Here is a 57671-nt window from a genome sequence, read left to right on the forward strand (position 1 = left end):
GACTTGCACTGAGCCGGGTTGGCAGCTGTGGCTGAGATCGTTACGCAATAGATCCACGATCATTAAATTCTCAGCACGCTCTTTTTCGCTGGCGAGCAGTTCAGCGGCTAGGGCGGCGTCCTCTTCCGGGTCTTCTGCGCGTGGACGTGTGCCCTTGATGGGGCGCGTTTCTACAGTACCCGTTGCGCTGCAAGCTAAAAAACGCTCCGGTGATAGGGAGAGCAGAGTGCCGTCTTCAGATTCGAGATAGGCGGCAAAGGGGGTGGGGGCGGCCTGTTTTAAGGGTGCCCAGGCGTGCCAGGGATCACCGCGGCACTCAGCCTGAAAGCGTTGGGCAAAGTTAATCTGATAACAATCACCGGCCAGGATGTACTCATGCACCTGAGCTAAGGCTTGCTGGTACTCGGCTTCCGTCATGTTGCGAGTAATGGCGCTGGTTAAATAAAACTCGGGTGTCTCAGGCAGAGGCAGGGATGGGATGGCGTCCAGACGCTGTAATAGTTGATCTCTAAAGCTTTCAGAGAGGTGGGGATGCACCACCAGCCAGCGTTGTTTGGCATGATGATCGGTGACTAGTGCCCAAAGATAACGGCCAATACGCAACCAGGGAAAATCAATATCTGCTTGTGCCTGTTGAGGTAACTTTTCTAGGGTACGGCCTAGATCATAACTGAGATGGCCGATTAAGCCTCCGCTAAAGGGGGGGCGTTCGGCTGAGGCTTGAGGTTTCAGTTCATCCAGCCAGGAATCGAGCAGACTAAAGACATCCTGAGTGGAGCTTTGCCAATCCGATCTATGATCGCGCCAACTTAAATGGCCCTGAGCATCAATACGCGCAACACGATCCGGAGCGGCGCTGAGCAGATCATAGCGGCCAAACTGGCTGGCAGGGTGGCAGCTGTCGAGCAGCACCAGATCGCCGAGGTCACGTAGGTGAGTCGCGATCTCTTCTTGAGGCAGATTGTAGTCGAACGGGTAGTAAAGCATGTTGATGGCAATCCTGGTTGGCAATCGAGATGTCGACACTTGGACTCTGACATCTATCGAGGGATGCTGGCTATAATAGTGGCTTTGCGCACAAAGGTTAATGTTGCATGAAGTCCTCTCTTGTCTGTGAAACGCGTCAGCTGGTCTTGCCGGATCAGATTTTGCACTATCGGCTCTATCGCCATCCGCAGAACACCTCGGGGCGGCGCTTGTTGTTGCTGCACGGTGCCGGGGTGGCGGGGCGTGATACTTGGGAGATGCTTATTTCTGAACTGCATGCCTGGTATGAGGTGTTGGTGCCGGATCAGCGTGGTGCCGGGGAGTCGGTGTTTCCAGATGGCCAAGAGCATCCTTTTAGTGTGCACGAGCTGGTGCAGGATGCTCAGGCTTTGGTGGATCATTGTGGCTGGTGGCAGTTTGATCTTGGCGGTTATTCGCTAGGTGGTCTAATCTCTCTTCTATTAAAGCAGCGTTTGGGTGATCGAGTGGGTAAGCAGTTCTTATTGGAAGCTGCGTTACTGGATCGTATAGATCTCAGTGAAACTCTGGCCTTACGTGAGCGTTATGCGCAAGCGGCAGGTCATTTGCGCGCGCAGGATCAAGAAGCGGGCATACGCCAGTTTTTGGATACCATCTCGCCTAATCGTCGTACCAGTATTCAGACAGATCAGGTAGCGGTCAGTCGCTTGGGACGGCGTCCTCTTGGCTTTGCGCATGCTTTGGAGGCGGTGAATCAGGCTGTCCGGCATCTGGATCGTGAGGCCGTGATTGCGGCACAGGGTGATGTCAGCAGCTTTATTGGCAGTCAGAGTGTGGATGCGATGCATGCGTTACATCGTGCTTTAGCCGCATGCTTGCCGAACTGGCATTACTTTTTGGTGGCAGGGACAGATCACTCCTTACCCTTCCAAAAACCCCGTCAAATTGCGCGGACGATGAATGCCGAAATGCAGCGTTTTCTGTCCTGAAAAATTGTGCAGAAAATAGCCTAGACTTTGGTCGGGTGTTGACAACTTTTCCCTAAAACTCGGTTGACGCTCGGATTCTAGCTCTGTAAGGTTGCTGCAACTCAATATTGTCGACAATCTTGAAGGGTCGCAATGTCCGAAAATACCACTATTCTCTCTTTGGATCCGGCGGTCCGCACACTTGCTGATCGAGTCTGTCAGCAAATCGTGACAGCGATCGTTAAGGGTGAGTTACCGCCTGGATACAAAATCAGTGAACCCGAACTCGCACGCACCTACGGCATCAGTCGTGGGCCCTTGCGTGAAGCGATACGCCGTCTGGAAGGTTTGCGTTTAATCGAACGTAAACCCCATGTCGGGGCACGAGTGGTCAAACTCTCCATGCATGAATTGATCGAGATCTATCATGTGCGTGAAGCCTTGGAGGGAATGGCTTGCCGTTTGGCCGCAGAGAAAATGACCGATGCTGAAATTCAGGCCTTAAAAGCGCTGCTGGATGAGCATGAGCACTCGGTTGAACAAGAAGAGTGGAGTTCCTACTTCCAGAAGGAAGGAGATCTCGATTTTCACTATCGCATCGTGCAGGGCAGCAAAAACGAAAAGCTGAAAGAGCTGCTCGGTGCCGATCTTTATCATCTGGTACGCATGTATCGTTATCAGTTCAGTGTTTCCAGCTCACGGCCAAAGCGCGCGCTGAAGGAGCACCGCCAGATTATCGATGCCATCGAATCCAGAGATCCAGAATTAGCAGAGTTGTTGATGCGTCGTCACATCAGCGCGGCCCGTCGCAATATTGAAAACAAACTGAATACAATCACCGAAAGAGAAGGGGATAATAAAAATGGCTGAAAAACTGACTGCGGGCGCGCGTTTCCGTAAAGCCCTGGCTGAAACCCAGCCGCTGCAGATCGTCGGCACCATCAACGCTTACCATGCCATGATGGCCACCCGTGTTGGCCATAAAGCCATCTATCTGTCCGGTGGTGGTGTTGCGAACGCTTCGTATGGTCTGCCGGATCTGGGTATGACCAGCATGAATGATGTGTTGGAAGATGTACGTCGTATTACCAGCGCGGTTGAAACACCACTGTTGGTCGATATCGATACCGGTTGGGGTGGCGCGTTTAATATTGCGCGTAGTGTTAAAGAGATGATCAAAGCAGAAGCCGCTGCCGTGCATCTGGAAGATCAGGTTGCTCAGAAGCGCTGTGGTCACCGTCCTAACAAAGAGATCGTTTCTCTGGAAGAGATGGTCGATCGTGTAAAAGCGGCGGTGGATGCTAAAACCGACAGCGATTTCTTCATCATCGCGCGTACCGATGCTTTCCAGATGGAAGGATTGAATGCAGCGGTTGAGCGTGCTCAGGCATGTTTGGAAGCCGGTGCCGATGCGATCTTCGCAGAAGCGGTGCATACCCTGGAAGATTACAAAGCCTTCTCTGATGGCATCAAGGGCGCACATCTGCTGGCCAATATCACCGAGTTCGGAGCAACGCCACTGTTCAACACCAAAGAACTGGCTGAAAACGGTGCCAGCATGGTGCTTTACCCCCTGTCAGCTTTCCGTGCGGCCAACAAAGCAGCTCTGAATGTGTATGAGCACTTGCTGCAGGATGGTGATCAGAAAGCTGTGGTCGATACCATGCAGACGCGTATGGAGCTTTATGATTTCTTGAACTACCACGACTTCGAGCAGAAGTTGGATGCGCTTTTTGCTCAGGGTAAAAACAAGTAAATCATTCAAAGTTTAAGAAAAGAGGAGATCGCCATGTCAGAAAATACATCTGGACTGCCGAAACCAAAAAAATCTGTTGCCCTGTCCGGCACGGCGGCGGGTAATACAGAGCTGTGTACTGTTGGCCGTAATGGCAATGAACTGCACTATCGCGGTTACAACATCCTGGATCTGGCTGAGAAGTGTGAATTTGAAGAAGTCGCTTATCTGCTGGTGCACGGCAAGCTGCCGACCCAGGCTGAACTGACGGCTTATAAAACCAAGCTGAAAGCCCTGCGTGGCTTGCCAGCAGCGGTGAAAGTAGCGCTGGAACAACTGCCACCTTCTGCCCATCCGATGGATGTGATGCGTACCGGTGTATCCGTACTGGGCTGCGTTAAGCCTGAGAAAGACGATCACAACCATCCAGATGCCCGTGACATCGCCGATAAGCTGATGGCTTGTCAGGGTTCTATGCTGTTGTATTGGTATCACTACGCCTACAACGGCAAGCGTATCGAGTTGGAAACCGATGATGATTCAATCGGTGGTCACTTCCTGCACCTGCTGCACGGTGAAAAGCCGCGTGAGTCTTGGGTACGTGCGATGCATGTTTCGCTGATTCTGTATGCTGAGCATGAGTTCAATGCATCCACCTTCACCAGCCGTGTGATTTCTGGAACGGGTTCTGACTTCTACAGCTGTATCGCCGGTGCGATCGGCGCTCTGCGCGGTCCGAAACACGGTGGTGCCAATGAAGTGGCGTTTGAAATCCAGAAGCGTTACGACAATCCCGATCAGGCTGAAGCCGATATCCGCGAGCGTGTAGGCCGTAAAGAAGTGGTGATCGGTTTTGGTCATCCGGTTTACACCGTTTCTGATCCCCGTAACGTGGTGATCAAGAAAGTCGCGAAGCAACTTTCAGATGAGCAGAACAACACTAAGATGTACGACATTGCTGAGCGTCTGGAATCGACTATGTGGGAAATCAAAAAGATGTTCCCTAACCTCGATTGGTTCTCTGCCGTGAGCTATCACATGATGGGCGTGCCAACAGATATGTTCACACCGCTGTTCGTGATCTCGCGTACCTCCGGTTGGAGTGCGCATGTGATTGAACAGCGCATCGATGGCAAGATCATTCGCCCGAGTGCCAATTATGTGGGTGAGGACTGCCGTTCGGTGCCTGCGATCGAAGAGCGCAGCTAAGAATATCAGGGCGGTCAGGTCACACCTCGACGGCCCTTATTTTTATAGCCTGCACTGCTGAACTTATTCTCAAGAAGAACTGCCATGAATACAGAATTTCGCAAGTCTCTACCAGGCACCGACCTGGACTATTTTGATACCCGTGCGGCGGTTGAAGCCATCCAGCCCGGTGCTTATGAAACCCTGCCTTACACCTCCCGTGTACTGGCCGAACAGCTGGTGCGCCGCTGTGAACCCGAAGACCTGACCGATGCGCTGAAACAGCTGATCGAGCGCAAGCAGGAGCTGGACTTCCCCTGGTATCCCGCCCGTGTGGTGTGCCACGACATTCTGGGTCAGACCGCACTGGTGGATCTGGCCGGTCTGCGTGATGCCATCGCTGAAAAAGGCGGTGATCCATCCAAGGTCAACCCGGTGGTACCCACCCAGTTAATTGTGGACCACTCGCTGGCTGTGGAAGCGCCTGGTTTTGATCCGGACGCGTTTGAAAAGAACCGTGCCATTGAAGACCGTCGTAACGAAGACCGTTTCCACTTCATCGAGTGGACCAAAACCGCGTTCAAAAACGTCGACGTGATTCCTGCCGGTAACGGCATCATGCACCAGATCAACTTGGAGAAGATGTCTCCGGTGATTCAGGCACGCGACGGAGTGGCTTTCCCCGATACCTGTGTCGGTACGGATTCCCACACCCCGCACGTGGATGCCCTGGGTGTGATTGCCATCGGTGTCGGTGGTCTGGAAGCCGAAACCGTGATGCTGGGTCTGCCTTCCATGATGCGTCTGCCCGATATCGTTGGTGTGGAGCTGGTGGGCAAGCGTCAGCCCGGCATCACTGCTACTGATATCGTACTGGCTCTGACCGAGTTCCTGCGCAAGGAGCGAGTCGTCGGTGCTTACCTGGAGTTCTTCGGTGAAGGTGCTTCCAGCCTGTCCATCGGTGACCGCGCCACCATCTCCAACATGACACCGGAATACGGTGCCACTGCCGCGATGTTCTACATCGACGAGCAGACCATCGAGTACTTGAAACTGACCGGTCGTGAGCCGGAGCAGGTGGCACTGGTTGAAAACTACGCCAGAACCACAGGCCTGTGGGCCGACAGCCTGGTCAAAGCCCAGTACCCGCGCGTATTGAAGTTTGACCTGTCCAGCGTGGTTCGCACCATGGCCGGTCCTTCTAACCCTCACGCACGCGTGGCGACCTCTGAATTAGCAGCTAAGGGTATTGCTGGCAATCTAGAAGCCGCTCGTGCTCAAGAAGCACAAGGCCTTATGCCTGATGGTGCGGTGATTATTGCGGCTATCACGTCTTGTACCAACACCTCTAACCCACGTAACGTGGTTGCAGCAGGCTTGTTGGCCAAGAAAGCCAACGAACTGGGCTTAGTGCGTAAACCTTGGGTGAAATCTTCCTTCGCGCCAGGTTCTAAAGTGGCTCGCTTATACTTGGAAGAAGCCGGCTTACTACCTGAGCTAGAAAAGCTTGGTTTTGGTATCGTCGCATATGCCTGCACCACCTGTAACGGTATGTCTGGTGCACTCGATCCTGTGATCCAGCAAGAGATCATCGACCGCGACCTTTATGCGACAGCGGTCTTATCGGGTAACCGTAACTTTGATGGTCGTATCCATCCTTATGCGAAGCAGGCCTTCTTGGCTTCACCTCCATTGGTCGTGGCTTACGCGATTGCCGGTACCGTTCGCTTTGATATTGAAAAAGATGTTCTGGGCACCGACAAGAACGGTAACCCGATCACCCTGAAAGACCTCTGGCCGTCTGATGAAGAAATCGATGCGATTGTTGCTTCCAGCGTGAAGCCTGAACAGTTCAAGCAGGTCTACATCCCGATGTTTGATCTGGATCGTGGCGAAGAGGCGAAGAGCCCACTGTATGATTGGCGCCCGATGTCCACCTACATCCGTCGTCCGCCTTACTGGGAAGGTGCTCTGGCCGGTGAGCGCACCATGAAAGGCATGCGTCCGCTGGCCATCCTGCCGGACAACATCACCACCGACCACCTGTCACCGTCCAACGCCATCATGATGGACTCTGCCGCCGGTGAATACCTGCACAAGATGGGCGTGCCGGAAGAAGACTTCAACTCTTACGCCACTCACCGTGGTGACCACCTGACCGCTCAGCGGGCCACCTTTGCCAACCCGAAACTGATCAACGAAATGGCCGTGGTGGATGGTCAGGTCAAACAGGGTTCACTGGCACGTGTGGAGCCGGAAGGCAAGGTCATGCGCATGTGGGAAGCGATTGAAACCTACATGGAACGCAAACAGCCGCTGATCATTGTGGCCGGTGCCGACTATGGTCAGGGTTCTTCTCGTGACTGGGCTGCCAAGGGTGTGCGTCTGGCCGGTGTGGAAGTGATTGCCGCTGAAGGTTTTGAGCGCATTCACCGCACCAACCTGATCGGTATGGGTGTGCTGCCGCTGCAGTTTGAAGCTGGCACCACTCGCAAGACCCTGGGTCTGGACGGTACTGAAACCTACGACGTTGAAGGCGAGCTGGCACCCCGTGGCACCATGACCCTGGTCATCAATCGCAAGAATGGTGAACAGGTGCGTGTACCCATGCTGAGCCGTCTGGACACTGCTGCAGAAGTGCACGTGTACAAGGCCGGTGGTGTACTGCAGCGCTTCGCCCAGGACTTCCTGGAGGGGACAGTATAACTTAACCCGGAATTTGTGATGACACAGGCAACTACTTGTCAGTGCAGGCATATTCCAAAGGCCTTGAGTGAGACGCCGTGAATACATCCCTGTAGGCTTAAATGCCGCATCCCTGCGGCATATACTCACTCAATACCTCCAGAATATGCCATGAAGTTACGGATTAAGGTCAATGCTCGGGAGAAGGTGGGTCTTGTCTGTTTGGACCGTCTGTTGCCAGGGCAGTAAATGTGCTCCTGCATTTACTGCATTTCCGCCATCCTTGGCGGTCAGTGACAACAGCGAGCCCCCATGGATGGGTTTACGGCGTGTCCAAACGGATAAGACCCGCCTGCGGCTACATAGGCTAGATGCTATAGCGATTTTTTTAGGAGTCATGTGATGTCCAGTGTTCCCCAGATCAAGATTCCCGCCACCTACATGCGCGGTGGCACCTCCAAGGGTGTATTTTTCAGCCTGACCGACCTGCCCGAAGTGGCGCAGGTGCCCGGTGAGGCACGTGACAAGATTCTGCAGCGGGTGATCGGCAGTCCTGATCCTTACGGCCAGCAGATTGACGGCATGGGTGGTGCCACTTCCAGCACCTCCAAAACCGTGATTCTGGCCAAAAGTGAACAGCCGGATCACGATGTGGATTACCTGTTTGGCCAGGTCGCCATCAATAAAGCCTTTGTCGACTGGTCCGGTAACTGCGGTAACCTCACCGGTGCCGTGGGTGCCTTTGCCATCAGCAAGGGGTTGGTGGATGCTTCACGCATTCCGGAAAACGGCATCTGCACCGTGCGTATCTGGCAAAAGAACATCGGTAAAACCATCATTGCCCATGTGCCCATCACCAATGGCGAAGTACAGGAAACCGGTGATTTTGAACTGGATGGTGTGACCTTCCCGGCCGCCGAGGTGGTGATTGAGTTCATGGACCCCGCCGATGGTGAAGGCTCGATGTTCCCCACCGGTAATGTGGTGGATGAGCTGGAAGTGCCCGGCATCGGTACCTTCAAAGCCACCATGATCAACTCCGGTATTCCGACCATTTTTGTCAATGCCGCTGATATCGGTTACACCGGTACCGAGCTGCAGAAGGACATCAACTCGGATGCCGAGGCGCTGGCAAAATTTGAAACCATGCGTGCTTATGGCGCGGTGAAGATGGGTCTGATCAAGGATATCTCCGAAGCAGCCGCCCGTCAGCACACCCCCAAGATCGCCTTTGTTGCCCCGGCCACAGACTATGTCACCTCCAGTGGTAAAAACCTGCAAGCCGGTGACATTGACCTTTGCGTTCGTGCGCTTTCCATGGGCAAGCTGCATCATGCCATGATGGGCACCGCTTCTGTAGCCATTGCCACGGCTGCGGCCGTGCCGGGCACACTGGTGAACCTGGCTGCCGGTGGCGGAGAGCGGGATGCCGTGACCTTCGGTCATCCTTCCGGCACCCTGCGCGTTGGTGCCGCTGCAGCACTGGTGGAGGGTGAGTGGACCGCCACCAAAGCCGTGATGAGCCGCAGTGCGCGGGTACTGATGGAAGGCTGGGTAAGGATTCCTGGCGATAGCTTCTAAGCTTTTTTCACTTGTAAGCTTTCTTGCCGAGATCCGCCCTGTGAATCAGTTCTGCTGAATGCTGAAGCCTTAATCGCTGGATAGCTTAAAACAAAAAAACCGCCTGACGCTTCAATGTCAGGCGGTTTTTTTATAGATGGATAGAGAGCTGGCCTTAACCGAAGCGTTTTTCTAACCACTGATTGATCGCATCGGATTCATACAACCATTCACTGCTGCCATCGGCATGCTCGATGCGTAAGCAGGGTACTTTCACCCGGCCACCACCGGCTAAGAGTGCCTGGCGATCTGGGCCTTCAGCTTGAGCATCGCGCAGTTCGATCGGCAAGGCTAAACGATGGATCTGTTTACGCACTTTGATGCAAAAAGGGCAGGCTTTGAATTGATAGAGCGCCAGGGATTGGCAAGCAAGATCGACATCACTCTGTACCTCGGGGCTGCGCGTCACGGCTTTTGGGCGGGTGAGCACTTCTTGCAGGAGCATCACGGGCGTGAGTAGGACGCGTAATAAGCGGAAAAATAAGCGTATCACGGATTTCATCAAAACTCCGGAGTGAATCAGGTTAAAAATAGAGGCTAGAGGATGAATAGAAGTGAAGGAGAGGGCGGTGAGCGCTCTCCTTCGTTCATCACTTAGCGGTTAGGCAGGACGTTTTTCAGTTTCTGGGCCATGCCGCGCAGGCACTCTTCGGTAGTTTTCCAATCGATACAGGCATCTGTTACCGAAACACCGTATTTCAGGTCACAGAGATTGGCGGGAATCGATTGATTGCCCCATTCTAGGTTGGACTCAATCATTAATCCGATGATGGACTGATTGCCTTCTAAAATCTGGTTAGCGGCATTTTCAGCCACCAGTGGCTGTAGGGCAGGATCTTTGTTGGAGTTGGCATGGCTGCAGTCGATCATAATATTCTTCTGCAGACCGGCCTTTTCCAGAGCCTGCTCACACAAGCGAACGCTGACCGAATCGTAGTTAGGTTTACCGTCGCCTCCACGTAGAACCACATGACCGTAGGCATTACCCAAGGTGCGGACAATGGCGACCTTGCCATCTTCATCGATACCGAGGAAGTTGTGTGGGTGGCTGACGGACTGCATGGCGTTTACGGCAACCGTCATGCTGCCATCGGTACCGTTTTTGAAGCCTACGGCGCAGGAGAGGCCGGAGGACATTTCACGGTGCGTCTGGGATTCCGTTGTGCGCGCGCCAATCGCTGACCAGCTAATCAAATCCTGGGTGTACTGGGGTGAAATAGGATCGAGTGCTTCCGTGGCCAAGGGTAAGCCCAGCTCCGAAAGATCAATCAAGAGCTTACGTGCAATATGTAAACCCTCTTCGATATCAAAGGAGTCATTCATGTGCGGATCATTGATCAAACCTTTCCAGCCCACGGTGGTACGAGGTTTTTCAAAATAAACACGCATCACCAGATAAAGGGTGTCCTTGACTTCATCGGCCAGTGCTTTCAGCTTCTTGGCATACACCAGAGCCGCTTCAGGGTCGTGAATCGAACAGGGGCCGACCACAACCATGAGGCGCTTATCTTTACGATCGAGAATATCCTTAACCACCTGACGCTCACGAATCACGGTTTCCACCGCAGCTTCGGGAATGGGTAGGCGTGCTTTCAGCTCACGCGGGGTTGTGATCGGAGTAATCGATTCGATACTGAGGTCTTCAAGGCGTGTATCCGTCATTTCTTTATCCTGGCAAGACTTAAATAGAGTGCTATGCAGCAAAAGTTCAATAGGTTTTCTATAATTGGTTGCCTTTTTACCATATCCCGGCACGCCTTATAAGGGGACGCTCGTATAATAGACACTATTGGAACCATAGCAGCAGGCTAAGGTCTGATCTGCATCCGAGTTTTGGCGTATTGAAAGGAAAGTCTTTTGCATAGGTTAGCCATGAAAGTCTTCGCACGTTTGCTTTTATCCCTGCTGATTTTGAGCGTGTTTTTTTCGACTCAAGCTCACAGCAGTTTATTTGGCAGCTCGGCACGCCAAGATGGCCCCTTGCCGGTAGAAGAAGCGTTTAAGTTTGATGCCGAATTGAGTGAAGAGGGGGTTGTTAAGCTCTATTGGCAGATCAGTGAAGGCTATTATCTCTATCGAGATCATCTGAAATGGCAGTTGCCGGATGAGCTGGTGTTGGTGGAAGCTTGGCGTCAAGCGGGTGTGGCAAAAGAGGACCCCTTATTCGGGCAGGTGGAAGTCTGGTATCAGTCTGCCGAGGCGGCTTTGTTAATCGGGCAAGCGGGTTCGGAGCAGGCCGACCTCAGCCTCAATGTGACCTATCAAGGCTGTTGGGAGGGAGGGATCTGTTACCCGCCGGTCACCGAAACCCTGGACCTACCCAATCTTCCTCTGGCTGCCGGATTAGACTGGCCTGCGAGCTGGCAACCGCCAGAAGCGACCTCGGTTGAGTTGCAGAGAGCCCCTGGCGTTTCAGGTAGTGAGCATGATCGTTTTCGCAATCTTTTAGCGGGTGAGTCCTTGCTCTTTATCCTGGGGGCTTTTTTTCTCGCCGGTCTTGCTCTCTCCTTCACCCCTTGCGTATTTCCTATGATACCCATTCTGTCCAGTATCATTGCCGGACAAGAGGGACGAGTTTCCACGGCACGGGCTTTGGGATTGTCCAGTGTTTATGTACTTGCCATGGCGCTGACCTATACCCTGGCGGGTGTTTTAGCGGGGCTCTTTGGGGCGAATCTTCAGGCCAGTTTTCAAAACCCTTGGATCATCTCGATCTTTAGCGGCCTGTTTGTGCTGTTAGCGCTGTCGATGTTTGGTTTTTATGAGCTGCAGTTGCCCAACCGTTTACAAACCCTACTTAGCCAGAAGAGCCATCAACAGCAGGGTGGTCAGGTTTGGGGAGTCGCGATAATGGGCTTCCTCTCGGCACTGATCGTGGGCCCGTGTATGGCGGCACCTCTGGCCGGCGCACTTATCTATATTGGCCAAACCGGCGATCCTTTTCTCGGAGGGGCGGCACTCTTTGCGCTCTCGATCGGGATGGGAGTTCCTTTGTTACTAGTCGGGACATCCGCCGGTAAATTACTGCCGCGCGCGGGTGCTTGGATGAAAGGCATTAAAGCCGGTTTTGGTGTGATGCTCTTGCTCTTAGCGGTGTGGATGCTAGATCGAATTGTGCCGGTGCAGATCACCATGCTGCTGACGGCGATCATTCTGATTATCACCGCTATCTATATGAATGCGCTCGAACGTTTAGATACAGCCAGTCATGGCATAACGCGCTTGTTGAAGGGGCTTGGGCTGATTCTTTTGGTCTATGGTATAGCGCTCTTACTGGGTGTTTTTTCAGGCGGACGCAGCTTGGTCTATCCATTGCAAGCTTGGGCCTCGGCATCCAGTCCAGGTTTTTCGACATCGAGCACCCCGGCGATGAGCTTTGTCCGTGTCACTGAGCGGCAGAGCCTAGAGGCCTTATTGGCGGATGCAAAAAAGCAAGCGCAGCCGGTGATGCTGGATTTTTATGCAGATTGGTGTGTGACCTGTGCGGAAATGGAAGAGATCACTTTTCGAGATGCCGCGGTGCAACAACGCCTGGATAGCTTTATGCGAATCAAAGTGGATGTCACGCGTAATGACGCGGAAGTTCGTGCACTGAATCGCCAATATCAGGTGTTTGGTCCGCCCGCTTTGGTTTTCTTTGACAGCCAGGGGCGTGAGCGGACAGAGTTCGCGGTACACGGTGTGATTGCCCCAGAACCTTTATTAGAGCAGATCGCTGAATTGCGTTGAGTGCCTCTTTCAGCGCTTTCCGCTGGCAGGATTGGCAATTTTGACATGGTTTTCAAATCAAAATTTTCACGGCAATCATTGACGTGAAATTAAAAATTAACAAACCAAAAAGTCCGAATTAGTTTGAAAAAGACTCCAATCACGTCGACAATAAACGTGTATTTTGCTTTTTATAAACCAATGTAGGGCCAGCCATGCTGAACACTGAAGCCAGACAGCAACTACAGAAACTGCTGCCGTTGGATATGATCGCCACCAAACCATGGCTGGAGACGCAAGGACTCAGCCTGCATTTTCTGGACAATGCGGTACGCAGCCAAACGCTGATCCCTGTCGTGGCCGGTGTTTACACTCGACAAGAAGCGAGACTATCCTGGAAAGGAATCGTTGCCTCGTTGCAACGCATGGCCGATGTTCCTGTTCATGTCGGAGGCTTGACCGCGTTAGAGCTGGAAGGCCTTGGTCATTACCTGTCCAAAGGAAACACACCCAGGGTTCACCTCTATTCTGCTGAGATGCTGCCTAGATGGCTGGCTAGAATCGATGCGCCAGCACAATTCGAGTGGCATGGCACTCGTCGCCTTTGGCCCGAGACGCTAATGCAAGACAAGCAGTACCTAAGGCAAGATAGCTGGCAAGCATCACTCCCTCCACTTGATTATTCCTGCCCAGAGAAAGCCATTTTAGAGCTCTTAGCTACAGTGCCCAATACCATCAGCTTTGAACATGCTGACCAGCTTATGCAGGGATTACACAACCTCTCGCCACGTAAGCTGGACGTCTTACTGAAAGCCTGTTGCAGTATCAAAGTAAAGCGGCTTTTTCTCTGGCTGGCAGGAAGACATCAACACGCTTGGTTTAAGCACCTGACACCAGAACAGTATGCACTGGGTAGCGGGAAACGACTGATTGCTAAAGGCGGCAAACTAGAGCCAACCTGGCAAATAACAGTGCCTAAGGATATGTGAAAACATGAGCAGACAAAGCCACTACTTCCGACAAGTGCAGCTACTACTCAGGATTATTCCCTTTATTGCGCGGCACGACTGTTTCGCTCTCAAAGGTGGAACCGCTATTAATTTGTTCGTTCGTGACTTTCCTCGACTTTCGGTTGATATCGATTTGGTTTTTCTACCCATGATGGAACGGTATGAAGCTCTACAGACCATCAAGAGCAACCTAGATACTCTAGCCTCCACGATCACGACTAACATTGACAATACTCGTGTTGTACGCGCCTTCCAGGATAAATCAGATGCTCTGCGTTTATTAGTGGAGCGAGATAACGTCCAAATCAAAATTGAACTCTCTCCAGTATTACGTGGCACGGTTTATGCTCCTAAAGTCATGCAGGTAAGTGAAGCAGTCGAAGATGAGTTTGGCTTTGCCGAAATGGCTGTGGTGAGTTTTTCCGATTTATACGCGGGGAAAATCTGTGCGGCACTAGATCGTCAACACCCGAGAGATCTTTTCGATGTCAAGCAATTACTAGATAACGAGGGACTCACTGATGAGCTTCGCAAAGCTTTGTTGGTTTATATTATTAGCCACCCTCGTCCCATTGCCGAGCTACTCAGGCCAAACTTCAAGGATATTTCAGATGTTTACGAAGGGGAGTTTCGGAATATGGCCGATCAGGATATTCCCCAAGTAGAGCTCGAGGCTACTCGGGAACAGTTGGTGAGGCTCATAAATTCTTCTTTGACGCCTCAGGAGCGATCATTTTTACTATCTTTCAAAAATCTCACTCCCGATTGGTTTCTTTTGGATCTGTCAGGAGTCGACCAATTACCTGCTGTGCGTTGGAAACAGCAAAACCTGGCCAAAATGAACCCAGAGAAACATTCAGAAGCTTACCATCGGCTTCAACAAATATTGATGATATAAAGCCCAACCCTACAAGGGACAGGGCTCTAACTTTATTTTCGCTGCTCAATCCACCATAGCAGATCTGAAAGCTGCCAATGATCATCTTACGCTCAGACTCTCTGAGCAATAGCTCATACTGGCCTGATTGACTGAGCACTTGAGTACAAACTTCTTAACTAGACATTAAATTTAAGTTTATGAGCGGATGCCGAGCACAGATTAAAGGTTGCGCAGATAGTTGCGGCTGATATAACGAAAGGCATCTGTATCGGCCTGGCGTAACCACTCAAAGGCCACCATCTCTCGACTCACCACCTGAATTCCGGCTTGGCGAAAGCGTTCGAGGGCGAGTGCTTTATCTTCAGGTCGGCGTGAGCTGATGCAATCCTCAACCACAAATACCTCACGTGCTTGCTGTTTAAGCTGCAACGCCGTCTGCAACACACAGACATGGGCTTCGGCGCCGATGATGACAAATTGATTGTATTGCTGGGCATTCAGCGCATTTCGTACCTCGCTTTCTGCCGCAGCAGAAAAATGGGTCTTGCTCAGAATACGTTCTGCCGGAATCAACTCCTGTAAGCTCTTGAGTGTGCTGCCTAATCCTTGTGGATACTGCTCGGTTGCCCAAACCGGAATATGCAGATGATTGGCTACTTCAATCAGCCAGCGACTGTGCTTCAGCAGGCGTTTGGGTTTATGCAGAGCCGGCATCAATTTTTCTTGTAGATCGATGACGAGCAAACAGGAGGTATCGGGATGAATCAACATAGTGAGGGGCCTTTATTTGGGTTTTAAATTATGAGTTATAGTTTCGACATCAAGATGCGGGCGGGAGTTGGCTGAGCAGTTTGCGCGCTACTGCCATGGCATCGCTACGGTTGACCGGAATCACGCCCTGGGAGCCACGCTTGCACCAGCCAACACAGAAAATCCCCGGTGCAATTTCTCCTTCCTCATGGATAAAGTGTCCCTTCTCTTGATCAAAAGGCAAGTCATCCAAAGGACGGCTTTGGTAGCCTATGGCTTTCACCAGGCTATGGATCGGTAATTCTAGAGTTTCACCACTGGGGATGGCACGTCCCTCTTTTAGATGGTTACGCATTAACGTCATGCTGGCTAAATGTCCCTGAGCATCGGCATGCAGGGCAAGGGGAGAAACTTGAAACATAAAGCGGATCAAGCAGCGTCCCGGTTCGGCCAGGTTTTGAGAGTAGAGTTTAAGTTGTTGCAGGACTTGCTGTTTTGAATGGGGTAGGAGACTTAGATCGATATTTTCTAGATCACTGGCCCGCAGCGTGGGTAGGGCGGCGTCTAATTCACCTAACTCTTTTAACTCAGGCAAACTGAAACCGGCTTCAACCGGGCCGCGTCGACCGAGAATCCAGATCTCTTGTAGTGCCTGTTGCAGAGCGTTGCGTTCAGCACGAATTGAGGGTTGGCTGATCGCCTCTTGCATCTCATCAGTGGTTTTACACAGGACTCGGGCTAGATCTAAAGCCACGTTACCCTGGCCAATAATGGCTAAGCGTTTACCGAGTTTAGGGTGCAAGGCTGCTTGTTCGGGATGTTGATTGTACCAAGTGACTAACTCGGCAGAGCCATAAACCCCCGGCAGATGTTCACCCGGAATTTTCAGGGCTCGATCCTCGAGTGCGCCGGTGGCGATAAGAATCCAGGGGAATTCGCTCTGTAAGGAGGCAAAACTGCGATCCACACCGATTTCACACTGGGTATGCAGGTGGATCTGAGGTTTTGCTAAGGTGCGGGTAAAGCTCTGCTTGATTTGGCGGGTGATGGCATGATCCGGTGCGACACCATATTCCACCAACCCAAAAGGCTGGGCTAGACGTTCAAAAATATGGATCTCTAGATCTGGGCGTTTACTTGAGAGAATCTCAGCGCTGAAGCAAGCAGCAGGGCCGCTGCCAATAATTGCAATCTTAAGCATGTTCACCGTCTCATTAAAATGCCTTGGCAGCTTAACACAGGGCAGAAATTTGAGAAGATTTCTGATGCAGGTCAGTGACCTAAAGGAATCTGATAGGCTGAAGTTTCCAAAATTAATGCTTTCGGGTAAGGTTACTTAAGGAACATCTAAAAGGATGCGTAATCATGGATAAGCCCTCGCCTATGAAGCACTGGTTTTTGCGTAGTCTATTGAGTTTAGTTTGCCTCTCTCCCGTCTGGGCTTTCGCCGAACAGCCTGACTTTACTCTGATTCCTGCGACACCTGAGTTGTTGGAGAGCGTTAAACAAGGGGGGTATGTGCTCTTCTTGCGTCATGGTCCAACGGATGCGCGTCAGCCGGATCAGGTGCCTGTGGATCTTAATGACTGCGCAACACAACGCCCTTTAACTGAGGAGGGGCGAGAGTTGATGGTGCGCATCGGTCATTTTATTCGTCAGTTTGAGTTACCTCATGATGAGATTTACACCAGCCCTTTGTGCCGAGCGGTGGAGACCTCTCAACTGGTCTTCCCTCAGCATGAAATCACCCTAGATCCGAATCTGATCTATGTGGCGGCACTGACATCAGAAGAAAAAATCCCTATCGTTGCGCGGACTCAGGCTTTGCTCTCCCGACCCAGCACCCCCGGCTCTAACCGTATTGTTGTGGCGCATGGCCCCAATCTAGTGGAGGTGATGGAGTATTTTCCTGTTGAAGGTACGCTGGTGATTTTTCGCCCTGACCCGGAAAATGCGAGTTTTACCTATTTAGGCAGTGTTGAGCCCTCGCTCTGGCCTGTACTCCTCAAAACTAAGGATTAACTTGCATGCGTGCAGCGCGCACCGTTCTGTTTATGTTCTTTATGCCCGCGCTACTGATGTTGGTAGCGGCGGCCTTGGTCGGTTATTTTTCGCTGACCAGTTTACGTGCTGAATACCAGCGCTTGAGCGAAACCCAGGTGCTGGATATGGCCACCCTGCAGCGTGCTGTGGAATTTAATGGTGAAATTGCACAGCTGCAAAATCGTGTCAGTTCGACCTTAACCGGAGCACGTCAACGCACCTTGAGCGACATTCAGCTTTATCGTATGCACAGCCAGCTGGTGAATGAGTTGGCGGTGTTGCAAGTGAGAGTGGATGAGTTGGCCAGCGAAGCTTTGTTGCTTGAGGTTAACCACAACTCTGCACGGGGTTTGCAGCAAGAGTTTTCCAGCTTCCGTAATCTGGTGATCATGGCCACTGAGATCGCCGCGATTGATGCCGACACAGCCGATGAATACTTTGTCCGCGCCCAACAAAATTTTGTCGATTTTTCTATCTTCTCCAACCGGATTGTTAATTTATTGACTGAGCGAGCTTACCATCGCCATCAAGAAGATTTCGCCAGCCATGAATCCCTCTTCTCGCAGATTCTATTTTTCAGTGTGATGGCAATTTTGATTATTTCCGCGCTTGCGATGTTTTTAGGGGAGTACATCAGCCGTCGCATGCTCGATATCGCGGACGCTTTAAGTGCTTTGGCACGTTATCAACAAGGAGATCTGGTTTTACCGAAAATGGCGGCCTTGCAGCAGCATTCCAAGGGCGAATTGGGCCGTATTGCCGGGGCTTTATTGGGTTTTCGTGATGCCATTGCGCGACGGATTCAGGCGGAAGAGGAGAATCATCGTTTGCTTTATTTTGATCTCCTCACCGGATTGCCGAATCGGCGTATGCTGGCAGAGAAGCTACGCCATGCCATTGCCGTCTGTGAACGTAATCGCAATCGCAGTGCCTTGCTCTGGATCGATGTGGATCGTTTTAAGTTGCTAAATGATACACGTGGTCATCAGGCCGGTGATGACTTCTTAAAAACCTTGAGTGAACGTTTGCGTTTTTTAGGCTTTAGTGATGAATCTCTGGCGCGTGTGGATGGTGATGAGTTCACCATCTTGTTGGAGTCCTTGAGTGATTCGCCAGTGATGGCAGCACGTATCGCACGCGCGCAGGCACAGAAGATTAGCGCCAGTTTAAATCGTGAGTATCGTATAGCTGGGCATTCACATTATTTGAGTGTGTCGATTGGGATCGTGATGTTCTCAGGCTTAGATGAAGAGCCTGATCAGTTGATGAAACATGCTGAGATTGCTAAATACCAAGCCAAAGCCCGCGGCCAAGGCAGCATCTGTTTCTTTGATCCGCAATTACAGACAGAGCTTGAGCGTCGTGCCGATTTAGAGAATGAGTTGCGCCAAGCGACGGAAAAACAGCAGTTGCGTCTTTTTTATCAACTGCAGTTGGATTCAAAAGGGCAGGCTGTCGGAGCCGAAGCCTTGTTGCGCTGGTTACACCCTAAGCGAGGCCTGGTTTCACCTGCAGACTTTATCCCGCTGGCGGAAGAGTCTGGCTTGATTCTGCCTATGGGCTATTGGGTGATGAGTGAAGCCTGTCGCCAATTAAAAACTTGGCAAGCACAGGCGGAGACGGCTGATCTGACCCTCTCGGTCAACGTCAGTGCGCGTCAGTTCCAGCAAGAGGATTTTGCCGATCAAGTGATCGGTTTGATCAGTGCCCATGCGATTCGCCCAACCGGTTTAAAATTGGAGCTGACGGAGTCCGCCGTGTTGGAGGATGTGGAAGCGGCGATTGAAAAAATGCATCGTGTGCGTGCGCTGGGGGTGCGTTTTTCCATGGATGATTTTGGCACAGGTTATTCTTCACTGCAGTATCTAAAACGTCTGCCGTTGGATCAGATTAAGATTGATCAATCCTTTGTGCGTGATCTGGGAGAAGATGAAGAAGATGATGCGATCATTCGCACGATTATTGCCATGAGCCAGGCGATGTCTTTGCAAGTGATTGCTGAGGGCGTTGAAACAGAAGCTCAGCGTGCCTGTTTGGAAAGTTATGGCTGTCACCTCTACCAAGGCTATCTGTTTAGTAAGCCCCTACCGATTGAAGAGTGTGAAGGCTTGTTTAAACGTTTTGCGCCTTGGCGAGAAACGGTACGTTCAGCCTAAACTCTATTCGATGCCATTCACTGTCTGTTCCATATTTAATCTCAAATTCGATCTCCAGGGTGCCCTCTATGCTTAGTTTATGGAAACGTAAAACACCTGACGATTCTGCGCCCATCGCCGTCAGTTCCTCAACCTCAGTGCCAAAGTCCGTTTTATTTCCTGGGCTGAAAGAGTCGGATCTGATCCCACTCTATAACCATTTGACGACTGAAAAATTTGCACCGAATCAGGTGATTTTGCAGAAGGGGCAAGCAGCGGATCGTATCCTTTTTGTCAGTGAAGGCACCTTACAGACAGACCAGGGACAGACCCTAAAAGCCGGAGATTGGTGGACAGAAGCGGATCTTAAAGCCGGTCACACACGCCTGCAAACGCCACTGACCAGTGTGGAGGCCGTGACTCTTTTGAGCTTGCCGGTTAAGGCTTACGCCCAATTGCCGGAGTCTTTACAGCACTATCTACTGGATCGTATCCAGCAGCAAAACTTCCAACAACTAGAAGCCTTGCATGCTACCACTGGTGATTTGTTGCGCGAACGTAATCGTTTGTTAGAGATGTTATTTCAAGCGCGTACTCAGCATCGTCAAGCTTTTGCACGGACTGAGCTGGCGCAGCAGGTGATTCGTAAATTCCCCCGCCTGCCGTTATCGACTTCAACGCTCTTAAGTAAGCTTTTGGATGAGCGCACAACACGTACAGAGATCGTTGAGCTGGTACGGAATGATCCCGCTCTGACCAGTACCTTGCTGAAAACCATCAATTCGGCCAGCTACAGCCTGCAGCAAAAAATTTCCGATGTGAATCATGCGATCAGTCTAATGGGTTTTGAAAGTGTGTATCAGGTGATCATGGCGGATAGTATGCGCCAGACGATGCCGGATACAGATTTTTTCCGTGACACCTGTACACGCTCGATAGAGATTTCGCATCTGGTGTTTAGCCTGTCGCAAGAGGCCGGTTTAGGCAAGCCGTCTGAGATGGCGACACTGGGCTTGATGTATGAAATCGGTGCGATGGTGATTGAACTGTTGAAAATGCAGAACCCGCGTCTGGCCAGTGTTTTCTTGGGACTGGATAGCGCCAGTGTCGGTGCCGAGCTCTTGCGTTCCTGGAATCTCCCTGAGAGTCTCTGTGCTGCGATCGATTATCGTTTTTATCCTGAGTTTGCAGTGCCTGAAAAGGTTCCAGAAATGGCACGTGTCGCCGTGGCTTTGCTCTATTTGGCGGAGCGTTTTTGTGAGCGTTTGCATCAACAGACACCGACTCAGCAACCCTTGTTGTTAGACGATTATTTGGCTGTGCTGGGTTTACAAGGGGTGTCTGAAGAGGAGCTGTTGTATAAACGTGTGCTGCCACGCTTACGCGCTCGTAAACTGGCTTTGCCAAAAAGCTTGTTGGTTTTGCTGGGCGAGTCCGCTTAACCTTAACGCAGCGATGGTACGGGCATGAGTTGGGGGTAGTCGCTGAAAATGCCTTCTACCCCTAACTGCCAAAATTGTTCGGCCTGCTCAGGGTCGTTGCAGGTGTACAGATACAGCTCATAATCACAGGCTTTAATCTGGTGAATCTCCGTTTCACTTAAGCCCTGCCAGTCGCAGTGGAGGCTTAAGGCGCCGAGCTGGTGGGCTTGCTGCATCCAGTCTGGTGGCAGCTTGGCATATAGAGGCGCTAATAACCAATCGGGATGCAGGTGTCTAAGCGTGAAGAGAGGCTCCATCTCAAAGCAGCTGAGGATAACACGGTGGCGCGGCAGGGGGGTGGATTCCAAGGCTTGGCTCACGGCTTCAGCCAGACGCTGTGCCGACCAGCCATAGGGTTTGAGTTCCAGATTGACGCCAATATCCAGGTGTGCAATTAAGCTCAATGCCTGTTCCAGCTTAGGCAGCACCTCGCCACGATAGTCCTCGGAGAACCAGCTGCCGACATCAAGTTTGCTAAGATCTGTATGCTGTAATTCGCGTAATTTTTTGGGCAGTCCAGCGCAGCGCTGTAGATCGGCATCATGGCTGAGGACGGGCGTGCGATCACCCAGCAGCGTGACATCCAGTTCGATCCACTCCACACCCAGCTCTGCCGCCAGATGAATGCCAGCCAATGTATTCTCAGGTGCCAGCGAGGCAATTCCTCGATGGCCTATGACCTTAGCCGCCAGCATCCTTCTGCACTCCTCGCTAGGTTCAGTGTGCCCTTAGCAGGCTGCACACCATCTCATTATGGAACCTGTAAGCCTCTTTGTACAAAATGCAGGTTTTGCATCCGCTCCATCCATTGTGCGACCTGGGGAAAGGCTTCGAGCTGGATCTCCTGCCAGGCATAACGTGCGGCCCAAGGGTAGATGGCAAAATCCGCAATGCTGAGGTCATCCACAATAAAACGCCGTCCTGAGAGCTGCTTATCGAGTACGCTCCATAAGCGCTGGGCTTCTTGGTTATAACGTTGTATGGCATAGGGCACAGGTTCTGGAGCAAAACGGTTAAAGTGATGAGCCTGACCTAAAAAGGGACCAAATCCTCCCATTTGCCACATCAGCCACTGCAGGGTCTCATAACGTTTGGCCCCCTTGCTGGCCAAAAATTCACCGGTTTTATCTGCCAGATAAATGAGAATAGCGCCACTTTCAAATAGGGTGATGGGTTCACCATCGGGGCCATCATGGTCAATGATGGCTGGGATTTTATTGTTGGGGCTGATCTGCAGGAAGTGGTGATTAAACTGCTCGTTGTTGAGAATGTTGATGGGGTGCACAGAGTAATGCAGGCGACAGGCTTCCAGCATTATGGAAACCTTATGGCCATTTGGTGTGCCCCAGGTATATAAATCAATCATGTGCTGCTCCTGCAGAGATTATTTTTGGCTTCAATTTCAGCACTCTTCACTATAAGCTTTGAGGGTCATACAGAATAATCCAAGTCAAGCAGAGGAGAAAGCGTGTTCCAGAGTCTGATGCCCTATCTGCTCGCTTTTCTTCTCTGTCTCTCATTTGGGCTGGGCCTTTATCTATGGAAGCTACGTCAGGCATTTCAGGCCTATCGTCATTGGGCTGAACAAGAAATTGCGCAGCTGAGTCCAACGGATACCCAGACCGGTGCCTTAAAAGCTGATCCTTTTTTGCATCAACTTGAAGTGGAGTGCCGCCGGGCGGTGCGTGAGTTCATGCCCCTAACGTTGATGAAGGTGCATTTTGAGCTCCTCCATGAGGCCGGTGAGCTGAGTGTGTTTACGCAACAGAGCGCCGCCATCTTGCGTCAAAAGCTGGCGCGCCCCGGTGATCAGTTAGGGCAGGTGGAGGCCAATGGTTTAGCTATGTTGTTGCCCGCCACCAATGCACAAGCGGAGAGTTTTGCTCAGCATTGTCATACCCATCTTAAGGAAGTCTTTGCGAATGCTTCGGTCCAGATTACCTTGGTGGCGTGTACCTTTCAGCCCAGCGCCAATTTGAATGCGGTCTATGCTTCTGAGAAGTTAGAGGCGTTGCTGCAGGAAGCGCTGCAAAGTCGTGCTGGAGAAGTACACTTCCACGCCGAAGAGATTGCCGATTTCAGTCTAACCTATACCCTCTGATGTCCAGCTTGCCACCCACTTCACTTCGACACCCTCAACCGCCTGCGCGTGCGATGTTCCGGCAGTTCTATTGGCTCAGTTGTCCCTCTGAAAAGCGCGAAATATATCTTAAGAAGTTACTCAGAGCCTTGGCGCTGGCGGAAAGTGAGGCCCTGCTTGTCGGGTTAACGCCGCTTTTGCAGTTGCCGGCGCAAAACCCACGTCAACTGCAACGCTATCTGGGCACTGAGCAGCGTTTAATACTGTTTGATGCGCACCAGAGCTTTCATCCCAACGCTTTTGCACAGATCACTGGAACCTTGGTCGGGGGTGGATGCTTTATCCTCCTGACTCCGCCACTTCTGGCCTGGCCTGAGAGTGCAGATCTGGAAACCCAGGCCGTTGCTCGCGGAAGCCAGCCGGCAAGATCGGGGCCGAGTGCATTTCTGAAGCATCTCAGCCAACAGTTGCTGGCGGCCACGCAGGTGGCTGAGATGATAGGTTTCACCTCTGTACCTGAGGATGCGCTGGAGCTGCGCTATTTGCCCGTGCCGGAAAATCCTTGGCTGTCGGGCGCGTCAGTGCCAGCTCCCTATTTGACCGAGGAGCAAGCGCAACTGGTGAGCCGTCTGACGCAGTTGTGGCGAAGCGAACGTTCGGTTGCGGTGATTTCGGCGGATCGTGGCCGGGGTAAAAGCAGCTCTTTAGGTTTAGCCTTAAGAACGCAGCAGGCAGAGAACTGGCAAGTTCAGGTGACGGCTCCTGAGGCGGCTGCCGTGGGGGCCCTGTTCGCCATGCTGGCGGATGCCCAGACGCAGGTGCAGTACCTGACGCCGGGGCAGCTCTTGCAAGCGCACCAGTCTGCGGATCTGTTGATTATTGATGAAGCTGCCGCCTTGCCGGTGAGCTTTCTCAGTACCTGCCTACAGCGCTACCCACGCGTGGTGTTTGCCACCACTCTGAAAGGTTATGAGGGCAATGGGCGGGGGTTTGCGCTGCGTTTTCGTCAGGAATTACAAAAAGTGGCCCCCCAGTTTCAGGAGTGGACATTGCAGCAGCCGATACGCTGGCCAGCAGGAGATCCGTTTGAAGCGCTGTATCATCAGCTTTTATTGCTCGATGCCCAACCGGCTGACGTGCTGCAAGCCGCCCCAATTGAGTGGCAAGATCTAAGTTATCTTGCCTTGGCACCTGAGGATTTATGCCAGGATAGCGCGACCTTGCGCGAAATTTTTGGCCTGTTGATCGCCGCCCACTATCGCACCACCCCGAATGATCTGCGCCTACTTTTAGATAGTCCGGGTATGCAGATTCGGGTGCTGAGAAATCCTCAGCAGCAGATTCTGGCAACTCTCTGGTTGGCGCCAGAGGGGGGGATAGAACCTGAGCTGGCACAAGCAATTTGGCAGGGCCGTAGACGCCCAAAAGGGGATCTGATCAGCCAGATACTCATCGCTCAAGAGGGCTGGCAAGAGGCTGCCTCCTGGCGAGGTTGGCGAGTCATGCGTATTGCTGTGCATCCAGAGGCTCAACGCCAGGGTTTAGGCTTTAGGTTGTTGCAGGCGATGGAGCAGGAGGCGAAGGCTTTAAGCTTAGATTATGTGGCGACCAGCTTTGCCGCCGAGGTCGGGGTTGTCGCGTTTTGGCAGGCGGCAGCTTACGCTCCGCTGCGCTTGGGTGAACAGCAGGATGCGGTCACGGGCAGTTGGCCCCTGTTGATGTTCAAACCTTTGCAGCTACACCTCAACACTTGGCTGCCGCAGGCTCAGGAGCGCTTAACGCAATATCTGCGCCTGCGCTTGGCTAAGGGAGAAGTATTGCCGTCTTATTTAATTCGTGCTGCCTTGGCGGCACGTTATGCGCCAACCCCTCTGAGTCAGCAAACACTGGAACGATTGGCAGGTTTTGCCTGGGCCGAACGCGGGCTGGAAAGCAGTCTGTTGGAGTTACAGGACTGGTTGATTGCACTTCTTGGACAAGAAGGCAGAGTTCACTCATCCTGTTTATCCGTTCATCCATTAGCCGAACCACTCACCGATTCCGCCGTGCCGACTAGTTCACTGAAGTGCTTTTCCGATCAGGATTGGGAGCTGATGTTGAACCGTCTGCTGCGCTTACAGACAGCTGCTCAAGTGCACCTCAGCCAAGGCTTGGGTCCAAAACAGCAAGTCGAACGCTTACGCCACTGTGTGGCGGAAACTTTGTCGAATCTAATCCGTCACGCTGAGTCGGCCACAAAAACTTGTGTTTAGCAGAGAGCAAATCACGGCACTTAGTTCAGGTCAGCTTAAGATCTGACGCCTATACTCTGATGAGAGTTTGGGTCAGACCCGAAAAGTCGCCAAACAGATAGGATTGATGAACGCGCAGCGTGATTAAGAGCAAAGCGTGATCAGAAATAACGAGGAGTTATGTCGATGAAATACACACTTCTTTTTTTGGCGCTGAGTCTGGCGGCCTTGCAAGCTGAGGCGCAGCGTCCTGAGTGGGCAGGTCCTCCGGGGGCTCAACAAGAGCGTGGCAAAGAGGTTGGCTCGCGTCGTTCGGATTCGCGGGAGTCGGTTCGAGAGCGTCGAACTGAGCAGGAGCGGGATTACGAAAGCAATGGCCTGCTGGCGCCGTTAAATGAATCGGAGCGTAACCGCCTGATTCGTATTGTCCTAGAAGAATACTTTGGTTTGCCCAGCCAGGATGTAGATCCGGTACGTGGAGGGATGAAAGCCCTGCCGCCTGGATTACAGAAAAAATTAGCACGTGGGGGCAGTTTGCCACCGGGCTGGCAAATGAAATTAGCACGTGGCGAGGTGTTAGATCCTTCTTTGTATGCCTACTCTGATCGTTTGCCACCCGATGTCTTACGCCGCCTCGGTGGACGTCAGGAAGGTGCTGAATTGATCGTTTTGGGTGATCGTATTCTGCGTGTGATGGAAGGGCGCGGGACCATTTTGGATGTGGTGCAAATTGTCACCAGTAGTCTGGAGCTTTCGCGTTAATGCTAAAAACATCAGGAAGATGGCTGGTTGGGATGCTGGTGCTGGCGGCTTTGCAAGGCTGTGTCAGTCTTGGGCAAAGGCCTGCGTCTGATGAAGTCTATCAGCGCGGTTGGCTGTTGCAGGAAGAGGGTAGTTGGTTGTGGCGGGCTTGTCAGTCATCTGCCTGGGAGGCGATCGTTTTAAGCCGCAATATGCAGCGCGTATACCAGCGTTTGGCCGCCGATCAACGTCCTCTTTATGCTGAGTGGCGTCAGCGTGGCGAAGCACGCCCAGAATGGCGCTTGCTGGTGGACGATCCCAAAGGCTGTCAACAACATCTTCCGGGCAATCTGCTGGTTGCGGGTGGCACTCAACCTGAGTTTTGGCAGCTGGAATTAAAAGAGCAGCAGCTTCTGCTCAACTTCCCTGAAAAACTGCAAACCCTGCGGTTTAATGCCATCGACTTCAGCCGTGAAGGCAGTGATTGGTTATGGGAAGCGGAGATTAAACGTCAGCAGAGAGTGCGTCATCGCGCCAGTTTGCGCGTTAAAAATGCACCCTGTGTGGACATGCAGGGCCAGTGGTATGGATTGCAGGCTCAGTTACAGCTGGATCGGCGTGAATATAATGGCTGTGCACGCCGTGGTGATCTGCAGCGTTTGTCGCTGTCCAGTCGTTACCGTCTACCGCAAAAGATCCAAACACGAGCGATTGAGGTGAGCCTCAGTCCAGAGGGTGAGTTGCGTTGGCAAGAGGATTATCTGAATGACCAGCCGATCGAAATACATCTGGGGCGCTGGCAATTGCTGGAAAACGGCCGTTTGCTGTTAACGCTGGAGCAGTTGGAAAAAGGTATGGAAACACGGCAAGAAGCCTTAGTTATGCGTCCTAGTGGTGCAGGCGGTTGGCGTTTAGTCGGTTTTCATCCCCTTTATGGTGAGGGGGGGTTAGAGCTGGTGCCGACAGGGGATCCTTTGCCTTGGCGCGCCGGATCACGTTTTCCTGTGCCTTGAGCGTTTTCTGGTCAGGTTGGAGACTAGGTGCGAGTCGAAAACCTCAAGCACCTAGTGTGTGAAGGAGGATGTTCTAAAGGAACTAAAGGATTAAGAGTAATCCTGATCAGGATTGGCGATTTTCACCTGCATAGGTTCGACTGGATTGACTGCAATGCCGATCATTTCATTATACGGGCTTTGGTGATGCAGTTCGGTGCGCGTGATGCCGAGGCCTTTGAAAGGTTTTTTGGCATCGAGTTGGCTGCGAAAGCTCAAAGGACTGCCTTGGGGATCACACACGATTAATTCACCGCGCGTTTTCTCTTCAATCGAAACAAGGTAAATCTCACATTCAAAGGAGCGCAAAATCAACCGCTCAATAGCCAGTTGTCCTTTTTGTACTTCATGTAAAGAAACCTTCATACCGCTTTATCTCCCACAATCTGAAACCTGTATGTTCTGAATCAGATTACGTGTGGTGACTAAGGATAGTTCTTACTCAGTAGGATTTTTTTGGCTTCATTGATGCGTGCCGCTAACCAATCACTGCCGCCACGATCAGGATGCATTTTTTGCATTAAACGTCGGTGCGCTTGGATAATCTCTTCGCGGCTAGCGCCCGGTTCCAGACCCAGAATGGCATAGGCTTCGCTACGGCTGAGGTTCTGCGATGCGTTGGATGGTGATTCATCTTCGCAGTGGATCGGATCATCCACACGCCAAGATTCCCCAAAACGCTTATCTAGGTAGGTCTCCAGGAGGCGGGCTGAATCACTGTCCTGCTGCCGACAGATTTGTAGCAGTTGAATAAACTCTTGTTCGGAAAGTTCTGCGAGACTGCGTCCTTGCAGATTGCCCTGCAGAACACGTCCATGCATGACACCGGAAGCATGATCGAGCGTCATCTCTAGAAAGGCAGTAGTGACGCGTGATTGCGCACCGCTCTGGCTTTGCGGCTGTCGCGCCGGACGGTTGCGTTGCCAGATATGCAGAAAGGGTAAAAGACGCAAAAGCCAGGGGATGAGTTTTTGAATAAAGGGCAAACCTAAAGCGAGCAGCGCGCCCAGCCAATGAAAACGGCCACTGATACTTAGATAGACCAAGCCCAGAATAGCGAGAACAAGAACAACTTTGACGAGTGCCAAGCGTTTTTGCCCGGGCGGCTGTTGCCGAAACCAGAGCATGCCCAGTAGAGCAATTAGTCCCAGAATCAGTAGGGCAAAAGGATGCATAAATGTATCGCCTCTAAGAAGTCGGGCCTTTGAGTTGCTGCGACAGACGTCTGATCTCAGCGCCCTGATGGCGGCTAAAATCCTGCAGCGCTTTATGGCCACCTGTTGCAAAGACGGCTACGGCAGACAGCAGAGCTTTGAGGGTGCCTGGGCTGTGCGAATCAAAGGGCGCGTAAGCGCCGCCGGATAGACGTGCCAGCTGTTCAAATGCTCGTTTTGCTTGGGCATCCTGCCCTTCATGAAAGACAAAGAGCGGAGTGCGTAAAAGTCCCAGTTCACCGGCCAATTGGCAGAGGTGATCAAGGCTTTCTTCACAGGAGTCCACGACTAGGATCACGGCTTTGACCGCTTCTTTGCGTGTCTCCAAGAGGGCTTGTTTGAGGACTTTGGCGATCTGGGTGTGTCCACCCAAGCAGCTCACCGCATTCATTTGCTGTAGGAGGCTTTGTGTATTGGTTAACCAAGGACTGGCATGAAATTCACCAAAGCCACGGTAATAGCAGAGCTGGACACTCAATCCCCCGAGTGGCTGAGTGGCCAGAAAAAGCTCGCTTTGCAGCTGGCAGGCTTGATCCCAGGTGTGCTCACGACTAGCCGTGGCATCTAAAGCAAAAATTAAACGGCCCAGTTGCGTGCGCACACTGGGCAGGGATTGGACTTGCTGAATAAACAGATCGATCGCTTGACTATCTGAGGTGGTTCGCAAGTCTTTGGATTTCATGCCCGCTCCTGAGTTTCTTAACGTATCCGCATCCCCGCTTGTGCACCGGCGTGGGGCTCAAGAATCCAGAGATCCTCACCACCAGGGCCTGCGGCTAACACCATACCTTCTGAGACACCAAACTTCATTTTGCGTGCCGCAAGATTGGCGACCATCACCGTATGTTTACCCACCAGATCTTCTGGACGGTATGCTGATTTGATACCAGCAAAGACCTGACGCGTTTCACCTCCCAGATCCAAAGTCAGGCGCAGGAGTTTATCCGCACCTTCTACCGCTTCAGCTGCTGCAATGCGTACCACACGCAGGTCAACCTTAGCGAAGTCCGCGTACTCGATGGTTTCGGCAAGCGGATCTTTGCTCAGTTCTGTGGCCACGGCTGCTGGCGCTGTTGACTCAGTACTGGCTTGTAGGGTTTGTTTTGAGTCGGCAATCAAGCGCTCCACCACATCCGGATCTACACGTTGCATCAGGGGTTTGAATGCATTGATACGGTGATTTAGCAAAGGTTGTTCAATCGCGTTCCAATCCCAGCTGTCAATATTCAAGAAGGCAGCTGTCTCTTCAGCCACCTGGGGTAAGACCGGTGCGAGATAACTGATGATGACACGGAAGAGGTTAATACCCTGAGTGCAACTGGCCTGAACCTCAGCTTCACGGCCCTCCTGTTTGGCTAAAACCCAAGGCTCTGCCGCATCAATATATTGGTTGGCCTTGTCAGCCAGATGCATGATTTCACGCATCGCTCGTGCATATTCACGCTTCTCATAGGCCTCAGCGATACTCTGACCGGCGGCCAGGGCTTCAGCATAGAGTGCGGGATCAGCCAGTTGGCTATCCAGCTCACCGGCAAACTTTTTCTGAATAAATCCAGCACAACGACTGGCCAGGTTGACCACTTTGTTGACCAGGTCGGCATTCACACGCAGACGGAAATCTTCCAGGTTGAGGTCGATATCATCAATGCCTGAGCTGAGTTTGGAGGCAAAGTAATAACGCAGATATTCCGGGCGCAGGTGCTGAAGATAGGTATCGGCCATGATAAAAGTACCGCGTGACTTGGACATCTTCTGACCGTTGACGGTTAAGAAACCGTGACAGAAAACACCGGTTGGCGTACGAAAACCTGCGCCTTTTAACTCAGCGGGCCAAAAGAGGGTGTGGAAATAGGCAATATCCTTACCGATGAAATGGTAAAGTTCAGCCTCGGAGCCCTCTTGCCAATACTCATCAAAATTGACGCCCTGTTTGTCACACCAGTTTTTAAAGCTGGCCATATAGCCGATGGGCGCATCCAGCCAAACATAGAAATATTTACCCGGCGCATCGGGGATTTCAAAGCCCCAATAGGGCGCATCACGTGAGATATCCCACTCTTGCAGACCAGACTCAAACCATTCATTCAGCTTATGAATCATTTGGCTCTGCACATGCTCTTGCACCCAGTCACGTAAAAACGCATCAAAGTCGCCAAGTTTGAAGAAGTAGTGCTCAGACTCTTTTTCGATGGGGGTCGCACCGGAAACCGCTGAATAGGCATTTTTGAGTTCAGTCGGTTGATAGGTTGCACCGCAGGCTTCACAGGAATCACCATACTGATCCTTGGCGCCACACTTAGGGCACTCACCTTTAATGAAACGATCCGGCAGGAACATATTTTTGACCGGATCATAGGCTTGAGTAATCGTGCGGCGGCTGATATGTCCGGCCTCGCGCAGGCGCTTGTAGATCAGCTCAGAAAACTCACGGTTCTCTTCAGAGTGTGTGGAGTAGTAGTTATCAAAGTTCACCATAAAGCCGGAAAAATCACGCTGGTGCTCCTGGCTGACCTGATCGATCAACGCTTGAGGCGTCATCCCGAGTTGATCCGCTTTCAGCATGATCGGTGTGCCGTGCGCATCATCGGCACAGACATAGACACACGAGTTGCCGCGCTGTTTTTGAAAGCGTACCCAGATATCGGTCTGAATATATTCCACCATATGGCCGAGGTGGATGGGGCCATTGGCGTAAGGAAGGGCGCTGGTGACAAGAATCTTGCGGCTGGTCTCGGTCATGGTGTGCTCTGCGTGAATTCGGTTGCAACTAACTAAGGTGTTGGATTCTACGCTGAATTTGCCTGCTAATGAACCGCCCAGCCGATCTTTCCCGGCGCCGAATCCGGCTTTAGACAGCCTGAGTGTGCACTGTTAAAATTGCCGGCTTATTTCACTAGACGAGGCAGATGATGGCACTTCCCGAAGTTGATCCCGCGCAGTATGACGCGCAGTTGCAGAGCAAAAGTGCGCGTTTGCAGCAGATGTTGGCGAAGTTCTCTGCTCCTGAGTTAGAAGTTTTTAGTTCACCACCTAAGCACTATCGCATGCGTGCAGAGTTTCGCACCTGGCATGATGAGGACGAGCTGCACTATGTGATGTTCCAACCTGGTAGCAAACATGACAAGGTGTTTCTAAGCGAATGCCCGATGGTTTCTGAGCGCATTCACAGTGTGATGTTTGCCTTGTTGGAGGCTTTAAAAGCGCAAAAAGAGCTGCGTTATCGACTTTTTCAGGTCGATTTTCTCAGTACCCTTTCCGGCGAGCTGTTAGTGTCTTTACTCTACCATCGTGCAATTGGCGCCGAGTGGGAGGCGGCGGTTCGGCCCCTGCGTGAGCGTTTTGCAATCGATATTGTGGGCCGTTCACGCAAACATAAAACCGTACTCGATCGTGATTTTGTGTTGGAAACACTCAACATACGGGGGCGTGATTATCAGTTTAAGCAAACGGAAAACAGCTTCACCCAACCCAATGCTGAAGTGAATCGCAAGATGATCACCTGGGCTTTAGCGGTGACCGATGAAGTTCAAAAGCGCAGTGATCTCCTCGAGTTTTATTGTGGCAACGGCAATTTCACCCTGCCGCTAGCGCAGAATTTTCGCCGCGTCCTAGCCACAGAAATCTCGAAAGAGTCAGTGCGCTCAGCAGAATACAACATTGCCGTGAACGCGATAGACAATATCGATGTGCTGCGTATGCCCTCTGAGGATCTCGTTCAGGTCTTGCGCGGTGAAAAGGAAACACGAAAAGTCGCGGGTCTGGACTTAGCCGCGTGTGATTTCCAAACCGTGTTTGTGGATCCTCCGCGTGCCGGGCTGGATGCACAAACCGTCAGCCAAGTGGCGGAGTACCCGACGATCCTTTACATCTCTTGTAACCCAGAAACGTTGGTAGACAATCTGGAAAGCCTCTGTCGCACGCACCAGATTGAGCGCTGTGCGCTTTTTGATCAGTTCCCCTACACCCATCATATGGAGGCGGGTGTTTTTCTGCGTCGTCGTACCGAGTGACTTGCTAATCTCTGAGTAATTTACTAGGTTATTGGGGCGCCGCACTCAGCGAGCGATAGAGGAGTAAAGCTATGGTTGCAGTACACGACGCCGCGAAACCCAGCGGGCTTCAAAAAGTGAAACATATTATTGCCGTGGCCTCTGGCAAGGGTGGGGTGGGTAAATCCACCACGGCAGTGAATCTGGCGCTGGCGTTGGCGGCAGAAGGGTTTGAAACCGGTATTCTAGATGCGGATATTTACGGTCCGAGTCAGGGCATGATGCTGGGTGTGGCCGACGGGGTGCGGCCTCAGGCGGATGAAAATAACTACTTCAAACCCATCACGGCACAGGGCATTAAAGCCATGTCGATGAGTTTTTTGATTACCGAGTCCACGCCGATGGTCTGGCGCGGCCCGATGGCCGCTGGGGCTTTGCAGCAATTGATCATGCAGACCAATTGGCAAGAGTTGGATTATCTGATCGTTGATATGCCGCCAGGCACCGGAGATATTCAGCTGACCCTGTCACAAAAAGTCCCAGTCACCGGCGCTGTCATTGTCACCACACCTCAGGATATTGCTTTGCTGGATTGTAAAAAAGGCATTGAGATGTTCCGTAAGGTCGAGATTCCCGTGCTCGGTGTAGTGGAGAACATGAGTCTGCATCAATGCAGCCAATGTGGACATGAAGAGGCGATCTTTGGGACCGGTGGCGGTGAGCGTATAGCACGTGAATATCAGACTCAGCTGCTTGGTCAGTTGCCTTTGCAGGCGAGCATCCGTGAGCAAACTGATGCCGGACGTCCGAGTGTGATTGCGGATCCAGAAAGCTCTGTCGCGCAGCATTATCGTGCGATTGCTCGACGTTTAGTCGAAGAAGTGAAAAATTTAGAAGAAGCGCGGAACTTCTCCCCCAATCTTTCTGTCATAGAAGACTGAAGGATCACACTTTTCTCCACGAAAAGTGCCCAGTGAGTTAAGTATCAGGCTTATCTGCCGCCTCTGAAAAAGGGGCGGCTTTTTTTTGCCGAAAGCGTTAAACTAGGCGGTCAATTTGCCAACCGATTTACTGTGAGTGTCTATGGGTATCAAGTCAGACCGTTGGATTCGTCAGATGGCGCAAGAGAAGGGCATGATCGAGCCGTTCGAGCCTAATCAGGTGCGTCGCGTCAACAATCAGCCCATCGTTTCTTATGGTACCTCCAGCTATGGGTACGATGTGCGTTGCGCCGATGAATTTAAAATCTTCACCAATATCAACTCGACGATAGTGGATCCGAAGCATTTTGATGAGCGCAGCTTTGTCGATGTGCAGTCTGATGTTTGTATCATTCCGCCGAACTCCTTTGCCTTGGCGCGGACGGTTGAGTATTTTCGTATTCCACGCGATGTCTTGACCATTTGCTTGGGTAAAAGCACCTATGCGCGTTGCGGGATCATCGTCAACGTCACCCCGCTAGAGCCTGAGTGGGAAGGCCATGTCACGCTGGAGTTCTCCAATACCACCCCTTTGCCAGCACGTATTTATGCCAATGAAGGGGTGGCGCAGATGCTGTTCCTCGGTGCCGCCGAAATGTGTGAAACCTCTTACAAGGATCGCAACGGTAAATATCAGGGACAGACAGGTGTTGTCGTTCCACGCACCTGAGCTTTTGTCTGTAACTGACTAGGACAACCTAATACGTGACATGCATGTATAACTCTGAACAGATCGAAAATTTCTGGGATCAACTGGAAGAAACGCTCGAGCAGCTGCTCGACAGCCAGAATGCTAACCATTTTGATGCCGATGTGTTGCTGGAACACTACCGCAGCATCTTGCAGAGTATTGATCGTAATCTTACCTTTCATTTTGAACGTGAAGAGGGTGAGGGGCCGGTCGAAATGGTCTTTGGCTGCGATGGTTATCCAGAGTCCATCCATTCGGTATTAAGTTTGGTCAGTGCGGCGCCTGAGCTAAAGGGCATCGCTTTTCGCGCCTTTAATGAGCGCTGTAATCCTGTTCCCGCCTGTGTGAATCTCGGTGATGAGCAATGCGAAATTAGTGAATTCTGGTGCTCCTTGCGTTTGATCGAGGGTAAGTTACAGCTCAGCGTATATATGGCGGACCTTCCCGATATCTTGGAAATTGATCCACGCGTTGAAGCCGTGATGATCCTACTGGATGCCCTCATCGGGGAATATGAACTGATGACGCGTATTTGGTCGTTAGACTGGTATGAGTTGCCGGTCGACCCTCTTGATTTTGGTTTAATGCCTCTGGCTTCCCTGCGCGAAGCCTTTGACCAGCTCAAAGACAGCGTTCAGCCTGTCGGCATCACCCTTCATTAATTCACTGCGGAGCCACCGTATGCAAAGCTATCTGGCATCACAGCTAGAATCCCTGGGGGCCCTGTATTTGGAAGCTCTGGAGCGTCAGTCTCACCCCGAACCCTATGTGACCGCGCATGCTCTGGTGCATCGCCAGCTGATGCCGAGCGCTGAAGTTTTGGCACGTATGGTGGCGGAAGAACCCAAACTCTTGGCGGCGCGCGCCTATGATCTGATTGAAGATCCGAAAGAGATCGAACAGCCTTCAGTGGGCGCCATTATTTACAGTAATATCTTTGCCTCTGCCCTGGAAGGCTTGTTGGTGATTGCTGTGAAGCATGGCTGGTTACAGGCCGATGAGACCGGGCAGATTCTAGTTGCTGCCGAAGAGTTGGATAAGATAGAGCCGGTGCAGTACACCGATTTTAGTCTGGCACCGCCCGTCCTTGGACATCAGCAAAGCCGCTTAAGTCGTCTTTTTCAAACGGCGGAAGAGGCTTTTGTTGAGCGTTTGAACTCAGAGCCCCATCAGGCTTATGCCCTGGCTTTACAGATGGCGTCTGAACATACCCTGCTGACCCCGGATGAGCTTGGGCCTTTATTACAAGAAAGTCCGATCTTGTTGGCATTGCGCCAAGATGAGCGTTTAGATCCCGAAGTGCTAGGTGACAATCCACCGGCGGGTTTGATTGTTGGTCTGCATTTAACCCAGCTGCTCCTACAGCAGTTGTTGGATATCGCAGAAGAGATGGGCGCTTTGGCACTGGATGCGAGCGGTGAGATTATCCTGCCTGAGAGCGACGAAGATAATCCCACCGTGCATTGATCGAATGCTGGGTGGAGGGATTTAGAGATCGGAAATTAAACTGTCCGCATCCAGATCCAGCCACTCATCAAGCGCAATCAAATCGCTTGGGCTGAGCGTGCCTAGGGTCTGCTTGAAGTTGAACAATGCCAGAATGTGATCGATACGAGCATTGGCATAGGCCAATTTCGCTTCATACAAGGCTTGTTCGGCTTGTAACACATCCACCACATTACGTGTGCCAACATTAAAGCCTTCTTCGGTGGCGCGTAAGGCGGTTTCACGTGACAAGATACTTTGTTCGCGTGCCTTCACACTCTGCACACTGGTTTGCAAAGTCCGTAATAACGAACGCGTGGTTTCAGTGACGGCTCGCTTGGTGTCTTCAACAAAGTGGCCACTGGCGATCTGCTCATGTTCAGCTTGGCGTTGTGCCGAACTGATGGCACCTCCGGCATATAGCGGCAAACTTAAATTTAGAGAGATGCGGTTATCATCCTCCCAGCCTGAGCGTGAGCTGTCGCCGTGGATACGGCTGTTTTGGTGGCTCAGGCCGAGGTTAACGCTAGGTAGGTGGGCGCTTCGTTTACTTTGTACATTACGACGTGCTGCATCTGATTGTAGATCGGCCAAGCGCAGCTCTAAGTTGCCTTGTAAGGCTTTTTCTAACCAGAGTGCGGGGGTCGTGGGTTCAACGGATTGAATTGGATAATCTGCACGTAGGGGGGCAACCTGTGCCACGCTACTTCCGGCCAGGCGCTCCAGAGCTTCAAAGCTATTTTCCAGAGCTCCTTCGGCATCGATACGTAAGACGACGGCATTATCAAAGCTGGCCTGAGCTTCTTGCACATCGGTAATGGCGATGAGGCCCACCTCAAACTGTGCATTGACCTGCTCTAAGCGGCGCTGTAGAGCACGCTCTTGTGCCAGGGCATTATCCAAAGTGCTCTGCGCACGCAGTACCCCTAAATAAGCGTTAATGCTGCGCTGTATCAGCTGCTGCTGAGCGAGGTCAAACTGCAGGGTGGCTTGTTCTGCAAGGAGCTCACTGCGTTTGAAGTTGTAGTAGTCGCTGGCGGCAAACAGGGGTTGGGTTAGGCTGACACTGTAACCACTGCTGCGGCTACCGGCAGAGGAATCCGAGGTGTTGGCCGTTAAACCGGCGCTCGGCAATAAGGCCGCACGCCCCTGAATCGGGGCTTCCTGCCCGGCCATAAACTGCGCTTCGGCTTGTTTGAGTTGTGGATCATTTTCTAAGGCTAGGCGGTATAGATCGGCCAGGGGACCCGCATAAGCGGATCCTGCCGTCAGTACCGACCCGATCAATACGGGCAACACATGTTTTTTAATCATAATCTGGCTCTACCTGACGGAAGTTACGTTGACCAAAAATACTGTAAATAGTCGGAATCACAAACAGGGTTAATAGTGTTCCCAAGAGCATGCCACCGACGATGACCCAGCCAATCTGTTGGCGCGACTCGGCACCGGCTCCAAAAGCCATCGCCAAGGGCAGGGTGCCGAGTACCGTCGCACCGGTGGTCATGAGAATCGGACGTAAACGCAAGGAGGCCGCTTCAATAATCGCTTCCCGCAATGCCACGCCTTTATCCTGTAGTTGGTTGGCAAATTCGATGATCAGGATACCATGTTTTGTCACCAGGCCCACGAGCGTGATTAAACCGATTTGACTGTAAATGCTGAGGCTGCCGCCTGAGTAATAGAGGGCCATCAGTGCGCCGGTTAAAGCCGGTGGAACCGCCAGCATAATAATCAGCGGATTCTTAAAGCTCTCAAACTGCGCGGCCAAGACCAAGAAGATAAAGATCAAGGAGAGTACAAAGGTGGTTTGCATCGCATTGCTCGATTCTTTGAACTCACGCGACTGACCGGCGTAGTCGTACAGAGCCTCCGGTGCCACCTCTTGTAGCGCCGCCTCCAGGAAATCCAGTGCATCCCCCAGGCTGTAACCCGGCGTAAGCATGGATTGAATCTTGACGGCTTTCAGTTTGTCGAAGTGATTCAACTCACGAGGCGCCACCGTTTCTTCAATCGTGATTAAACCACTGAGCTGAATCATCTCGCCTGTGGCGGCACGCACATAAACATTGGCCATATCATCACGCGTTTGACGCAGCTCATCGGCAACCTGCAGGATGACATCATATTGCTCACCATCACGTTTAAAGCGGGTCAGTTTACGACCGGCCATAAAGGTTTCCAGACTGCGTCCAACATCGGCCACATTTAAGCCCGCTTCAGCGACCTTATCACGATTTAGTGTGACTCTAAGCTCCGGCTTGTTCAGCTTGAGGTCGGTATCCACCTGCTGGAAGTTCGGATTGGTGCTGATCTTTTCCAGCAAGGCATCGGTGATCACCTTGAGATCATCATAATCTCCAGTGGTTTTGACGATGAACTCAACAGGGCGAGAGATAAAACTCTGGCCGAGTGAGGGCAGGTTGATGGCAAAGGACATATTGCCTGGCACCCCAGCAAAGATGCGCCCCGTCAATTCCGCCGCGATCTCTTGTTGAGAGCGGCTACGATCTTCCCAGTTTTGCAGGCGAACAAAGTTCAGCGAGTTGGTTTCACTGGGGAACCCCGTGATGCTGAAGTGATGAGTACGCTCTGGAATGGTGGTAATAATCGCTTCCACCTGTTGCGCATAACGATTCACATACTCGACAGAAGAACCATCGGGGTTCACGGAAAAGGTCATGATGGTGCCACGATCTTCGATCGGTGCCAGTTCCTGGGGCAGTTGTTGGTAGAAGTAAACCGCACCGGCAAAGCTCACCGCCATTAGCCCCAGGGCTAAGGATTTGGAGTTGAGCGTTTTTTCCAGCATCCAGTGATAACCCCGACTGAGATTAACCAGCCAGCCTTCAATTAAATTAAAGAGATAGCTGTGTTTCTTCTCATGATGCAGCAAACGTGAGCAGAGCATAGGGGAAAGGGTCAGGGCAATAAAGGTGGAGACCACCACCGCGCCTGCCAGGGTGAGGGCAAACTCGGTGAACAGGCGTCCGGTTTGACCGGTGGCAAAGCTGACGGGGACAAACACCGCTACGAGCGTCGCGGTGGTGGCGACGATGGCAAAGCCGATTTCCCGGCTGCCTTTAAAAGCGGCCTGAATAGGATGTAACCCCTCTTCCACGTGACGGAAGATATTTTCCAGCATAACGATGGCATCATCCACCACCAGTCCGATCGCGAGTACCAAAGCCAAGAGTGTCAACGTATTGATGGAAAAATCCATCACATACATCATGGCAAAGGCTCCGATCAGCGACAGGGGAATGGTGACGACCGGGATGAGGGTGGCGCGTGGATTACGCAGGAAGAAAAAGATCACCAGCACGACCAGTACACCGGCCATCATCAGAGTCTGGAACACCGAATCGATCGAGCGCTCGATAAACACCGAAGAGTCGTAGGCGATCTGGATTTTCATGCCGTCGGGCAGGTTACTTTCAATGCTTTGCAGCATCTCGCGTACCCCCGCCGAGACGTCCAGAGGGTTGGCGGTCGATTGACGTACGATTCCCAGCGCGACGGCACTTTGGCCATTAAAGCGGGCAAAATTGCGCTCCGCTTCCGGGGCGATCTCAACGCGAGCGACATCTTTAACACGAACGGGCACGCCTTCATCCTGGCGAATGATGATCTCTTCGAATTCGGTGATCTCATTCAGATCGGTTTGCGCCAGAATGGTAAACTCACGATCACGGCTCTCTATTCGCCCAGCAGGCAACTCTATGTTCTGTGCACGTAAAGCATTTTCGATATCCTGCGGAATGATGCTATGTGCCGCCATTAAAGAGGGATCTAACCAGATCCGCATGGAGAATTTACGCTCTCCGCCTAAACGTACACTGGCAACACCATTCACCGTCTGTAATGGATCTTGGACACGACGGGTGGCGTACTCGCTGACTTCCATCGGGCTGTGTTGATCGGAAGAGAGGGCGATCCAGATAATGGGTTGGGCATCGGCTTCCGATTTCGCCACGATCGGCTCATCAATATCATCCGGCAATTGTCCACGCACACGGCTGACGCGATCACGCACATCGTTAGCAGCGGCATCTGGGTCACGATCGATACGGAAGTTGATGCTGATCTGGCTGCGCTCAGAACGGCTGATCGACGACATATAATCTATGCCTTCAATACCAGATAAAGAATCTTCAATAATTTTAGTTACTTGGGATTCAATAATCGACGCGCTGGCACCGGGATAACGGGTATCCACCGTGACCACGGGAATATCAATTTTGGGGTATTCACGCACCGTGAGGCGATCAAAAGAGATGATGCCGACCAGCAGCACCAGCAAGCTGATCACCATCGCCAGGACGGGGCGTTTGATGCTGATATCAGAGAGTATCATGCGTCAGATCCTGTGCTGTGGCTCTGCGGAAAAATGGGGGTAATGGGCATGCCGGGGCGGAGTTTGATCTGGCCGGCGGTCACGATGACATCACCCGCCTGAATCCCGGAACGTATCTCCACCTCACCAAAGCGACGCTCACCCAGGGTAACAGGTACCATGTTGACTTGGTTTTGTTCATTCATCCGCATGACATAAAACTGATTGTCGAGTGGCACGATGGCCTGCTCTGGAATCATCAGCGCCTGCGGGTTTTCACCAATGATAATGCGGATGTTGGCAAAGAGACCTGGGCGTAAGCGTCCATCGGGATTGGGGATGCGAGCACGTATCTGGATATTATGACTGCGTGCGCTGGAGCTGGGCGCTATGGCGTAGATCTCGCCTTGGAAACGTTCGCCGGGCAGGGCATCCACTTCAATCAATAGGTTTTGGCCCACTGCTAATTGACTAAGAAAACGTTCAGGGACAGAAAAATCGGCCTTCATCTGACTAAAATCAGTGACTTCGACCAGATCCTGTCCGCTTGAAATAAAGTCGCCGGGGCTGACCTGGCGCAGTCCGATGACACCCTCAAAAGGCGCGCGCAAACGTGTTTTATCTAAACGCGTACGCGCCAATTCCATCTGAGCCTCATGTACCCGCAATTGTGCGAGTTTGGTATCACGGTCATTTTGTGAACCGACACGGCGCTCTAACAGATCGGCCGCACGTTGATACTCTGCCCGACTGAGGTTGACCTGTGCTTGGGCCTGCGCGAGTTCTGCTTCGTAGGAAGCGCTGTCCAAGCGTATCAGCTCCTGCCCCTGATTGACTTTTTCACCTTCACGAAAGAGGATCTGCTCAATTCGACCACTGATTTCGGCACGTAAGATGATGGACTCATTGGCACGTAAGCGTCCGACTGCACTGAGTACAGAATCTAGATGTGACGCTTCCACGCGATGGACCTCAGCAGGTAAACCTCTCGGGGCTTCGGCGCTGCTAGCCGGCAGCGACCACGCCGTTGCCAAGATCAGTGTCAGCAGACCGAGCGGATGTCGGACGGCAGGGTGAATGGCTTTCATGAGGTTAGGCTCCTTGCTGAGTGTCAGAGTGAGAGAACGGAGAGGGTAAGATGTGGTTCCAGAGCAGATCAATACATTGATTTAGAGGCTGCAGAGACGCATTGACCTTCATACGCAGTAGAGCGCCCTGCCAGATGTCCCAGATTAGATGCGCCAGCGCATCCGGGGAGAGGTCTAAACGTACACTGCCTTCTTCTTGGCAGACACGCATATCCTCACTGATTAAAACAATGACACGCTCGGTGGCTTCTTGAATCGCGCGTCGAAAACCGGGTGATTCATTGCCGACTTCACCTGAAAGGTTGGCGATCAAGCAGCCCATCTTTTCGGTAGAAGGATCATATTCACTGAGCATTTTTTCCAGCATCTGGCGCATACGCATAAAATGCGAACCTTCCAGTTTGGCAAATTCCAGCGCCCAGCGATCGGTTTCCAAGGCTTGGTAATATTCGATCACCTCAACCGCATACTCTTCTTTGCTGTTAAAAAAATTGTAGAAAGAGCCTTTGGAAATTTGGCAGGTTTGTAGAATTGTACTCAAACCGGTGGCGTGATAGCCCTTGCTGTTAAAGAGTTCGATGCCTTTGATTAGTAAGGACTCACGGCAATGCGTGGGGGGGCGGCCTTTGCTCATGTCATTTTATACCGATTGTTCTAGAAAGCGGCATCATATAATTACTGACCGGTCAGTTCAATAATATTTTAATCAGACAAGGATAATCGATTTTATGTGATTCGTGCAGAAAGAGACGGGTAAAGAAAGGTAAAGCTGCTCAAGCTTGGGCTTGAGCAGCATCTTTGCAGGCTTTCAGGCGCTGATCGAGGATCAGCATCAACTCCTCGCCACTGCCTTTGGCTTCAGACAGCGTACACAGAGCATGATTCAGATGAAGATCGGGCAGATCATCTGCACGTAATTGTGTGCAGATGCGCTCAAGGCGTTTGCTCACGGGCGGCAGGGTTTGTCCGGTGGGCATTAAGAGTAAGAACTCATCGCCACCTAAACGAAACACTTGGTCTTTGCGGCGACAGATACCCAAGAGGGCTTGACCCAGATCGTGAATTAAACGATCGCCACGGCTGCTTCCATGCTGGTCATTCAACTTGTTCAGCTCCTGGATGTCGATGATGGTGACCAAGACATCCTGATTCTGTTGTTGGAATTTCTGCATGGCATGGCGCAAGGCCAAGTCAAAGCTTTTGCGCCCAGGTAAGCCGGTGAGTGGATCGCGTGCTTCCAGGCTCGGCTCATAGTCCTTGTCTTGTGTTTCCAGATGGCTGAGTAACCAGCTGCTGAGAATGTCAGCACTCAAGCCGATCAACCAGGCGCAGGTGTCGGCATCGACAAAATCAGGTTGACCCCAGACACAGATATGCCCGAGCCCCGGTTGTTCCGGGAGATCAATGCGGTGTCCAATCCAGAGATCGGAGGGGTGATCCTTTAGCTGCGGATCAAGGGGGAATTCACGCCCTAGGGCACGAAAGGCCGCTTCCCCTGTTTCGCCTTCATACAGGGTTTGAGCCGCTGAGCCGGAAAGAGACTGATGACTGGGCGGTTGCAGTTTACCTTCTTGCCAGTGTCCGAGAAGATCCACTGAGCGTGCGGTTTTGCGCTTGGCCACCACGCAATGTTTCCAGCCCAACAAAGGACCGAGCACGCTAGCGGTATTCAAGTAAGGATCCCCTCCGGCCTGGAGTGCAGGCAGGAGCTTTAAGAGCAGGGTGCGTTGCAGGCTGGAGGCATCCGCAGGATGGCCAAGAATGAGTTGGTGGGATTTGGCGCTCAAGCGCTGAAAGCGTCCGGTGTCCAATTCCAGCCAAGCTTGATCCTGGTGCAGCCCCCAGTCCTGTATCCGCTTACGGTGAGCGTCGGGCAGATGACGAAAGGCGGCATTCGCCCACTCAATCTCTTGTTTGCTGATCAGCAGCATGGGACAGAGTGCCTGCTCAAATAATGCGGACAATATTTTGGTTTTCATCCTGAACCTCATCAACAAAAAAGGGGCATTTAAGCCCCTTAGTGAGTGTTCACCGAGAACACAGAGTGTGCTGCAAGGTTATCTAGGAGCTTTATCCCTAGAGTGTAACCTGTTTTTACTTTTCCAGGGCGCGCTTGATGCGAGCAATGGCGTCTTCCAAAATGTCCATGCTGGTCGCAAAAGACAAGCGCATGTTGCCGGGCGCACCAAAAGCGGAGCCGGGTACCAGGGCAACACCGGCTTCCAAGAGTAAGAACTCAGCCAGTGCGATGTCGTCGGCAAATTCTTCACGGCTCGCAATCACCTGATGGAAGCTGGGGAAAGCGTAAAAGGTGCCGTCGGCATGGATGCAGTCGACGCCAGGGATTTCATTCAGTGCATTCACGACAAAATCATGGCGCGCTTTAAACGCACGGACCATTTCCGCCACACACTCCTGCTGACCTTCAAGGGCCGCTTGAGCGGCAACCTGAGCAATCGAGTTAGGGTTAGAGGTACTCTGTGACTGCACCTTTTTCATCGCACCGATCAGCTTGGCTGGGCCGGCAGCATAACCGATACGCCAACCTGTCATCGAGTAGGCTTTGGAAACCCCGTTCAGAACGATGGTGCGCGGATAGAGATCAGGGCATGCATTCAAAATGTTGCAGAAGGGTTCGCTGCTGAAGTTGATATGTTCATACATATCATCGGTCGCAATCAGCACGTCTGGATACTGACGCAGAACTTCGCCCAGAGCTTTTAATTCATCCAGCGTATAGGAAACACCGGAGGGGTTAGATGGGCTGTTAATCACGACCAAACGCGTTTTGGCGGTGATGGCGGCCTTTAACTGCTCAGGAGTGATTTTGAAACGTGCTTCCTGTGTGGTTTCGATAATGACCGGAACACCATCTGCCACCAGAACCATATCGGGATAAGAGACCCAATAAGGTGCAGGGATGATGACCTCATCACCGGCATCCAGTAAGGCCAAGGTCAGGTTAAAGAAGCTCTGTTTACCCCCACTGGAGACCAGAATCTGGTTGGGTTCATAGCTTAAGCCGTTATCGCGCTGAAATTTGTTTATAATCGCTTTTTTCAGCCCAGGCGTACCATCCACCGCAGTGTATTTGGTGAAGCCATCCTGAATCGCCTTGATTGCCGCCTCTTTGATATGCTCTGGCGTATCAAAGTCCGGTTCACCGGCACCCAGACCAATAATGTTTTTCCCGGCCGCCTTCAGCTCAGCTGCCCGGTTGGTGACAGCCAGGGTAGGGGAGGGCTTGATGCTGTTAACACGTTTGGAAAGTTGCACGTCCAAGCTGAAATCCTCGTTAAGTTCTGGGGCACAATATCCGCTAAAAACCGGGCTGGAATCATACAGCAATGGCAACCCGGTCTAAATCCCCTGAAGGGTGAAAATGATGAAAATTTACAGGAGTCTGTCGTGAAACAGCGGTTTAAAGTTCAGTCCGCTTTCCAGCCTGCCGGTGACCAGCCCGGCGCGATAGCGGCCTTGGTCGAAGGTATTGAATCCGGCTTGGCCGCACAAACGCTGCTCGGTGTGACAGGCTCAGGTAAGACCTTCACCATCGCTAATGTGATCGCCGCCGTGCAACGACCGACCATTATTATGGCACATAATAAAACCCTCGCCGCGCAGCTCTATGGTGAGTTCCGCGAGTTCTTCCCAGACAACTCGGTAGAGTATTTTGTGTCCTATTACGACTACTACCAGCCGGAAGCCTATGTGCCGTCTTCCGATACCTTTATCGAGAAGGATGCCTCGATTAATGACCATATCGAGCAGATGCGTCTCTCTGCCACCAAGGCCTTATTAGAGCGTGAAGATGCCATTATTGTTGCCACGGTTTCCGCGATCTATGGCTTGGGTGATCCGCAATCCTATCTAGCGATGATGCTGCATCTCGATCGTGGTGATGAGATAGATCAACGCACTCTGCTCAGACGCCTTGCAGAGCTGCAATACACGCGCAACGATGTTGAACTCCATCGCGGTAATTATCGTGTGCGTGGCGATGTCATTGATGTCTTTCCCGCTGAGTCGGAGAAGGAGGCGATACGGATTGAGCTGTTTGATGCCGAGGTGGAGCAGATCAGTTATTTTGACCCCCTTACCGGCGAGGTGTTGCGGCGCGTTCCGCGTGCGACCATCTATCCGAAAACCCACTATGTCACGCCACGCGACACCCTGGTAGAGGCCACACAAAAGATTAAACTTGAACTCCAAGAGCGCCTGGAACACCTCAAGGCACACAATAAATTGGTGGAAGCCCAGCGCCTGGAGCAGCGTACCCTCTACGATATTGAAATGATTCTGGAGTTAGGCTATTGCTCCGGAATTGAAAACTATTCACGTTATCTGTCCGGGCGTGATACCGGCATGGCTCCCCCGACCTTGTTTGATTATCTGCCTGACCATGCCTTATTGGTGATCGACGAATCCCATGTCACTGTGCCGCAAATCGGCGCGATGTACCGTGGTGATCGTTCCCGCAAAGAAACCCTAGTTGAGTATGGCTTTCGTTTACCTTCGGCTCTGGATAACCGTCCTTTAAAGTTTGAAGAGTGGGAAGCTTTAGCACCGCAAATGATTTTTGTCTCAGCGACACCAGGTAAGTATGAAGCGGAGCACGGTCAACAGGTGGTGGAACAGGTGGTGCGCCCGACCGGCTTGCTTGACCCGATTGTTGAAGTGCGTCCGGCGTCAACACAAGTGGATGATTTGTTGGATGAAATCCAACGTGTGGTGCAAGCAAAAGAGCGTGTTGTGGTGACGGTCTTGACCAAGCGTATGGCCGAGGATTTAACCGAGTACCTTGCCGAGCATGGTGTGCGTGTCCGTTATCTGCACTCAGATATCGATACAGTTGAGCGTGTTGAGATCATTCGTGATCTGCGTATCGGCGAGTTTGATGTGTTGGTCGGTATCAACCTGTTACGAGAAGGGATTGATATGCCCGAAGTTTCTTTGGTGGCGATTCTCGATGCCGATAAAGAAGGCTTCCTGCGTTCAGAAACCTCAATGATTCAAACCATTGGTCGTGCGGCCCGTAACGCCCGCGGTCGCGCGATCTTGTATGCGGATCGTATAACGGGTTCTATGCAGCGCGCCATGCAGGAAACTGAGCGTCGTCGTCATAAACAGATGGCACACAATGAAGCGCATGGCATCACCCCGAAAGGGATCGTCAAATCGATTGCCGATATTATGGAAGGCGCACAAGCGCCTGGCTCACGTAAAACCGGTCGTCAGTCACGTAAGGTCGCCGAGCCGGCCGCTGAGTATGCGGCTGAACCGCTACAGAGTCTGACACCTAAGGAGTTGGCGAAGATGTTGACACGGCTGGAGGACCAAATGTACGAGGCAGCACGTAATCTGGAATTTGAAAAAGCCGCACAGTTGCGGGATCAACTTGAGCGTTTAAAGCATTCTAGCCAGGTGGTGTGAGGGCATGCTGAATTTTCGACATCTGTATCATTTTTGGCTAGTAGCACGTGAAGGCAGTATGGCTGCCGCCAGTCAGGTTTTGGATCTGACGCCGCAAACACTCAGCAGCCAGATTGCGGCCCTGGAAGCAGAGGTAGGGGGGTTATTATTTCGTCGCGAGGGGCGTGGCCTGAAATTGACAGATTTGGGCTTGAAGGTGCAGCGCCATGCCGATGAGATCTTTACCGCAGCGGAGGCTTTAGAGCAGAGCTTACAGGTGGCACATGAATCTAGACCCCTAGGATTAGCCTTGGGTATTTCGGCCTCGATTCACAAATTGATTGCTTGGCGCTTGTTAGAACCGGCCTTGCAATTGCAGCGTGAGGTGAACCTGCTCTGTGAAACCGGACGTACTGAGTATCTTTTGGCACAGTTGCGGAAGCGTGAATTGGATCTGGTGTTGTCGGATCATCCACCGGTGTTAACGCCCGACTCTGGTTTGCGTCTTCACGATCTTGGCTCCTCGGCGATGATGTTGTTTGCCGCACCGCACTTGGCGCAGAAGCTGCGCCCAGATTTTCCCCATCAGCTCAACAACCAGCCTTTTTTAGTGAATGCGGTGGATGCGCCCTATGTCAGTGAGCTGATGCAGTGGTTTAGCGATCAGGGTATTAAGGTGGCTGTCAAAGCTCAGGTCGATGACAGCGCCTTAATCAAGGTATTTGGACATCATGGTATGGGCTTTTTTGCCGCGCCTGCGGTGATTGCAGATGAGGTCTGTCGTCAGTATGAAGTGGAGGTGGTGGGGGAAATCAGCACAGTGCGGGATCGCCTATTTGCGATCACGCGCAGCAGTCATCTTTATCATCCTGCGGTGGCGGCCATCTGCGCAGGCCACGTCTAGTATTATTCGAAAAAATCGAAGAATAAAAACGAATAAATCTGCTTTTTTCTTGGTGAGATATTGTCCAGTATTCAAGTCGTAGGCAATCAAGAAGAGGGCTGCGGCCATGAAAGCGATCCACAAATACCGTCTTGAAGCATCGGAATCTTTGAGTATTCTGCATCTCCGTCAGGGCTTTCGCATTGTCCGTTTTGAGTACTTGGTAGCGGAACGGGGACTCTTTTTATGGGTCGAGGAACCTTTAAGAGCCGACATTCCACAGGTGGAAGTGGCGTTTAAGGTGGCGCTCACCGGTAAGCCTGTAGCGATGCATTATGAATATCGTGATACCGCGCTCGATCCTTTTGGCGGAGAAGGTTATCACCTCTATCAAGTCAAAGAAAAAGCGGCCTATCAAGCATTGCAGCCGGCCGCTTAAGACTAAAAAGCTTTACCCTTAAAACCCAAGCTGAGCTGGATGGTGTGAGCCATCCGGCTTTTTTGCCAAGCCATGATGGACGCAGTCAGTGAATCTGGCTGGGATGGCGCTGATTGTTGTCGCTATGAGTATCGCCTATTACGTAGTACAGAAATACGGTCGGGCAGAAGGCGAGCATTAAGCACGGGAAGGCGCATTAGAGATGGCTCTGCAGCTCACTTTGAGGCCCTCTCTTTGTGAGCCTGCAGATCTGCATAGAGTTTGGCCGCTTGTTCGCTGAGCTCTGAGTAACGGCGTATATCCCCCTGACGTTGTGCCGTCATCGCTTCATGTAATTTGGCTTCGTAAGCCTGTTGCCGCTTTTTTTCTTCGGATTGAGATTTGCGGAAAAAGTTAAACATCTGTTTGCATCCATCAGAAATTAAAGTGCTTTTTACGGCTGTAGAAGAATTTGGTTCATGACAAAAAAGTTAAAATAACACCCGACAGTTTTTTTATAAGAGTTGTTTATATTAGCTTGTATATAGCCATGAGACTGTGCTCAACTGAGCGAAAATCAAACAAGCTGTTAATCGCTTGAACAATTACCCTGTGACCTTGAGGGTCGTTGAGTTGTTGAGTTGATCTGAAAATTCTTTCAGGAGCCTATGATGTTCAGCGCCGCCTCCCGTACTGCCGAAAAGTCCCTACAACAAACCACGATTGCGGTGGTAACCATCGATCAGCAAAATCGAGTCATCTTTTATAATGATGCTGCAGAAAAGCTTTGGGGCTATAGACGGGCTGAGGTCATCGGCCAAAATGTGAAGATGCTGGTGCCTAAGCAGCATCAGTCTCAGCACGATCAATATGTGGATCGTCATCGTCAGGAAGGAAATGACCGCATTGTCGGCGCTGCGGTGGAGTTGGAGATTGAGCGTAAAGATGGCTCTAAAACCTGGATTAATATCACGCTATCTCAGGTGCTGATCGGCAAACGTAAGTTTTACAGTGCTTTTGCGCGAGATTGTTCGCAAGAGCGTCAAAACCGCTCCGCCACAGAACAAGTACTGGCGCAAGCCCATGATGCGGTGGTCACCATCAATGAAAAAAACCTCATCATCTTTTGTAATCAAGCGGCCATCGATCTCTGGGGATATAGTCGTGAGGAGATGCTGGGTCAGAATGTCCGTATGCTGGTCAGTCCTGAGCATCGTGGCCAGCATGATGAGTACGTCAATCGTAACCGTTCAACCGGCATCAATCGTATTATCGGTAAACCGATCGAACTGCCGGTGTATTGCAAAGACGCCAGCCAAAAATGGGGCTTATTTACGCTGGCGCGTGTTGTGATCGGGGACAGAGTCTTGTTTACCGCTTTCGTTAAGGATGTCACCGAAGATGTTAAACGCCGTGATGAAATCGCGATGTTGTCTTTGGTTGCGAACGAAACCAGTAATGCAGTGGTGATTACCAATGCACGCGGTGAAATCGAATATGTGAATCGTGGTTTCACGCGTATGACCGGTTATGAGCTGGAACAGATCAAGGGTCGGATTCCCGGTAGTTTTCTGCAAGGGCCGGACACCCATCCACAAACAGTGGCGAACATCCACGAGAAAATTTCCCAGGCTCAGCCTTTTTATGAAGAGATTTTAAACTACGACAGCCGAGGGAAACCTTACTGGATCGCTATGTCGATCAATCCGGTGCTGGGTGAGGATGGACGGGTCAGCAAATTTGTCTCAGTTCAGGCCGATATCACCCAGACCAAGCAGGATGCCAAGGATTCTATGGAGCGTTTGGCCTTGATGGATGAGGCTCTAATGGTCGTAGAGTGGAGCCCTGACGGCCAACCGGTGCACTTTAATGAGCTCTTTTGTCAAAAAGCCGGTGGTCGTGAAGAGGCGATTCAAGCCTGTCGCAGTATTTGGTTGCAGATCGCCCAGCAGCGCAAAATGAGCGAGGGCATGGGGCAGGTCAAGATTCTAGTGGGTTTTAATGATCGCCAAGGGTCAGCGCGTTCCTTTGATTCACGCTTGTGTGAATTAAAAGATCTAGAAGGCCGTATCACTCGTTATGTCATGTTTGGCGTCGACATTACTGATCGCCAAGCAGCGGTGAAAGAAACCAATCTGGCGATGGAAGAGCTGCTGGCAGTGGGCGAGGAGATCGGCAACATCATTGGCAGCATTTCCGGCGTTGCGGATCAAACCAACCTGCTGGCGCTGAACGCGGCCATTGAAGCAGCCCGAGCCGGAGATGCCGGTCGTGGTTTTGCGGTGGTGGCCGCAGAAGTGAGAAGTCTAGCGGGGCGCTCTTCGGAAGCGGCCGAGCAGGTGGGTAAATTGGTGGCCGCGACACGGGATCGTATTGATCAATTGGCGACCTCATTGGATAAAATTGCGCATTAAGCACTCTCATTTTTTGAGCTAAATGCTGTGTGCAATTTCTGAGTGGTGTTGGATTATTAAGGGTTGGGTATGTCAGCTGAGCAAGGACGATCTCATGGGGTGACGTTAGTCGGCATCGGTGCTTCTGCCGGTGGCTTAGAGGCGTTAACGCGCTTGGTTACGGCGCTGGCGCCGGCGAGTCATCTGAGCTTTGTGATTCTGCAGCATCTGTCGCCGTCACATCGCAGCATGATGGCGGAAATCCTCAGTCGTGAAACCACGCTTGATGTTGTCGATTTAGAGGATGGCACCCTGCCGCGCGCAGGTGTGATCTATGTAGTGCCTTCAAGCTTCAATGCAGGCCTGCGCAATGAGTGTTTGCATCTCTATCCGGCTGAACCGGAGAGAGTGCCCAAGCCCTCGATCAACGAATTTTTTATCTCCTTGGCGGCAGAAAAAGGGGAAGCGGCGATCGGTATTGTCTTGTCTGGCACGGGCTCGGATGGCACGGCGGGCTTGCGTGCGATTCAAGCCGCAGGTGGGATTACCATTGCTCAAACGCCAGAGAGCGCCAAATATCGTGGTATGCCCGAGTCGGCCATTGAAGCTGGGGTGGCGGATTTTGTCATGTCACCTGAAGAGATGGCGGCACGTTTGCCGGCACTGGTACCTGAACGTCAGGAGGATCTTGAGCCGGTAGCGGAAAGCACCGTCAAACAGCTCCTTAATCTGCTAAAAGAGCGTTGCCAGGTTGATTTTTCCGGTTATAAAGCCGGTACGTTGGCACGGCGTATACGTCGCCGAGTGGTCGCAACCAATCATCAGGAGACGCAGGCGTACCTGCGTTGGGTGGAATCTCATCCTGAAGAACTGGAATTGTTATCGCGTGATATTCTGATTTCCGTCACCTCTTTTTTCCGAGATAAAGAAGCTTTTCTGGCGTTAAAAGAGAAGATCAAGGAGATCTGTGAAGCGCGGCGTGAAGATGAAGAGATTCGGGTCTGGGTTGCCGGTTGTGCCAGTGGTGAAGAGGCCTATTCGATTGCGATTTTGTTTGCCGAGGTGCTCGGTGAGCGGGTGATGTATCAGCCGGTGCAGATTTTTGCCACGGATATTGACGAGGATGCCTTAAACACGGCACGTCGCGGCCTATATCCTGCCGCAGCCCTAGCCGCTTTAGTGCCTGAACGCCTGCAGAAGTTTTTCCGTCCTGTACACAAGCATTACGAAGTCAGTAAGCGCTTGCGCGATATGATTGTGTTTGCACGCCATAACCTAGTGGATGATCCACCTTTCTTACGTCTGGATTTGATCACCTGCCGTAATGTCTTGATCTATTTCGACAATTCACTGCAAACGCGGGTTTTTCAGCGTTTTCATTTTGCCTTGCGTGATCCGGGTTTTCTATTTCTGGGACGCTCAGAAAGTGTGGCGCAAGCGGAGCATCTATTTCTGGCCGAGAATCGGCGTGAGCGGCTCTTTCGCAAACAGGGCGCAAGTGTTGTTATGCCCGCCCTGACACCGCGTACTAAAATTCCCATCTCGATTGGGCGTCAGCGTCAGGATCATTTAAAAATCTTGCTCTCTGCACTCACTGAACATCTGAATGCAACCTTAGCCCTGTGTGATAGCCAGGGGCGTATTTTGCATACGGCCGGTCAGGTGGATCGCTTCTTCAAATTTCCATTGGGCACAACGGAAACCACCATCGTTGAGGTCATTCTTGAACCCTTCCGCGGCGAGCTTTTGGCCTTACTGCAGCGCTGTAATAAAAGTCGAACATTGCAACAGGGGCGTCCTCGGGTTTTTGATGAGCATCAGTGTCAACTCCTGGTCATGCCCGTCACGCATTTAGCAGAGAGCGCCAATGTGGTGATGATCAGTGATCTACTGATCAATCATCGACCTCTGGTCACGAGTGAAGCGGTTCAGGTGGCGCCCTCGGAAATGGCGGAAGAACTGACAGCGACACGAGAACATCTGCAAGCTTTAATTGAAGAGCTGGCTACCGCCAATGAAGAGATGCAGTCTCTGAATGAAGAGGCGCAGGCCTCTAATGAAGAGCTACAAGCAACTAACGAAGAACTGGAAGCGGCCAACGAAGAGTTACAAGCCACCAATGAAGAGCTGGTCAGTCTCAACGAAGAGATGAATGTCAAAACCACAGAGTTAAGCCAGCTAACGGCAGAGTATGCGCATCTCTATGATTCCTTAGAGTTCCCTATCTTGGTGTTTGATAACGATGGTTGTCTGCGCCGCTTTAATGCCCCGGCAGCTCGCCGTTTTAATCTGCGCCCGACGGCCGTGATGCAACATATTGAGCGTTTACGCTTGCCTGAGTATCTGAAACCGGTGCGTGATTTGATGCAATATGTCATCAGTCATGGTGATCGAGAGGAGCAGCTGCTCAGTGTCGAAGGTCGTTCCTTGCAACTGACGGTCACGCCCGGTTTAGATGATCAGGATCGTATTCAATCATTAGTGGTGACACTGGTGGATATCACCGAGATCTCACAAGCGCAATCAGCGTTGAAAGAGTCGCAAGCCCAGCTCAACACCCTGATGGAAAACAGTACGGTGTTGATGGCCATGAAGGATATGGCCGGACGTTACCTGTTTGCCAATCGGCGCTTTATAGAAGCGTTTAATCTGGATCCCAAGGCCTATCTGGGACTGAGTGATTTTGAGCTTTTCCCCGAGTCCTTCGCCGGGAGTCTGTGGACACGAGATCTGGAAGCGATGCGCACCGGCGTGATGGCTGAGGCAGAGCACATTTGGGATTCCCCGAACAATCATCGAGTTTTCCGTACGGTCCATCAAGTTCTGCGCAACTGCGCCGGTCATCCCAGTGTCATCATCACAGAGTCGGAAGATATCACGCGGCGCAAACATGCCGAAGATCAGCTGCGCATTGCCGCACGGGTATTTGAGCATTCCGGCGAAGCCATCGCCGTAACCGATGCCCAGGGTGTGATTCAGTCGATAAATGAAGCATTCACTCAGATTACCGGCTATGAGCCTGAAGATGCGATGGGGCAATCGGTCGGGCGCTTGCTGAAATCCGGACGACATAGTCAGGACTTTTACGAAAAGATGTGGTTGGATCTGAATCAGCGGGGGTATTGGCAGGGCGAGATCTGGAATCGCCGCAAGAATGGTGAGATATATCCAGAATGGTTGACGATCAATCGTGTCGATGATGAAGCCGGATGCGTCGAATACTTTGTGGCAGTGTTTTCCGATATTACCAATCTAAAAGAGTCGCAGCGGAAGGTCGAGTTTTTAGCGACCCACGATACCCTCACTCATCTGCCGAATCGTAATCTGTTTCAGGACCGTTTAGGTTATTCGATCGCACAGGCACGCCGCCACAATAGCCAATTGGCACTCCTCTTTCTCGATCTAGATAACTTCAAGGCGATCAATGACACGCTAGGCCATGATGCCGGGGATGAGCTGTTGGTGGAAGCAGCGAATCGTTTGCGCCAGGTGGTACGTGATGTGGATACCGTGGCCCGCTTAGGCGGTGATGAGTTCACCGTGATCTTGACGGATTGTAATGTCGAGGATGCTGAGTTTATTGCAATGCGGATTTTGCATGAGATGACGCGCAGCTTTCAGGTGCAAGAGCGTAAAGTGTTTGTCTCCGCCAGTATTGGTGCGGCTTTTTATCCCGATGATGCCGAAGACAGTGTAGGTTTATTAAAAGCAGCAGATACCGCTATGTATCGAGCCAAAGACGATGGTCGTAACCGTCTACAGCTGTTTAAGCCTGAACATCGAGTGCAGTTGTTAAAGCAAGCCGCCATCGAAAGTGCACTGCATGAAGCTTTATTGCATGAAGAGTTGTATTTGGTCTATCAACCTAAATTTGATGCCCAACATCCGGAGCAGATTGTCGGCGCCGAAGCGCTTCTGCGCTGGCAGGATAAAACACTTGGTTTTGTCAGCCCGGCGGATTTCATTCCAGTCGCGGAGAAGAGTGGGTTGATTCTGGGGGTTGGCCGTTTAGTGAAACGTTTACTGGTAAGGCAGTTGACTCAGTGGCGATCTCAAGGACTGCTCTGCCCGCCGATCGCGATGAACGTGAGTGCTCAGAGCTTTCGTGAATCTGATTTTATTGAGCGCTTGCAATTCTTACTGGAAAGCAATGGCCTGAATCGGGGTGATGTTCAGCTGGAGATCACAGAAAGCTCATTAATGACTTCAGGTTCAGAAGAGGGGTTGGATCTATCTAAGCTTAAAGAGCAGGGCATCGAGTTATCAATAGATGATTTTGGCACCGGATATTCCTCTCTGAGTTATCTCAAACGCTTACCCTTGGCCGAACTGAAGATCGATAAAAGCTTTGTCGATGGTTTGGGAGTGGATGAAAGCGATGAAGCCATCGCTAGAGCGATTCTAGGCATGGCGAAAGCGCTCGGCTTGAGAACGGTTGCCGAAGGTGTAGAAACGCAACAACAACTAGCCTGGTTACAAGAGGCCGGTTGTAATCATATTCAGGGTTATCTGTTATCCAAACCTCTGTCGGTTGAAGAGTTTGCACAGCTTTTAAAAACGGCTCAGTTGGCAGGGAAGGGCTAGGAGAGTTCAGATTGGAATCGATGAATCGAGGGTTTTTAGCCGATTGTGAAAAAGAGCCATTGCAGTCCAGTGGCAAAATCCAGAGTTATGGGGCTTTGTTGATTCTAAGCAGCACTCAACAATTGCTGCACGTCTCAGCTAATTTTACCGAGTTGACCGCTTTATCGGCGTCTGAAGTGGCCGATCTGGTCAGAGCACATAAGCTTTTTCCCGCCATCAAGCAGATGGACGCGTCGCCGGGCGCACGTTTCTATGCGGTATCCGGGTTGGAAACCGAACAAGGAGTCTGGGATCTAATCGTCAGTCGCGGACCTGAGTTGGAATATGTGATTGAGTTTTTACCGGCTGAGGTGTCACGCCTGTTACCCGCCTGGGTCAACCCACCACTGATTGAAACGATTCAGGATCACGTGCAACTGGATCATCTGCGTAAAGAATTGATTGCCTGGGTCGCGCAGGTGAGTGGCTATGAGCGTGTCATGTATTACCAGTTCTTGGAGGGTGGTGATGGAGAAGTGGTAGCAGAAACCTGTTCATCCGAAGCCTTGGGCAGCTATTTGGGGCTGCGTTTTCCGGCCAGTGATATTCCGCAGATCGCCCGCAATATTTATGTCAAAAATCCTTGGCGCGTGATTGCCGATGCGGCGTCGAGCCCAGTGGCTGTTCAGGGTGAAGGCCAGGCCGATCTGACCTGGTGTGATCTACGCAGTGTTTCCCCGATTCACGCCGTCTATATGCAAAATATGGGAGATCGTGCGTCCTTGTCGCTGCCCGTGGTCTCGGGAGCGGAGCTGGATGCATTGATCTCTTGTCACAGCCCCTTAGCCGGAAGCTTACCGCTACAAAGAATCTTAGCCATTCACGAAGTGACTCGGCGTTTTAATATGCTTCTGCGGGATTTTCGTTCACGCACACGTGTACGTCTAGTCGATGAAATCACACTAAGCATTCAGGCGGCCTTAAAGAGACAAGCCTTGGCAGCGGATCAGGCCTGGGCAGATCTCAGTGCCTGGTTAATGCAGGAGTTTGATGCCGATGCCGTGATTTGGTGTCGGAATCATCAAATTCTGGCAGCTGGGCTAGAGGTGGAACCGGAGTTGTTAAAGGCTCTGGATGACGGGTTTAACGGACAGTCTCAGGAACTGGTTTTCCTCGAAGATCGCCTACGCAATCGCTTAAGTTCAGAGCTTTTATCGAGCTTTTCAGGTGCAGCTGGCTTGCGCTTTCGCCGTGAGGGTGATGACGGCATTAGCCGTGTCTATTTCCTGCGCATCGAACAGGTTGAAGAGGTTTTCTGGGGCGGAAATCCCGATAAACCCGTGGAATATCATGATGGAGTTTTGGGGATTGCACCACGACGTTCTTTTGCTAAATGGGTCGAAAAAAAGCTTGGTTACTGCCGCCCTTGGGGCAGTGCAACGCGGTTAAAGTTATTGCGTTTAAGAGATGAGTTGCAGAAGTTTAAACAGACGTTACCGGCAGATCCGCTCCCGGGGGGACATAAAAATGCCGGATGAACCTTTGCTGGCGCTGCGTCAGGCGACGGCACCTTTGCATCAGCAACTGGATCAGCATCGGGTGTTGAAGCCCTTAATGAGCGCCTCTTTGAGCCCGGCACAATATGCTGTGGCCTTAGCGTCGTTGTTGAGGCCACAGCAGGTTTTGGAAGAGGCTTTACAACAGGCACTTACACAGTATTACCCTGAGTATCGTTATGCCTTGCGTTATCCCTGGTTACAACAGGATCTGCAGGAGCTGGGGCAGCCTTGCCCAGAGGCAAGCGACCTCAACTTTTCTATTCATGGGGAAACACAGGGCATTGGAGTGTTGGGATTGCTCTATGTGTTAGAAGGCTCGCGTTTGGGGGCTCAGGTGATGCTGAAAAACCTGCGCCGTTGTGCGTTACCCTGCGCCTTTTTTGCTTCGGCGCTGAATTCCGAAACTGAGGGTTGGTCAGGCTTTTTGCAGCTGCTTCGGCACACACCGCAGCAGGATTTTTCTGCTGCGGTTGAGACTGCGGTGGATGCTTTTCATCTGTTATTAAAGCGCATGTGATGGCTAGAGGCCCGAATGCGTCTGTTTTACGTGTGATTTGGAACCTTAAGCTGTAGTTAAATACTAGGAATACAACATGCTGAATAATATGAAAGTGTCACTGCGCCTAGCACTACTCAGTGTTCTTCCGATCCTGATTTTAGTCGCTAGTTTTGCGCTGGCGTTAAAAGATATGCGCCTCCTCAGTGAGAATACCGCAACTCTCTACAGCGAGCGCATTGTGCCCTTGCGTGATTTGAAACAATTAGGTGATGCCTATGCCGTCAATTTAGTCGATGCCTTTCAGAAATATCGTGCTGAATTAATCTCCTTAGCCGAGCTTAAAACGGAGATGAGCCAGGCTGAACGTCTGGGAGTGACTGCTTGGGAGCGCTTTCAAGCGCATGCCATGCCCGCAGAGGAAAAGGCTTTAGCGGCAGAGTTGCAACTGCGATTGGATAGAGCACGTCAGATTGCGCAGCAGTTTATCAGCCAAGCGGAGCAGGGACGGCTGCAAACCACGAGTCTTTCAGAGTTTAACCGCCAACTCTTTGCCGCCTTTGATCCCTTGGGGGAGGCGATCGATGCCTTAACCGACTATCAACTGAGCGAAGCCTCTCTACTCAATATTGCTTCGCAACAACAGTATGAGCGGGATCGTGTGCTCTTTGTGTTGATTGGGGCGGTTGCGATCTTGATCACGGCACTCTTGGCTTGGTTCATCTCCATGTCGATTCAACGTCCTTTGCAGAAAATGACGCAGGTGGTGAATGATATCAGTCGTGATTCCAATCTGACTTTGCGAATTCAAATTCAGGGTGAAGATGAGCTGGCCAGTCTCGGCCGTTACTTTAATTTGATGTTGGATCATTTCCAGAGGCTGATCCGTGA

The 57671-nt window shown here is 51.7% G+C and carries 47 protein-coding genes (2 of these 47 only partly in view); 29 read left to right on the forward strand and 18 right to left on the reverse strand.

All coding sequences use genetic code 11. The features are described 5' to 3' along the window. Window positions 1-987, reverse strand: partial view of an aminodeoxychorismate synthase component I gene (gene pabB / locus E1H14_RS04085; protein ID WP_149390176.1) — the 5' portion only. It extends 396 nt beyond the left edge of the window; 987 of the gene's 1383 nt are visible here — the first part of the coding sequence; it begins with the start codon at window positions 985-987; its stop codon lies off the left edge, out of view. 107 nt (window positions 988-1094) lie between these two features. On the opposite strand from pabB, the gene E1H14_RS04090 reads away from it, so the two are divergent. The 6 genes from E1H14_RS04090 (at window position 1095) to prpF (ending at window position 9123) form a co-directional block, all read left to right on the forward strand. Beyond that, window positions 1095-1955: an alpha/beta fold hydrolase gene (locus E1H14_RS04090; protein ID WP_149390177.1), complete on the forward strand. Its 861-nt coding sequence runs from the start codon at window positions 1095-1097 to the stop codon at window positions 1953-1955. Window positions 1956-2087: 132 nt separating this feature from the next. After that, window positions 2088-2804 carry a GntR family transcriptional regulator gene (locus tag E1H14_RS04095; RefSeq protein WP_149390178.1) on the forward strand — a complete coding sequence of 239 codons (717 nt, stop codon included), beginning with the start codon at window positions 2088-2090 and terminating at the stop codon, window positions 2802-2804. Beyond that, window positions 2797-3690 carry a methylisocitrate lyase gene (gene prpB, locus E1H14_RS04100; protein ID WP_149390179.1) on the forward strand — a complete coding sequence of 298 codons (894 nt, stop codon included), beginning with the start codon at window positions 2797-2799 and terminating at the stop codon, window positions 3688-3690. Before E1H14_RS04095 ends, prpB begins: the two co-directional genes overlap by 8 nt. 33 nt (window positions 3691-3723) lie before the next feature. Continuing rightward, entirely contained in the window at window positions 3724-4878 is a 1155-nt protein-coding gene (gene prpC, locus E1H14_RS04105) for a bifunctional 2-methylcitrate synthase/citrate synthase (RefSeq protein WP_200834025.1), read from the forward strand. Between the two features lie 84 nt (window positions 4879-4962). Beyond that, window positions 4963-7563 carry a Fe/S-dependent 2-methylisocitrate dehydratase AcnD gene (gene acnD / locus E1H14_RS04110; protein WP_149390181.1) on the forward strand — a complete coding sequence of 867 codons (2601 nt, stop codon included), beginning with the start codon at window positions 4963-4965 and terminating at the stop codon, window positions 7561-7563. A gap of 381 nt (window positions 7564-7944) precedes the next feature. Then, on the forward strand, window positions 7945-9123 hold the full coding sequence (prpF, locus tag E1H14_RS04115) for a 2-methylaconitate cis-trans isomerase PrpF (protein ID WP_149390182.1): 1179 nt from the start codon (window positions 7945-7947) through the stop codon (window positions 9121-9123). A gap of 154 nt (window positions 9124-9277) precedes the next feature. Here prpF and E1H14_RS04120 read toward each other — a convergent pair whose 3' ends face one another. After that, a complete protein-coding gene (locus tag E1H14_RS04120; RefSeq protein ID WP_149390183.1) occupies window positions 9278-9664 on the reverse strand; it encodes a glutathione S-transferase N-terminal domain-containing protein in 387 nt (128 codons plus the stop codon). Between the two features lie 92 nt (window positions 9665-9756). Next, window positions 9757-10824 (reverse strand): 3-deoxy-7-phosphoheptulonate synthase, encoded by a 1068-nt coding sequence (locus tag E1H14_RS04125; protein WP_149390184.1) that lies wholly within the window; start codon window positions 10822-10824, stop codon window positions 9757-9759. Window positions 10825-11034: 210 nt separating this feature from the next. Between E1H14_RS04125 and dsbD the strand changes: the two genes are divergently transcribed. The 3 genes from dsbD to E1H14_RS04140 all read left to right on the forward strand — a co-directional run bounded on the left by dsbD (window position 11035) and on the right by E1H14_RS04140 (window position 14778). Then, on the forward strand, window positions 11035-12891 hold the full coding sequence (gene dsbD, locus E1H14_RS04130; RefSeq protein WP_149390185.1) for a protein-disulfide reductase DsbD: 1857 nt from the start codon (window positions 11035-11037) through the stop codon (window positions 12889-12891). 194 nt (window positions 12892-13085) lie between these two features. Further along, on the forward strand, window positions 13086-13859 hold the full coding sequence (locus E1H14_RS04135) for a type IV toxin-antitoxin system AbiEi family antitoxin (RefSeq protein ID WP_149390186.1): 774 nt from the start codon (window positions 13086-13088) through the stop codon (window positions 13857-13859). Between the two features lie 4 nt (window positions 13860-13863). Continuing rightward, on the forward strand, window positions 13864-14778 hold the full coding sequence (locus E1H14_RS04140) for a nucleotidyl transferase AbiEii/AbiGii toxin family protein (protein WP_149390187.1): 915 nt from the start codon (window positions 13864-13866) through the stop codon (window positions 14776-14778). Window positions 14779-14979: 201 nt separating this feature from the next. Here the strand turns inward: E1H14_RS04140 and E1H14_RS04145 are convergent, their stop codons facing one another. Next, a complete protein-coding gene (locus E1H14_RS04145) occupies window positions 14980-15531 on the reverse strand; it encodes a hydrolase (protein ID WP_149390188.1) in 552 nt (183 codons plus the stop codon). Window positions 15532-15580: 49 nt separating this feature from the next. Then, window positions 15581-16711 (reverse strand): FAD-dependent oxidoreductase, encoded by a 1131-nt coding sequence (locus E1H14_RS04150; protein WP_149390189.1) that lies wholly within the window; start codon window positions 16709-16711, stop codon window positions 15581-15583. 164 nt (window positions 16712-16875) lie between these two features. Here E1H14_RS04150 and E1H14_RS04155 point away from each other — a divergent pair, with 164 nt between their 5' ends. From E1H14_RS04155 to E1H14_RS04165, 3 genes are all read left to right on the forward strand, one after another. Continuing rightward, entirely contained in the window at window positions 16876-17532 is a 657-nt protein-coding gene (locus tag E1H14_RS04155) for a histidine phosphatase family protein (protein WP_149390190.1), read from the forward strand. 5 nt (window positions 17533-17537) lie between these two features. Further along, window positions 17538-19709 carry a putative bifunctional diguanylate cyclase/phosphodiesterase gene (locus tag E1H14_RS04160; RefSeq protein WP_149390191.1) on the forward strand — a complete coding sequence of 724 codons (2172 nt, stop codon included), beginning with the start codon at window positions 17538-17540 and terminating at the stop codon, window positions 19707-19709. A gap of 68 nt (window positions 19710-19777) precedes the next feature. After that, complete coding sequence (locus tag E1H14_RS04165) at window positions 19778-21130, forward strand: HDOD domain-containing protein (RefSeq protein WP_149390192.1); 1353 nt, start codon at window positions 19778-19780, stop codon at window positions 21128-21130. Between the two features lie 2 nt (window positions 21131-21132). Here E1H14_RS04165 and E1H14_RS04170 read toward each other — a convergent pair whose 3' ends face one another. Both E1H14_RS04170 and E1H14_RS04175 read right to left on the reverse strand, forming a co-directional pair. Further along, window positions 21133-21864: a glycerophosphodiester phosphodiesterase family protein gene (locus tag E1H14_RS04170; protein ID WP_149390193.1), complete on the reverse strand. Its 732-nt coding sequence runs from the start codon at window positions 21862-21864 to the stop codon at window positions 21133-21135. Window positions 21865-21920: 56 nt separating this feature from the next. Then, window positions 21921-22535 carry a glutathione binding-like protein gene (locus E1H14_RS04175; protein WP_149390194.1) on the reverse strand — a complete coding sequence of 205 codons (615 nt, stop codon included), beginning with the start codon at window positions 22533-22535 and terminating at the stop codon, window positions 21921-21923. A gap of 102 nt (window positions 22536-22637) precedes the next feature. Between E1H14_RS04175 and E1H14_RS04180 the strand changes: the two genes are divergently transcribed. From E1H14_RS04180 to E1H14_RS04195, 4 genes are all read left to right on the forward strand, one after another. Next, a complete protein-coding gene (locus tag E1H14_RS04180) occupies window positions 22638-23270 on the forward strand; it encodes a nucleotidyl cyclase domain-containing protein (RefSeq protein ID WP_149390195.1) in 633 nt (210 codons plus the stop codon). Between the two features lie 8 nt (window positions 23271-23278). Next, window positions 23279-25501: a GNAT family N-acetyltransferase gene (locus E1H14_RS04185; protein ID WP_160142014.1), complete on the forward strand. Its 2223-nt coding sequence runs from the start codon at window positions 23279-23281 to the stop codon at window positions 25499-25501. A 165-nt stretch (window positions 25502-25666) separates the two neighbouring features. Then, the gene (locus E1H14_RS04190) at window positions 25667-26242 is read left to right on the forward strand and encodes a hypothetical protein (protein ID WP_149390197.1); all 576 of its coding nucleotides are present in this window, start codon (window positions 25667-25669) and stop codon (window positions 26240-26242) included. Then, a complete protein-coding gene (locus E1H14_RS04195; protein ID WP_149390198.1) occupies window positions 26242-27234 on the forward strand; it encodes a hypothetical protein in 993 nt (330 codons plus the stop codon). Before E1H14_RS04190 ends, E1H14_RS04195 begins: the two co-directional genes overlap by 1 nt. Window positions 27235-27324: 90 nt before the next feature. Here E1H14_RS04195 and E1H14_RS04200 read toward each other — a convergent pair whose 3' ends face one another. The 4 genes from E1H14_RS04200 to metG are packed head-to-tail and all read right to left on the reverse strand — an operon-like array spanning window position 27325 to window position 31226. Then, complete coding sequence (locus tag E1H14_RS04200; protein ID WP_149390199.1) at window positions 27325-27639, reverse strand: DUF6482 family protein; 315 nt, start codon at window positions 27637-27639, stop codon at window positions 27325-27327. A 59-nt stretch (window positions 27640-27698) separates the two neighbouring features. After that, entirely contained in the window at window positions 27699-28448 is a 750-nt protein-coding gene (locus tag E1H14_RS04205) for a DnaJ domain-containing protein (protein ID WP_149390200.1), read from the reverse strand. Between the two features lie 13 nt (window positions 28449-28461). After that, on the reverse strand, window positions 28462-29169 hold the full coding sequence (locus tag E1H14_RS04210) for a vWA domain-containing protein (protein ID WP_149390201.1): 708 nt from the start codon (window positions 29167-29169) through the stop codon (window positions 28462-28464). Between the two features lie 17 nt (window positions 29170-29186). Further along, window positions 29187-31226 (reverse strand): methionine--tRNA ligase, encoded by a 2040-nt coding sequence (metG, locus tag E1H14_RS04215; protein ID WP_149390202.1) that lies wholly within the window; start codon window positions 31224-31226, stop codon window positions 29187-29189. Between the two features lie 170 nt (window positions 31227-31396). Between metG and trmA the strand changes: the two genes are divergently transcribed. The 5 genes from trmA to E1H14_RS04240 all read left to right on the forward strand — a co-directional run bounded on the left by trmA (window position 31397) and on the right by E1H14_RS04240 (window position 35614). Continuing rightward, complete coding sequence (gene trmA, locus E1H14_RS04220) at window positions 31397-32497, forward strand: tRNA (uridine(54)-C5)-methyltransferase TrmA (protein ID WP_149390203.1); 1101 nt, start codon at window positions 31397-31399, stop codon at window positions 32495-32497. Window positions 32498-32568: 71 nt separating this feature from the next. Then, window positions 32569-33417, forward strand: a complete 849-nt coding sequence (gene apbC, locus E1H14_RS04225; RefSeq protein ID WP_149390204.1) for an iron-sulfur cluster carrier protein ApbC — start codon at window positions 32569-32571, stop codon at window positions 33415-33417. Window positions 33418-33559: 142 nt separating this feature from the next. Then, window positions 33560-34126 (forward strand): dCTP deaminase, encoded by a 567-nt coding sequence (dcd, locus tag E1H14_RS04230; protein WP_149390205.1) that lies wholly within the window; start codon window positions 33560-33562, stop codon window positions 34124-34126. A gap of 44 nt (window positions 34127-34170) precedes the next feature. After that, the gene (locus E1H14_RS04235) at window positions 34171-34809 is read left to right on the forward strand and encodes a hypothetical protein (RefSeq protein WP_149390206.1); all 639 of its coding nucleotides are present in this window, start codon (window positions 34171-34173) and stop codon (window positions 34807-34809) included. A 19-nt stretch (window positions 34810-34828) separates the two neighbouring features. Then, a complete protein-coding gene (locus E1H14_RS04240) occupies window positions 34829-35614 on the forward strand; it encodes a hypothetical protein (RefSeq protein WP_149390207.1) in 786 nt (261 codons plus the stop codon). A 21-nt stretch (window positions 35615-35635) separates the two neighbouring features. Here E1H14_RS04240 and E1H14_RS04245 read toward each other — a convergent pair whose 3' ends face one another. The 6 genes from E1H14_RS04245 to E1H14_RS04270 form a co-directional block, all read right to left on the reverse strand. Further along, window positions 35636-36946 carry a TolC family outer membrane protein gene (locus E1H14_RS04245; protein WP_149390208.1) on the reverse strand — a complete coding sequence of 437 codons (1311 nt, stop codon included), beginning with the start codon at window positions 36944-36946 and terminating at the stop codon, window positions 35636-35638. Further along, a complete protein-coding gene (locus E1H14_RS04250; RefSeq protein ID WP_149390209.1) occupies window positions 36939-39989 on the reverse strand; it encodes an efflux RND transporter permease subunit in 3051 nt (1016 codons plus the stop codon). The genes E1H14_RS04245 and E1H14_RS04250 overlap by 8 nt, the downstream gene beginning before the upstream one ends. Further along, window positions 39986-41056: an efflux RND transporter periplasmic adaptor subunit gene (locus tag E1H14_RS04255; RefSeq protein WP_149390210.1), complete on the reverse strand. Its 1071-nt coding sequence runs from the start codon at window positions 41054-41056 to the stop codon at window positions 39986-39988. Before E1H14_RS04255 ends, E1H14_RS04250 begins: the two co-directional genes overlap by 4 nt. 4 nt (window positions 41057-41060) lie before the next feature. Continuing rightward, window positions 41061-41690 carry a TetR/AcrR family transcriptional regulator gene (locus E1H14_RS04260; RefSeq protein ID WP_149390211.1) on the reverse strand — a complete coding sequence of 210 codons (630 nt, stop codon included), beginning with the start codon at window positions 41688-41690 and terminating at the stop codon, window positions 41061-41063. Between the two features lie 139 nt (window positions 41691-41829). Further along, window positions 41830-43035 carry a GGDEF domain-containing protein gene (locus E1H14_RS04265; RefSeq protein WP_160142015.1) on the reverse strand — a complete coding sequence of 402 codons (1206 nt, stop codon included), beginning with the start codon at window positions 43033-43035 and terminating at the stop codon, window positions 41830-41832. Between the two features lie 115 nt (window positions 43036-43150). Further along, complete coding sequence (locus E1H14_RS04270) at window positions 43151-44338, reverse strand: pyridoxal phosphate-dependent aminotransferase (RefSeq protein ID WP_149390213.1); 1188 nt, start codon at window positions 44336-44338, stop codon at window positions 43151-43153. A 126-nt stretch (window positions 44339-44464) separates the two neighbouring features. Between E1H14_RS04270 and uvrB the strand changes: the two genes are divergently transcribed. The 3 genes from uvrB to E1H14_RS04285 all read left to right on the forward strand — a co-directional run bounded on the left by uvrB (window position 44465) and on the right by E1H14_RS04285 (window position 47790). Beyond that, a complete protein-coding gene (gene uvrB / locus E1H14_RS04275; RefSeq protein WP_149390214.1) occupies window positions 44465-46489 on the forward strand; it encodes an excinuclease ABC subunit UvrB in 2025 nt (674 codons plus the stop codon). Between the two features lie 4 nt (window positions 46490-46493). Continuing rightward, complete coding sequence (locus E1H14_RS04280) at window positions 46494-47372, forward strand: LysR family transcriptional regulator (RefSeq protein ID WP_149390215.1); 879 nt, start codon at window positions 46494-46496, stop codon at window positions 47370-47372. Between the two features lie 106 nt (window positions 47373-47478). After that, window positions 47479-47790: a DUF7352 domain-containing protein gene (locus E1H14_RS04285; protein WP_149390216.1), complete on the forward strand. Its 312-nt coding sequence runs from the start codon at window positions 47479-47481 to the stop codon at window positions 47788-47790. 215 nt (window positions 47791-48005) lie between these two features. On the opposite strand, the gene E1H14_RS04290 is transcribed toward E1H14_RS04285, so the two are convergent. Continuing rightward, window positions 48006-48191 carry a DUF6435 family protein gene (locus tag E1H14_RS04290; RefSeq protein ID WP_149390217.1) on the reverse strand — a complete coding sequence of 62 codons (186 nt, stop codon included), beginning with the start codon at window positions 48189-48191 and terminating at the stop codon, window positions 48006-48008. 249 nt (window positions 48192-48440) lie between these two features. Between E1H14_RS04290 and E1H14_RS13400 the strand changes: the two genes are divergently transcribed. The 5 genes from E1H14_RS13400 to E1H14_RS04315 form a co-directional block, all read left to right on the forward strand. After that, window positions 48441-50183: a PAS domain S-box protein gene (locus tag E1H14_RS13400; RefSeq protein WP_149390218.1), complete on the forward strand. Its 1743-nt coding sequence runs from the start codon at window positions 48441-48443 to the stop codon at window positions 50181-50183. 69 nt (window positions 50184-50252) lie between these two features. Further along, window positions 50253-54746 (forward strand): EAL domain-containing protein, encoded by a 4494-nt coding sequence (locus tag E1H14_RS04300; RefSeq protein ID WP_149390219.1) that lies wholly within the window; start codon window positions 50253-50255, stop codon window positions 54744-54746. A gap of 20 nt (window positions 54747-54766) precedes the next feature. Then, window positions 54767-56263: a GAF domain-containing protein gene (locus tag E1H14_RS04305; protein WP_235017381.1), complete on the forward strand. Its 1497-nt coding sequence runs from the start codon at window positions 54767-54769 to the stop codon at window positions 56261-56263. Then, window positions 56253-56801, forward strand: a complete 549-nt coding sequence (locus E1H14_RS04310; protein WP_160142016.1) for a biliverdin-producing heme oxygenase — start codon at window positions 56253-56255, stop codon at window positions 56799-56801. The genes E1H14_RS04305 and E1H14_RS04310 overlap by 11 nt, the downstream gene beginning before the upstream one ends. 76 nt (window positions 56802-56877) lie before the next feature. Beyond that, window positions 56878-57671: the 5' portion of a methyl-accepting chemotaxis protein gene (locus E1H14_RS04315; protein WP_149390222.1), read on the forward strand. It continues 832 nt past the right edge of the window; the window shows 794 of its 1626 coding nt (coding positions 1-794); the start codon lies at window positions 56878-56880; the stop codon falls past the right edge of the window.

Origin of the sequence: Nitrincola tapanii, from assembly GCF_008368715.1 — a bacterium.
GTDB classification, from domain to species: Bacteria; Pseudomonadota; Gammaproteobacteria; order Pseudomonadales; family Balneatricaceae; genus Nitrincola; species Nitrincola tapanii.

Excerpts from the sequence above, each read along its gene's own strand:
- E1H14_RS04090 (WP_149390177.1), top strand. The coding sequence starts at position 1,095 with ATGAAGTCCTCTCTTGTCTGTGAAACGCGTCAGCTGGTCTTGCCGGAT.
- E1H14_RS04095 (WP_149390178.1), top strand. The coding sequence starts at position 2,088 with ATGTCCGAAAATACCACTATTCTCTCTTTGGATCCGGCGGTCCGCACA.
- prpB (WP_149390179.1), top strand. The coding sequence starts at position 2,797 with ATGGCTGAAAAACTGACTGCGGGCGCGCGTTTCCGTAAAGCCCTGGCT.
- prpC (WP_200834025.1), top strand. The coding sequence starts at position 3,724 with ATGTCAGAAAATACATCTGGACTGCCGAAACCAAAAAAATCTGTTGCC.
- acnD (WP_149390181.1), top strand. The coding sequence starts at position 4,963 with ATGAATACAGAATTTCGCAAGTCTCTACCAGGCACCGACCTGGACTAT.
- prpF (WP_149390182.1), top strand. The coding sequence starts at position 7,945 with ATGTCCAGTGTTCCCCAGATCAAGATTCCCGCCACCTACATGCGCGGT.
- E1H14_RS04120 (WP_149390183.1), bottom strand. The coding sequence starts at position 9,664 with ATGAAATCCGTGATACGCTTATTTTTCCGCTTATTACGCGTCCTACTC.
- E1H14_RS04125 (WP_149390184.1), bottom strand. The coding sequence starts at position 10,824 with ATGACGGATACACGCCTTGAAGACCTCAGTATCGAATCGATTACTCCG.
- dsbD (WP_149390185.1), top strand. The coding sequence starts at position 11,035 with ATGAAAGTCTTCGCACGTTTGCTTTTATCCCTGCTGATTTTGAGCGTG.
- E1H14_RS04135 (WP_149390186.1), top strand. The coding sequence starts at position 13,086 with ATGCTGAACACTGAAGCCAGACAGCAACTACAGAAACTGCTGCCGTTG.
- E1H14_RS04140 (WP_149390187.1), top strand. The coding sequence starts at position 13,864 with ATGAGCAGACAAAGCCACTACTTCCGACAAGTGCAGCTACTACTCAGG.
- E1H14_RS04145 (WP_149390188.1), bottom strand. The coding sequence starts at position 15,531 with ATGTTGATTCATCCCGATACCTCCTGTTTGCTCGTCATCGATCTACAA.
- E1H14_RS04150 (WP_149390189.1), bottom strand. The coding sequence starts at position 16,711 with ATGCTTAAGATTGCAATTATTGGCAGCGGCCCTGCTGCTTGCTTCAGC.
- E1H14_RS04155 (WP_149390190.1), top strand. The coding sequence starts at position 16,876 with ATGGATAAGCCCTCGCCTATGAAGCACTGGTTTTTGCGTAGTCTATTG.
- E1H14_RS04160 (WP_149390191.1), top strand. The coding sequence starts at position 17,538 with ATGCGTGCAGCGCGCACCGTTCTGTTTATGTTCTTTATGCCCGCGCTA.
- E1H14_RS04165 (WP_149390192.1), top strand. The coding sequence starts at position 19,778 with ATGCTTAGTTTATGGAAACGTAAAACACCTGACGATTCTGCGCCCATC.
- E1H14_RS04170 (WP_149390193.1), bottom strand. The coding sequence starts at position 21,864 with ATGCTGGCGGCTAAGGTCATAGGCCATCGAGGAATTGCCTCGCTGGCA.
- E1H14_RS04175 (WP_149390194.1), bottom strand. The coding sequence starts at position 22,535 with ATGATTGATTTATATACCTGGGGCACACCAAATGGCCATAAGGTTTCC.
- E1H14_RS04190 (WP_149390197.1), top strand. The coding sequence starts at position 25,667 with ATGAAATACACACTTCTTTTTTTGGCGCTGAGTCTGGCGGCCTTGCAA.
- E1H14_RS04195 (WP_149390198.1), top strand. The coding sequence starts at position 26,242 with ATGCTAAAAACATCAGGAAGATGGCTGGTTGGGATGCTGGTGCTGGCG.
- E1H14_RS04200 (WP_149390199.1), bottom strand. The coding sequence starts at position 27,639 with ATGAAGGTTTCTTTACATGAAGTACAAAAAGGACAACTGGCTATTGAG.
- E1H14_RS04205 (WP_149390200.1), bottom strand. The coding sequence starts at position 28,448 with ATGCATCCTTTTGCCCTACTGATTCTGGGACTAATTGCTCTACTGGGC.
- E1H14_RS04210 (WP_149390201.1), bottom strand. The coding sequence starts at position 29,169 with ATGAAATCCAAAGACTTGCGAACCACCTCAGATAGTCAAGCGATCGAT.
- metG (WP_149390202.1), bottom strand. The coding sequence starts at position 31,226 with ATGACCGAGACCAGCCGCAAGATTCTTGTCACCAGCGCCCTTCCTTAC.
- trmA (WP_149390203.1), top strand. The coding sequence starts at position 31,397 with ATGGCACTTCCCGAAGTTGATCCCGCGCAGTATGACGCGCAGTTGCAG.
- apbC (WP_149390204.1), top strand. The coding sequence starts at position 32,569 with ATGGTTGCAGTACACGACGCCGCGAAACCCAGCGGGCTTCAAAAAGTG.
- dcd (WP_149390205.1), top strand. The coding sequence starts at position 33,560 with ATGGGTATCAAGTCAGACCGTTGGATTCGTCAGATGGCGCAAGAGAAG.
- E1H14_RS04235 (WP_149390206.1), top strand. The coding sequence starts at position 34,171 with ATGTATAACTCTGAACAGATCGAAAATTTCTGGGATCAACTGGAAGAA.
- E1H14_RS04240 (WP_149390207.1), top strand. The coding sequence starts at position 34,829 with ATGCAAAGCTATCTGGCATCACAGCTAGAATCCCTGGGGGCCCTGTAT.
- E1H14_RS04245 (WP_149390208.1), bottom strand. The coding sequence starts at position 36,946 with ATGATTAAAAAACATGTGTTGCCCGTATTGATCGGGTCGGTACTGACG.
- E1H14_RS04250 (WP_149390209.1), bottom strand. The coding sequence starts at position 39,989 with ATGATACTCTCTGATATCAGCATCAAACGCCCCGTCCTGGCGATGGTG.
- E1H14_RS04255 (WP_149390210.1), bottom strand. The coding sequence starts at position 41,056 with ATGAAAGCCATTCACCCTGCCGTCCGACATCCGCTCGGTCTGCTGACA.
- E1H14_RS04260 (WP_149390211.1), bottom strand. The coding sequence starts at position 41,690 with ATGAGCAAAGGCCGCCCCCCCACGCATTGCCGTGAGTCCTTACTAATC.
- E1H14_RS04265 (WP_160142015.1), bottom strand. The coding sequence starts at position 43,035 with ATGAAAACCAAAATATTGTCCGCATTATTTGAGCAGGCACTCTGTCCC.
- E1H14_RS04280 (WP_149390215.1), top strand. The coding sequence starts at position 46,494 with ATGCTGAATTTTCGACATCTGTATCATTTTTGGCTAGTAGCACGTGAA.
- E1H14_RS04285 (WP_149390216.1), top strand. The coding sequence starts at position 47,479 with ATGAAAGCGATCCACAAATACCGTCTTGAAGCATCGGAATCTTTGAGT.
- E1H14_RS04290 (WP_149390217.1), bottom strand. The coding sequence starts at position 48,191 with ATGTTTAACTTTTTCCGCAAATCTCAATCCGAAGAAAAAAAGCGGCAA.
- E1H14_RS13400 (WP_149390218.1), top strand. The coding sequence starts at position 48,441 with ATGTTCAGCGCCGCCTCCCGTACTGCCGAAAAGTCCCTACAACAAACC.
- E1H14_RS04300 (WP_149390219.1), top strand. The coding sequence starts at position 50,253 with ATGTCAGCTGAGCAAGGACGATCTCATGGGGTGACGTTAGTCGGCATC.
- E1H14_RS04305 (WP_235017381.1), top strand. The coding sequence starts at position 54,767 with ATGAATCGAGGGTTTTTAGCCGATTGTGAAAAAGAGCCATTGCAGTCC.
- E1H14_RS04310 (WP_160142016.1), top strand. The coding sequence starts at position 56,253 with ATGCCGGATGAACCTTTGCTGGCGCTGCGTCAGGCGACGGCACCTTTG.